Consider the following 43041-nt stretch of genomic DNA (forward strand, 5'->3'; position numbering starts at 1 on the left):
CCCTCGCCCTGCCCACCGACGCCCCGCGCACCGCCCGCCCCGCCGCGCACGGCGACCGCCGCTTCCACACCTTCGCCCCCGACGTCACCGAGCGCCTCACCGCCTTCGCCCGCAACGCGGGCGCGACCCCCTTCATGGTCCTGCTCGCGGGACTGGCCGCCCTGCTGCACCGCACCACCAGCGCCACCGACATCCCCATCGGCTCGGCCGTCATGAACCGTGACCTCCCCGGCCTCGAGAAGCTGATCGGCAACTTCGGTAACACGCTCGCCCTGCGCGCCGATCTCGAAGGTGATCCCGGCTTCGCCGAACTCGTCGAGCGGGTCAAGCAGTTGTGCACGGACGGATACGCCCACCAGGACATGCCCTTCGACAAGCTGGTGGAGCAACTGAAGCCGGAACGGCAGCCGGGGCGCTCCGTCTACTTCGACGTCATGCTCCTCTTCCTCACCCAGGGGCTCGAAGGGCCGCAACTCCCGGGTGTGACCGCCGAATGGGAGACCGTCCACAACGACACCACCCAGTTCGACCTCTCCCTGGAGGCGTTCCTCACCGGCGGCCGCCTGCGGATCGAGGCGACCTACCGCAGCAGCCTGTTCACCGCGGACACCGTCGACCGGCTGCTCCGGCACCTGGAGACGCTTCTCGAGGCATCCCTCTCCGACCCCGAACTCGCCGTCTCCCGGCTGCCGTTGATGACCGAGTCCGAGCAGCACCGGGTCGTGGAGGAGTGGAACACCACCGACCGTTCCCTCCCCGCCGCACTCCTCACCGACCTCCTGGCCCAGCAGGCCGCCCGCACTCCCGACGCCCCCGCCCTCATCGCCGACGACGGCCGGCCCGGGCTCGACTACGCCGGCCTGCACGCCCGCGCCAACCGTCTCGCCCGCCTGCTGATCTCCCACGGCGTCGGCCCCGAGCACCTGGTGGGTGTGGCCCTGGACCGTGGAACCGACCTGGTGGTGGCGCTGCTCGCGGTGCTCAAGGCCGGTGCCGCCTACGTCCCGCTGGACACCGGCTACCCGGCCGAGCGGCTGGCGTTCATGGTGGAGGACGCCGCGCCGGCGCTGGTGCTGACCGCCACGGACACCGCCCGGATACTGCCGCCCGGAGTACCGCTGCTCCTGCTCGACACCGAGACCACCGCCTTCGACTCCGCCGAAGTCACCGACGCCGACCGGGTGCGGCCGCTGCGCCCCGAGCACCCCGCGTACGTCATCTACACCTCCGGCTCCACGGGCCGCCCCAAGGGGGCCGTCGTCCCGCACGCCGGGATCGTCAACCGGTTGCTGTGGATGCAGGCGACGTACGAACTCGGTCCCGGAGAGCGTGTGTTGCAGAAGACACCGGCCGGCTTCGACGTCTCCGTCTGGGAGTTCTTCTGGCCCCTCATCACCGGGGCCGAGCTCGTGCTCGCGCGTCCCGGCGGCCACCGCGACCCCGGCTACCTCGCCGAGCTGATCCGTGACCGGCGGGTCACGACCGCGCACTTCGTCCCCTCGATGCTGCGCGTCTTCCTCGACGACCCCGCTGCCGGGCAGGCGCGCGGAGTCCTCCGCCGACTGGTGTGCAGCGGTGAAGCCCTGCTCACCGAACTCGCCGAACGCTGCGTCGAGTCGCTGCCCGGAACCGAGCTGCACAACCTCTACGGCCCCACCGAGGCCGCCGTGGACGTCACGGCCTGGCCGTGCGCCGAGGGGACGAGGTCCGCCGCCGGTTCCGTGCCGATCGGCCGCCCGGTGTGGAACACCCGCACCCTCGTCCTGGAAGACTACCTGCGCCCCGTACCGCCTGGCGTCCCCGGCGAGCTCTACCTGGGCGGTGCCCAGCTCGCCCGTGGCTACCTCCGCCGCCCCGGCCTGACCGCCGAGCGTTTCGTCGCCGACCCGTATGGTCCGCCCGGCGCCCGCCTCTACCGCACCGGCGACCTGGTGCGCTGGAGCGCGCAGGGGGCGTTGGAGTTCCTCGGCCGGTCCGACGATCAGGTGAAGATCCGTGGCTTCCGCGTCGAGCCGGGCGAGACCGAGGCCGCCGTGGCGGCACTGCCCGGAGTGTCCCAGGCGGTGGTGATGGTACGTCAGGAGGAGCCGGGCGAGCCGAGGTTGGTGGCCTACGCCGTCCCCCATCCCGGCACCTCGCTGGAACCGCTGCAGGTCAGGCAGGACCTCAAGGTGACCCTCCCGGAACACCTGCTGCCCGCAGCCGTCGTGATCCTCGACGGCCTGCCGCTGACCCCCAACGGCAAACTCGACCGCGGTGCCCTGCCCGCCCCCGACCTCTCCGGCCTCACCACCGCCACCGCCCCCCGCACCGAGGCGGAGGCGGCGCTCTGCGCCCTGTTCGCGGACCTGCTAGGGCTTCCGTCCGTCGGCATCCACGACGAGTTCTTCGCCCTGGGCGGCCACTCCGTCCTCGCCACGCGACTGGTCGCCCGCATCGGAGCCGAGCTCGGTGCCGTCGTCCCCCTGCGGGCGGTGTTCGACACACCTACCGTGGCCGCGCTCGCGCCGCTCCTGGAGGCCCCGGACGCCGAGCGACGCCCGCCGCTGCTGCCGGCCCGGCGCCCCGACCCGGTGCCGCTGTCCTCCGCGCAGGCGCGGCTGTGGTTCCTCTACCGACTGGAGGGGGCCAGCCCGACGTACAACATCCACACCGCCGTACGCCTCACCGGACCGCTCGACACCGACGCCCTGCGAGCCGCTCTCCATGACGTCGTGGCCCGGCACGAGTCGCTGCGCACGGTCTTCCCGGACGACGACGGCACGCCCTACCAGCGGATCCTGGCGAAAGCGGACGTGCCCTTCGAGGTGGTGCCGGCCCGGGCCCGGGAACTCGACGCGCTGCTGAGCGAGGCCGCCGCGTACTCCTTCGCGCTGGATGCCAAGATCCCCGTACGCGCCACGCTGTACGCCCTCGCCCCCGGCGAGCACGTCCTGCTCCTGCTTGTCCACCACATCGCCACCGACGGCTGGTCGGCCGAGCCACTGCTGCGGGACCTGGAGACGGCCTACGCGGCCAGGGTGCGGGGCGGCCGCCCCGAATGGCCGCCGCTCGCCGTGCAGTACGCCGACTACACGCTGTGGCAGCGGCAGTTACTGGAAGACGGTGGTCGGGCCGAGGTGGAACTGGATTACTGGGCACGGCAGTTGGAGGGTGTGCCCGAGGAGCTTCAGCTGCCCGTGGACCGGGCGCGGCCGGCCGTCGTCGGGTACCGGGCCGGTGCCGTGGACTTCGCCCTCGACGCGGAGGTCCACGGCGCGCTGCGGGACCTGGCAGCGGAGGCCGGCGGCACCGTCTTCATGGCGCTCCAGGCGGCCCTCGCGGTCCTGCTCGGCCGCCTGGGCGCCGGGGACGACATCCCGCTCGGCACCCCGGTCGCCGGACGGGGCGACGCGGCCCTCGACGACCTCGTGGGCCTCTTCGTCAACACCCTGGTCCTGCGCACCGACGTCTCCGGCGATCCGACGTTCCGTACGCTGCTCGCCCGGGTGCGCGAGACGGACGTGGACGCCTACGCCCATCAGGACCTGCCGTTCGAGCGGCTCGTGGACGCGCTCGCCCCGGCCCGCTCGATGGGCCGGCATCCGCTGTTCCAGGTGATGCTCGCCCACCAGCAAGCCCCGGACGGGACAAGGGACTTCGCAGGGCTGACGCTCAGCGAGCTGCGCGTCGACTTCTACACCGCGAAGACCGACCTCGCTTTCCACGTCTTCGAGCGGGCGGACGGCGGCGGGATCACCGGCTCGCTCCTCCACAGCCGCGACCTGTACGACGAGGAAACCGCCCAGGACCTGGTGGAGCGGTTCGTGCGGCTGGTCGGCGAGCTGGCGCGGCAGCCGGATCTGCCGGTCTCCCTGGCCGACCTCCTCACCCCGCGTGAGCGTGCCCTGATGCTGGGGGAGTGGAACGACACCGCACACCCCATGCCCGCCACCACCCTGACCGCACTGGTCGAGGAACAGGCGGCGAAGACTCCTGACCTTCCCGCCGTCGAGTACGGCATCGAGGGCGGCCTGACGCTGACCTACGCCGAGCTCAACGCCCGCGCCAACGTCCTTGCCGGGCAACTGACTTCGCTCGGCGTCGGCCCCGAGCGCTGCGTCGGTATCCATCTGGAACGCTCGGTGGAGATGGTCGTAGGACTGCTCGCCGTGCTGAAGGCCGGCGGGGCATTCGTCCCGCTGGAGCCCTCCTGGCCGGCCCGGCGGATCGCCGAGGTGTGCCGGAGCGCGGCGCTGACGGCGGTCCTGGGGAAGCCCGGCGGGGCAGTGGTCCTCGGGGACGACGCCCCGCCGTTCGTGGAGGTCCGCCTGGACGGACCGGAGCGGACGGACAACCCGAACGTCCCCGTCGACCCCGAAGGCCTCGCCTACGTCATCTACACCTCCGGCTCCACCGGCGTCCCCAAAGGCGCCATGATCCGCCACCGTGCCATCGCGCACCGGCTGCTGTGGCAGCGCGGTCTGCTGGGCTTCGGTACCGAGGACGCGGCCCTGTTCAAGGCGCCGCTCGGCTTCGACATCTCCATCAACGAGATCTTCCTGCCGCTGGTGAACGGCGGCCGCGTGGTGATCGCCGAACCGGGTGGCGAACGCGACGTGGACTATCTGCTCGACACCGTCGAACGTCACCGGGTCACCTTCACCTACCTCGTCTCCTCGATGCTCGACCTCCTCCTGGAGCTGGACGGCTTCGCCCGGCGGGCCCGCTCCCTCAAGCACGTCTGGTGCGGCGGAGAAGTGCTCACCCCCGAGCTGTTCGCCCGCTTCCGCGCCGCGAGCCCCGCGGTCATGTACCACGGGTACGGGCCGGCCGAGGCCACCATCGGCGTCAGCCACGTCGTCTACCGCACCGGCGCCATCCGCAGTGCCGTCTCCATCGGGCGGCCCAACGGCAACACACGGCTCTACGTCCTCGACGACCGGCTGCAGCCCGTGCCGGTCGGCGTGCCGGGGGAACTGTACGCGGGCGGTGTCTACCTCGGCCGCGGCTATGTGAACGACGCCTGCCGCACCGCCGACCACTGGGTGGCCGACCCGTTCGGCCCGCCCGGCGAACGGCTCTACCGCACCGGCGACCTGGTGAGGTGGCAGCGCGACGGCACCCTGGAGTTCCTCGGCCGGGCCGACAACCAGGTGAAGATCCGCGGCATGCGGGTCGAGCTGGAGGAGATCGAGGCCATCGTCGAACAGCACCCGGGCGTCCGGCGCGGGGTTGCGGTGATCCGAGAGGACGCCCCGGGCGTCAAGCAGCTCGCCGGCTACTACCTGGCTGCCGACGGGCTCGACGACCTGCACGGCTGGCTCCGGGAACGGCTGCCCGAACACATGGTGCCGCGCACCCTCACCGCCCTCGACGCCTTCCCGCTGCTGCCGTCCGGCAAGGTCGACCGCGGCTCCCTGCCCGCGCCCGCGACCACGACCTCCCGCGCAGCGACACGGGCGCCCGCCGACGAACGCGAGCGGCAGCTCTGCGAGTTGTTCGCCTCCGTCCTCGGGCTCGGCCGCGTCGACGTCGACGACAACTTCTTCGAGCTCGGCGGCGACAGCATCGTCTCCATCCGGCTGGTGACCCTGGCCCGCAAGGCCGGTATCGCCCTCAGCCCCCGGCACGTCTTCCAGACGCCGACCCCGGCCGGACTGGCCGCCTGCGCCGAGCCCACCGGCACCGGCCTACTCGACGAGCCCGTCGGCGAGGCGGAACCGACCCCGATCATGCGCTGGACGGCCGGCCCCGACGGTTCCTACGGCGGTCTCGCCCAGGCGGTCCTGCTGGTGACCCCGCCGGATCTCACGTACGACACCGCCGTCGACGTACTCCAAGCGCTACTGGACCGCCACGACATGCTCCGCGCCCGACTGACGAACCAGTTGGTGGTGCCCCCCGAAGGAGTGGTGCGGGCGAGTGAACTGCTCAGTCAGGTGCGGGACACGGCGCTCGACGACCAGCTGGCCGCCGCCGTGGCCCGGCTCGACCCGGCGGCCGGGCGCATGCTCCAGGCCGTCTGGTTCACCGACTCGGGCCGGCTGCTGCTCGTGGCCCACCACCTGGTCGTCGACGGCGTGTCCTGGCGGATCATCACCTCCGACCTGGCAGAGGCATGGCAGTCGGGCCGAGCCCTTCTGCGCTCCGGCACCTCCTTCCGAACCTGGAGCAAGCTGCTGGCCGAGGAGGCGCGCAAGCCCGAGCGAGTGCGGGAACTCGCCCGATGGACCGGTGAGTTGGAAGGCGCACGCCCCTTCCTGGAGCGTGACCTCGGCACCGCGGGAAGCGTGCGCGAAGACACCCTCGTCCTCCCGGACGACGTCACGGCTCCCCTCCTGACATCCGTGCCCGCCGCCTATCACGCCGCCGCCCCCGACGTCCTGCTCACCGCCCTCGCCCTCGCCGCGGCCGCCTGGCGGGACCGGCGCGGCGATCTGGACGGCCGTTCGCTGCTCGTCGGACTGGAGGGGCACGGACGCGAGGAGGACATCGCCGAGGGCGTCGATCTGTCGGCCACGGTGGGCTGGTTCACCACCTTCCACCCGGTCGGCATCGACCCCGGGCCGCTGGACCTCGACGAGGCGCTGTCCGGCGGGCCCGCCGCGGGCACGGCGCTCAAGCGGATCAAGGAGCAGCTGCGTGCCGTACCGGACCACGGCCTCGGATACGGCCTCCTGCGCCACCTCAACCCCGACACCGCCCCGGCCCTGGAAAAACTGCCGCAGCCGCAGATCCTCTTCAACTACCTCGGCCGCTTCACCGCCTCCGGCGCGGCAGGCGAGCCCTGGGAACTGGCTCCTGAGGCCCCCATGCTGCGCGTGCCGCCCGACAGGGGGCGGCCCGCGGCCTTCGGCCTGGAGATCAACGCCGTCGCCGTCGAGGAGGCGTCCGGCGTCCGGCTGCACGTCTCCGCGTCCTGGCCGGACGGGTTCCTGACCGAGTCCGAGGCCGCAGACCTGCTCGGCCTCTGGGAGCGCGCCCTGCGCGGCCTGGCCCGGCACACCGAGGACGCCCCGGCGGGCGGCCTCACCCCGTCGGATCTGCCCCTGGTCGAACTGACCCAGGAGGACATCGACGACTTCGAGAACGACTTCGACGACTTCTGAGCCACCACGGACGACTTCGGAGGAACCGGTGACGCAGCACCACCCGACCGCGGACGAGCTGCTCCGTTCGGTCACCGACACATTCGGCTCGGAGGCAGCACCGAGCGAGGACGACAGCCTCATCGCCTGGGGTCTGGACTCGATCACCTTGATGAAGATCGCGGGCGGCTGGCGCAAGCGGGGCATCCGGATCAGCTTCGCCGAGCTGGCCAAGGAACCGACCTTGCGTGCCTGGCGGACACTGCTGGCAGCCCACGTGCCGGCAGCCCAGCCCACGGGGAACGCCCCGACTGCGGCACCTGCCCGGCCCGAACCCCGTGAACCCTTCCCGCTGGCCGTGATGCAGCACGCCTACTGGATCGGCCGAGGCGACGAGACCACCCTCGGTTCCGTCGCCGCCCACCTCTACGTCGAGTTCGACGGCTCCGGCGTCGACCCCGACCGGCTCGACGCGGCCGTACGAGCCCTCGCGGCCCGCCACGGCATGCTGCGCGCCCGCTTCACCGACGACGGCCGCCAGGAGATCCTGCCCGACCTCCCCGGCCCCGCGACGGTCGTCAACGACCTGCGGACGCTGGACGCCCGGACCACCGCGGCCAAGCTGGAGGACATCCGGCACGCCTCCTCGCACGCACGCCTGGACGTCGCGGCCGGTGAGGTGTTCTCCGTGCAGCTCTCGCTGCTGCCGGACGGCGGCAGCCGACTGCACGTCGACGTCGACATGCTCGCCGCCGACGCACTCAGCTACCGGGTACTGCTCTCCGACCTCGCCGAGCTGTACGAGAACCCCGGCACCCCGCTCCCCGCGATCCGCACCAGCTACCCGGAGTACCTCGCCGAGCGCGCGGACGTACGGCGGCTGAGCCGGGAGCAGGCACAGGCGTGGTGGCAGCGGCGGATCCCCGAGCTGCCCAGCGCCCCCGAACTCCCCCTCGTGCCCGAGGCGGAGCGCACGGACCCGACCCGGGTGACCCGCCGCCACCACTGGCTGCCGCCCGAGGAGAAGCGGCGGCTGACGGCCCGCGCCCATCAGCACGGGCTGACCCCGGCGATGGCGGTGGCGACCGCCTTCTCGGAGGTCCTGGCCGCCTGGAGCGGACAGCCGCGCTTCCTGCTGAACGTGCCGATGTTCGACCGCAGGGGCTCCCACCCCGACGTCGACCTGCTCGTCGGCGACTTCACCAGCTCGGTGCTGCTCGACGTCGACCTGGCCGAGCCGGGCTCGTTCACCGAGCACGCGCGGTGCCTGCAGGACCGTATGCACACCGACGCGGCGCACGCCGACTACTCCGGCGTGGAGGTGCTGCGGGACCTGTCCCGGCTGGGCGGCGACCAGGTCCTGGCGCCCGTCGTGTTCACCAGCGCCCTCAACCTCGGCGAGCTCTTCGACACCGGCGTACGCCAGTCCTTCGGCAAGCCCGTCTGGATCATCTCCCAGGGACCGCAGGTCCTCCTCGACGCCCAGGTGACCGAGGTCGACGGCGGACTGCTGGTCAACTGGGACGTCCGCGAGGACGCCTTCCCGGCCGGCCTGGTCGACGCGATGTTCGCCGCCTTCCACGGCCTCGTCACCCGGCTCGGCACCGACGACACGGTCTGGGAGCGGCCGGTGCCGGCGCTGCTGCCCGCCGAGCAGTCGGCGGTCCGCGCCACAGTCAATGCCACCGAGGCCCCGCGCAGCCACCGGCTACTGCACCAGGGCTTCTTCGAACGCGCCGCCGGGCAGCCGGACGCCCCCGCCCTGCTGTGGGCCACCGAAGGCGCCCTTTCCTACGGCGAGTTGGCGGACCGCGCACTGCGTACCGCCGCCGCCCTGGTGGAGCGCGGCGTACGCCCCGGCGACACGGTCGCGGTCAGCCTGCCCAAGGGGCCCGACCAGATCACCGCCGTACTGGGCACGCTGGCCGCGGGCGCCGCCTATGTGCCGATCGGCGTCGAGCAGCCGCCCGCCCGCCGCGACCGGATCCGCGCCACTGCCGGCTTCCGTATCGCGCTGACCGACGGACGCCCGGTCGAGGGCCTCGACGCCCTGCCGGTCGCCGAGACGGTGGCCGGTGCGCCTCTGTCCCAGCCGGTGGCGGTGGGTGAGGAGCAGCCCGCCTATGTGCTGTTCACCTCCGGCTCCACCGGCGAACCCAAGGGCGTCGAGGTGCCGCACCGGGCGGCCATGAACACCATCGACGACCTCAACGACCGTTTCGCCGTGGGCCCTTCGGACCGCTGCCTGGCCCTCTCCGCCCTGGACTTCGACCTCTCCGTCTACGACATCTTCGCGCTGCTGAGCGCGGGTGGCGCCCTCGTGCTCGTGGACGAGGACGACCGACGTGAGGCGAGCCACTGGGCCGACCTGGTGCGTACGCACGCAGTGACGGTCCTCAACTGCGTACCCCCGCTTCTCGACATGCTCCTCCTCGCCACCACACCCGGTGAACTGACTGGCCTGCGTGCGGTGTTGCTCGGCGGCGACTGGGTCGGAACCGACCTGCCGGGACGCCTCGCCGCGAGGGCACCCGGCTGCCGGTTCACCGGGCTGGGCGGCACCACGGAGACCGCCATCCACTCCACCGTCTGCGAAGTGACGGGCTCTCAAGTCCCCGCGCACTGGCGGGCCGTGCCGTACGGCACCCCCTTGCGCAACGTCCGCTGCCGGGTCGTCGACGCCCACGGACGGGACTGCCCGGACTGGGTGCCGGGTGAGCTGTGGATCGGCGGGGACGGGGTGGCGCTCGGCTATCGGGCCGACCCTTCGCGTACGGCACAGAAGTTCACCGAGGCGGACGGGGTGCGCTGGTACCGCACCGGTGACCTCGCGCGGTACTGGCCCGACGGCATCCTGGAGTTCCTCGGACGCCGGGACCACCAGGTCAAGCTGCGCGGCTTCCGGATCGAGCTGGGCGAGGTGGAGGCGGCACTCGCCGGCCACCCCGCCGTACGGCGCGCCGTCGCCGGGCTGACCCGGGGCCAGGGAGTCCAGCTGGCGGCCGCGGTGGCCGCCGACGCGGGGACGGCCGAGGACGAGCTGCGGAAGTGGGCGCGATCCGTGCTGCCGCCGCACATGGTCCCGGCCCGGATCGCCGTGGCCGAAAAACTCCCGCTCACCTCCAACGGAAAACTCGACCGCCGTGCCGTACAGGAGCTGTGGCAGGTGGAGGAGGCGGGCCGGCACCGGGCCCCGGGCAGCGCCCTCGAGACGGTCGTGGCCCGCGTCTGGCAGGACGTTCTCGGCGTCGAACGCGTCGGTCTCGACGACGGCTTCTTCGCCCTCGGCGGCGACTCGGTGCTCGCCACCGTGATCGTCGGCCGGCTGCGTGAGGCCCTGGACACCTCGGAGGTCTCCGTGCGTTCCCTCTTCGCGACTCTGACGGCCGGTGGCATGGCCAAGGGACTGTCCGCCGACGAGGAGACGCCGGGGCGGCTCGAACAGGTCGCCGCGATCCACCTGGAGATCGAGGACATGTCGGCGGAGGAGGTCGACTCCGCACTGAACGACACATGACGAGACGTGACGACACATGACGAGACGTGACGGCACATGAGAGGAGGGGCGGGGCGCCCGCAGGCACCCCGCCCCTCCTCCGTGTCCCCCTCGGGCCGGTCAGTCGAGCTTCTTGAACCCGGGCTCCAGGTTGTTCAGCGCCCACGGGATGCCCAGCGCGGACGGGCTGCGCAGCTGGCTGATGGTCGCGACGTCGGTCACCACGTACTTGTCGTCCTTCACCGCGGACATGTTCTTCACCAGGTCACTGGCCTCGAACGCCTTCTTCAGGTCCGGCGTGGTGAACGCGATGACGACCAGGTCGGCGTCGAGCTTGTCGAGCTGCTCGAAGGACAGCTCACCGGTCGGGCTGCCGTTGACGGTCTTGATGTTCTTCACCGACGGGGTCAGGCCCATCCCGACCTGGCTCATCAGCTTGGCCGCGAAGTCGTCCTCGGAGGCGATCGTGAAGATCTTGGCCGGGGTGTTGCCGATGGACAGGCTGTAGGTCTTGCCCTGAAGCTTCGGATGCTTCGCCTTCACCGCGGCGATGCTGTCCTCGGTCTCCTTGATGACCTGCTCGCCCTGCTCCTCCTTGCCGACGGCCTTGGCGACCACCTGCACATGCTCCTGCCAGGTCTGCTGCCCCCAGGCCGTCTCGTACCCGATGGTCGGCGCGACCGCGGCGAGCTTCTTGTAGTCCTTGTCCAGGGTGAAGTCCGAGGTGGCGAGGATCAGATCGGGCTGGAGAGACGCCACCTTCTCGTAGTCGACGGCGGTCAGCGTGTCGAGGAGCTCGGTCTTCTCGGTGTCGATCCTGTCCTTCAGCCAGGGGTAGACGCCGTCCTTGGTGAGCGCGTCCTTCGAGATGGCGACGGGGGTGACACCCAGGGCGTACAGCGCGTCGATGTCGTCGGTACCGCCATTGCCGATCACCACGATCCGCTCGGGCGCCTTGGTGATCTGCGTGGTGGCGAACTTGTGCTTGATGGACACCGGGAAGGCGGACGAGGTGTCCGTCTTCGCGTCGCCGGAGGCGTCGGAGGAGCTGTTCGAGTCGTCCTTGACGGAGCCGCAGGCCGCCAAGGCGGCGGCCAGGGTGACGGTGAGAAGGGTGGTGAGGAGCTTTCTCGACATGTGCGTCCCTTGTCGCCGGTGACAGGCAGGAGGTGTAGGGCCGTCAGTAAAGCAAGGTAAGGCTTGCCTCAGCAACGGTTTTCGGTCAAGTGCCCTGACTCTTCGATTGATTGACGGAGAATCAGCTCACGGATGCGCCGTCAGGTAGCCGCCCATCGTGCGGAAGTAGTCGGTCGCCGCGTACTCCGTGCCGTCGTCGGTGCGCAGCCGCTTGACGAGCAGCCCCGGGTGGCGACCCGTGTGGGCGTCCGCCCCGGCCACGATGACGACGCCGTCGCCCTCGCGGATGAAGATGCGGCCCGGAGTGCCGCCGTAACGGCCCTCGGAGACGGCGGCCGAGACGATCCTGATGCGCTGCCCGCGATGGAATGTGTACGCGTTGGGATACGGGTCCGACTGCGCCCGCACCAGGCGCTCCAGGCGCTCCGCGGGCCAGGTCCAGTCGATACGGCTGTCCTCGAGCGAGCGCTTGTGGAAGAAGCTCGCCCGGCTGCGGTCCTGCGGCTGCCAGTGAGCGGTGGCCTTGCCGGAGGCGATGAGGTCGAGCGACTCGCGCACGATGGGCGCGATGAGGTCAACTGTCCGGTGGAACAGGTCCGTTGCGGTGTCGGTCGGACCGACCACCACCGAGCGCTGCACCAGGATGTCCCCGGCGTCCAGCTCGCCGTTCATGCGGTGCGCGGTCACGCCGACCCGCTCCTCGCCGTTGATGAGCGCCCAGATGATGGGGGAGAAGCCGGCGTACGAGGGCAGCAGTGAGTCGTGGACGTTGAGCGTGCCGTGCGGGGGCAGGTCGAAGAGCTCGGGCGGCAGCCAGGTGCGCCAGTTGTTGGCGACGAGGATGTCGGGCTCGGCGTCGCGCACCGCGGCGAGGAGTTCGGGGTCGTCGGGGCGGTTGCGCAGGAGTACGGGAACGTCGTTCTTCTCGGCCAGTTCGGCGACGGAGTCGTCCCAGATCTTCTCGTAGGCGTGGTCGCTCTTGGGGTGGGTGACCACGAGAACGACCTCGTGATCGGAGTCCAGCAGGGCCTGGAGTGTGCGGTGGCCCCAGGTCTGGTAGCCGAACATGGCGACGCGCATGCGGTTCTCCCCTTCGGCGGGCTCCATTGCAAGGTAAGGCTAACCTTATCTAACATGTGGCTGCCTGAGGGAGGCGATGCCACGGTGAAGTCACCGCTCACGGGATCGGACACCACCTACGACGTCCTCGGAATCGGCTTCGGGCCGTCAAATCTCGCCCTGGCCATAGCGATTGACGAACACAACGCGGACCTTCCGGCCGACCGTCGGATCAACGCCCTTTTCCTGGAGCGCCAGCCACGTTTCGGCTGGCACCGGGGCATGCTCATCGACGACGCCACCATGCAGGTGTCGTTCCTCAAGGACCTGGTGACGCTGCGCAATCCGGCCAGCGACTTCAGCTTCCTGTGCTTTCTGCGCGAGCGCGGCCGGCTGATCGACTTCCTGAACCAGAAGACGCTCTTCCCGCTGCGCGTCGAGTTCCACGAGTACTTCGAGTGGGCCGCCGAGCGGGTGCGGCACCTCGTGGCGTACGACCATGTGGTGACCGCCATCGACCCCGTGCGCGACGACACGGGCACGGTGACGCACTTCGACGTGGTCTGCCGGGACCCGGAGCGCCCCGGGCGGACGGTCGCCCGCCGGGCCCGCGACATCAGCGTGGCGGTCGGCCTGGAACCGCATGTGCCACCCGGCGTCGAACTGTCCGAACGGGTCTGGCACAACAGCCAGTTACTGCCCCGCGTCACCGAACTCGCCGCCGCGGGTGAGCCGGTGCGCCGCGCGGTCGTCCTCGGTGCGGGGCAGAGCGCCGCCGAGACCGTCGACTTCCTGCACCGTTCGTTCCCCGAGGCCGAGGTCTGCGCGGTGTTCGCCAAGTACGGATACACGCCGGCCGACGACAGCCCGTTCGCCAACCGCATCTTCGACCCGGAGGCGGTGGACGTGTACTTCGGCGCACCCTCCGAGGTCAAACAGTCCCTCTTCGACTATCACCGCTCCACCAACTACTCCGTCGTCGACATGGAGTTGATCGAGTCCCTCTACGCCACCGCCTACCAGGAGAAGGTCACGGGCCGGGAGCGGCTGCGCTTCCTCAACGTCTCCCGCATCCGCGACGTCCGACAGCGCGGCGACGGCCCGCTGGACGTCGCGGTGGAGTTCCTGCCGACCGGGGAACAACAGGTGCTGGAGACCGACGTACTGGTCCACGCCACCGGCTACCGTCCCCGTGACCTCACCGCCCTGCTCGGCGAGGCGGCGAAGGTCTGCCTGCGGGACGACGGGGACGCGGTCCGCGTCTCCCGCGACCACCGCGTGGAGACCGCGCCCGACGTCACCGCGGGAATCTATCTCCAGGGCAGCACCGAGCACACGCACGGGCTCACCTCGAGCCTGCTGTCGACCACCGCGATCCGCGCGGGGGAGATCCACCGCTCCCTGCTGGACCGGCACACGGCGCCCGTCTGAGCCGGTCGGGCCTGTCGGCCGGCGGCCGGGCGGTCGTACGGCGGGCGCGGGACGAGGGTCAACCCAGGGCGCGATCCAGGTTGAAGGCCGCACTGATCAGGGCGAGATGGGTGAACGCCTGGGGGAAGTTGCCCTGTTGCTCGCCCGTGTGGCTGATCTCCTCGGCGTACAGGCCCAGATGGTTGGCGTACGTCAGCATCTTCTCGAACGCCAGCCGTGCCTCGTCGACGCGGCCGGCGCGGACCATGGCCTCGACGTACCAGAACGAGCAGATCGAGAACGTGCCCTCGTCGCCGTGCAGCCCGTCGGGGCTCGCCGCCGGGTCGTAGCGGTAGACCAGCGAGTCGGACACCAGGTCCTGGGTGAGGGCGTCGAGGGTGGACAGCCACTTGGGGTCGGTCGGCGAGATGAACTTCGTCAGCGGCATCATCAGCACGGCCGCGTCCAGCACGTCGCCGTCCTCGTGCTGGACGAAGGCCTGGCGGGTCTCGGACCAGCCCCGGCGCATGATCCGCCGGTAGATCGTGTCCCGGCACTGCTGCCAGCGCGGCAGATCGGCGGGCAGCCCGCGCCGGTTGGCCATGCGGATGCCCCGCTCGATCGCCACCCAGCACATCAGCCGCGAGTACAGGAAGTTCTTGCGTCCGCCGCGGGTCTCCCAGATGCCCTCGTCGGGCTGGTCCCAGTGCTCGCACACCCAGTCGACCAGCGCGCACACGTCGTCCCACTGGTCGCTGGAGATCGGTTGCGCCCACTTGTCGTACAGGTAGATGGAGTCGATCAGCGCGCCGTAGATGTCCAGCTGGAGCTGGTCGGCGGCGGCGTTGCCGATCCGCACCGGGGCGGAACCGAGATGCCCCTGAAGGTGGTCGAGTTCGCGCTCGGGCAGATCGGTGCGGCCGTCGATGCCGTACAGGATCTGCAGCGGGCCGGTGTGACAGCCGTCGCCCTGGCTGACATGCCGGGTCAGGAACTCCATGAACGCCCCGGCCTCACCCGTGAAGCCCAGCCGCAGCAGCGCGTACACACAGAAGGCGGCGTCGCGCACCCACACGTACCGGTAGTCCCAGTTGCGTTCGCCGCCCAGCTGCTCGGGCAGGCTCGTCGTCGGCGCGGCCACGATCGCGCCGGTGGGTGCGTAGGTGAGCAGCTTCAGGGTGAGGGCGGAGCGGTGCACCATCTCCCGCCAGCGACCCCGGTACTTGGAGGCGGACAGCCAGTGCCGCCAGTACGCCACCGTGCTGTTGAACTGTTCCTCGGCCTCGGTCCGCGCACACCGCCGCGGGTTCACCTCGCCGCCGACCTGGTCCAGCGCGAACACCGCGGTCTCGCCCTCGGAGAGCTTGAAGTCGGCGTGCACGTCCGGCCCGTCGACCTCCAGCGGCATGGTCGCGGTCAGCCCGAGCGACAGCTTCTCGGACTCGAAGACCGCGACGTCGCCGACCATGCGGACGGTGTGCGGCGCGGCGCCGTAGTCGAAGCGCGGCGCGACCCGGGTACGGAAGGGGATCGACCCGCGGACGCACACCACACGCCGGATCAGCCGGTGCCGCTCGGTCTCCACCAGGCTGCCGTCCACCGGCATGAAGTCCTGTACCTCACCGACGCCGTCCTGGGTGAAGAACCTGGTGATCAGGACGTTCGTGTCCGGGAAGTAGAACTGCTTGGTCCGTGCCGGCACCGCCGCCGCCAGCTCGAAACAGCCGCCCCGCTCCGCGTCCAAGATCGCCGCGAAGACACTCGGGGCGTCGAAGGCCGGGCAGCAGTACCAGTCGATCGTGCCGTCCGTCCCCACCAGGGCCACACTGCGCAGATCGCCGATCAGCCCGTGCTCGGCGATCGGCACATAGCGCGAAGCCGCCCGTGCGTCCCGGTCGATCGGTGTCGTGCTCATCGCAGCCTCCCTGGCCCGCCATGCGCCTCGAACCCAGCGTAGGCGGAATCGGCCGGGAGAGGACCGGGGCCGGGGATCGGAGCGCGACGACGCTCAGGCCGCGATGACCTCAGGCCGTGACTACCTCAGACCGCCACGTCCCTCAGACCGCCATGTCCCTCAGACCGCTATGTCCCTCAGACCCCCGCGCCCCTCAGACCGCCACGACCCTCAGACCCGCGTCCTCGAAGCGCCGTACGGTCTCGGGGGCGGCCGCCGTGTCCGTGACCAGGGTGTCCACGGCCTCGGCCGCGCAGATCCGGGCGAACGCCCGCCGGCCCAGCTTGCTGGAGTCCGCGGCCACGATCACCCGCTCGGCCCGCCGGCACAGCAGCCGGTTGATCGCCGCCTCCGCCTCGTCGTGCGCGGCGGCACCGTGCGTGACGTCGAAGGCGACGACGCCCAGCACCGCCACGTCGATGGTGATCTGGGCCAGCACCCCGTCCGCGAGCGGTCCGATGAGCTCGTACGACTGCGGGCGTGCGACCCCGCCGGTGACCACGATCTTGAACTGGGGCCGCACGGCCAGCTCATTGGCGATATTGAGCGCGTTGGTGACGATCGTCAGCGCGGGCGAGCCGGATGCCAGGTCGCTGCGCACGGCCAAGGCCCGCGCCACCTCCGTGGTCGTCGTGCCCCCGGTCAGCCCCACCGCCTCGCCGGGTGCGACGAGGCCGGCCACCGCCTTGGCGATGCGCTGCTTCTCGGAGGCGTGCCGGGCCGTCTTGTAGCGCAGCGGCAGTTCGTACGACACCCCGTGCACGACCGCGCCGCCCCGCGTGCGCACGAGCATCTGCTGCTCGGCGAGCTGGTCGAAGTCGCGGCGGATCGTGGCGGCCGACACCTCCAGCTCGGCAGCCGCCTCCTCGACGTCCAGCCGGCCCCGCTCGACGAGCAGCTCCAGCAGCGCCTTCCAGCGGGCGTCGCGCGACATCCACCCTCCATTCCTCGATCTCCCGGCGACCTTAGCGCACGCCTCTTGGATCGAATGCTTGATTCTGCTCGAAAGATGGCGCTATCTTGCAAGAATAATCATTTACTGAGTGGAAGTGCGGAGGGCGGCGGCATGACGCATGTCGAGGACGAGCTCAACAGCCAGCCCGAGGTCTGGACACGCGCCGCGGCGGAGGCGACCGGCCTCGGCGGGGTGCTGCCGACGCCGGGCGAGCGGGTCGCGGTCGTCGGCTGCGGCACGTCGTACTTCATGGCGCAGGCGTTCGCCGCACTGCGCGAGGGATCGGGCCAGGGGGAGACGGACGCCTTCGCCGCCTCGGAGTTCCCGCACGGGCGGACGTACGACCGAGTCATCGCCCTCACCCGCTCCGGTACGACGACCGAAGTGCTGGACCTGCTGGGACAGCTCAAGGGGCGAACGCGTACCACGGCGATCACCGCCGACCCGCACACGCCCGTCATGGCGACCGCCGACGAGGTCGTCGTCCTCGACTACGCGGACGAACGGTCCGTCGTGCAGACCCGGTTCGCGACCACCGCCCTCACCCTGCTCCGCGCCCACCTCGGCCTGCACACCGACGAAGCCGTGGCCGACGCCCGCACCGCACTCACCGGCGAACTGCCCGAAGGGCTCGTGCAGTGCACCCAGTTCACCTTCCTCGGCCGTGGCTGGACCGTGGGGCTCGCCAACGAGGCCGGGCTGAAGATGCGGGAGGCGTCACTGTCCTGGACCGAGGCCTACCCGGCCATGGAGTACCGGCACGGCCCCATCAGCATCACCACGAGCGGCACCGCGACCTGGATGTTCGGTGAGGCGCCCGAAGGACTGGCCGAACAGGTGCGCTCCACCGGCGGACTGTGGGTCGAGGGCAGCCTCGACCCCCTCGCCGAACTGGTCCGAGCCCAGCGGCTCGCGGTCGCCGTCGCAGCGGCCCGCGACCTCGATCCGGACCAGCCGCGCCACCTCACCCGCTCGGTGATCCTCGCCCCCTGACACGCCGAGAAAGGACAGGCCGTGCCCCTCGTGACTACCGGCGAGCTCATCACCCGTGCCGCCGCAGCCCGCTGTGCCGTCGCCGCCTTCAACGTCATCACCCTGGAGCATGTCGAGGCCGTCATCGCCGGTGCGGAGTCGGTGAGTTCGCCCGTCGTCCTCCAAGTCAGCGAGAACGCCGTCAAGTTCCGCTACGGACGGCTCCTGCCGCTCGCCCGCGCGGCCGTCGCCGCCGCCGAACGGGCCGCCGTCCCCGTCGCGCTGCACCTCGACCACGTCCAGAGCGACCACCTGCTGCGCCAGGCGCCGGGCGCCGGGTTCAGCTCCGTGATGTACGACGCGGCCCGGCTGTCGTACGCGGACAACCTCGCCGCCACGAAGGCCGCCGTCGACTGGGCACACGCCCAAGGCCTCTGGATCGAGGCCGAGTTGGGCCGACTGGGCGGCAAGAACGGCGAGCCTCCGCTCGATGCCCATGCCCCCGGTGCCCGCACCGACCCCGCCGAGGCCCATGCCTTCGTCACCGACTCCGGCGTCGACGCCCTCGCCGTCGCCATCGGCAGCTCCCACGCCATGACCACCCGCACCGCCACCCTCGACCACGAACTCCTCAAGCGCCTGTCCGCGACCCTGGACGTCCCCCTCGTCCTGCACGGATCCTCCGGCGTCCCCGACGGCGAACTGACCGCGGCGGTCGCGGGCGGCATCGCCAAGGTCAATGTCGGCACGGCCCTCAACATCGCCATGACGGGAGCGATCCGCGACTTCCTCGCCGCTCACCCCGAGGCGGTCGACTCACGCAAGTACCTGAGCGTGGGGCGCGAGGCGATGGTACGGGCGGTGGCCGACATCATCAGGGTGCTGAGGGCTTCCTGACCCGGCGCCGCACGCCTACCGCTTGACAGCCCTCAGCACCACGAACTTCGGGTCACCGGCGACGAGTTGACTGTTGCCGAACATCCGCCGCAGCTTCACGTGGTAGCCGAGGTGCCGGTTGCCGATCACCCACAGCTCACCGCCCGGCCTGAGCGCGCGCCGCGCCCCCGTGAACATCCGCCAGGCCGTCGCGTCGGTCGTCGCCTGGTGGGAGTGGAACGGCGGATTGTTGAGCACGAGGTCGACACTCCCGGCCGGCACGCCCGCCAGCCCGTCCCCGACCCGGAACTCGGCGTGCCCCTGCACCCCGTTCGCCCGGTACGTCGCCTCCGCCGAGGCCACGGCCTGGAACGACTCGTCCACGAACAACACCTCGGCCTCCGGGTTCGCCAGCGCCACCGCCGTACCGACCACGCCGTTGCCGCACCCGAGATCCACCACCCGCTGGGCGCCCTTCCCCTGGGGAAGGTGACCCAGAAAGAACCGCGTACCGATGTCGAGCCGGTCGGCACAGAAGACGCCGGCGTGATTGACGACCGTGCGCCCCGAGACCGCGCCGATGCCGTCGGGGAGCGTGTAGGTGTACGGCCACGGGTTGGCGGGTCGTGCCTGCGACGGCTGAGGCGTGCAGAAGATCAGCCGGGCCTTCTTCTCGGCGAGCGAGGTGCGGGTCGGGCCGAGGATCCGCTCGAACAGCCGGAGCGTCGAGGTGTGGATCTCCGTCACCATCCCGGCGCCGATCACCACCGTGCCCTCGTGCACCGCGGGCGCCAGCCGCAGCAGCTGGTCCTCCAGCAGCGCCAGGCTCTTCGGCACCCGCACGAGAAGGACGTCGATACGGCCCGGCGGCGGGTCCTGCGTGGTGAGCAGCCGGACGGAGCCGGGCTCGACGTCGTGCCGGGCGAGGTTGGCCCGCGTCGCCTCCTGGGTGAGGCAGGAGTCCGTGATCTGCACGGGCTGGTGCGCCGCGAGCGCCGTGACCAGGGCGCCCCAGCGATCACCGACCACCACGACCGTGCCGGACAGCGGGGTCTGCTGCTCCGCCAGATGCCTGAGGAGGTACTCGTCGGAGGCGTCCCAGGCGCGCAGCCTGTCACGCGGGTCCTCGGGGAAACGGGTCAGCGCGAGCTCGCCCCAGGGCGTCGTCATACGGTCGTTCATCGGGTCGCTCATTGTGCGTCAAGGCTAGCCGAGCCGCAGCTCACGGCCGGTGGGGGAGGATGGAAGGCATGGACACCGAGCTGTTCCCCCGGGAACGTACGGAGGTCGCGCCGGGCGCGGTGCACGTGCCCGACTGGCTGGATCCGGACCGCCAGCGCGAGCTGCTGGAGGCCTGTCGCGAGTGGGCCCGCCCACCGGCCGGCCTGCGCACGGTCCGCACGCCCGGCGGCGGCACGATGACCGCCCGGCAGGTGTGCCTCGGCTGGCACTGGTACCCGTACGCCTACGCCCGCACGGTCGTCGACGGCGACGGCGCCCCGGTCAAACCGTTCCCCGAGTGGCTGGGCGAGCTGGGCCGCTGCGCGGTGCGGGACGCGCTGGGCGAGTCGGAGGAGGCGTATGCGGAGACGTCGTACGACATCGCGCTGATCAACTTCTACGACGCCGGCGCCCGCATGGGCATGCACCGCGACAGCGACGAGAAGTCGGACGCCCCGGTGGTGTCCCTGAGCCTCGGCGACACCTGCGCCTTCCGCTTCGGCAACACCGAGACCCGGACCCGGCCGTACACGGACGTCGAGCTGCGCAGCGGCGACCTGTTCGTGTTCGGCGGCCCGTCGCGGCTCGCCCACCACGGGGTGCCGAGGGTGCAGCCGGGCACCGCGCCGCCGGAGTTGGGGCTGACCGGGCGGCTGAACATCACGCTCAGGGTGAGCGGGCTGTAGGCCGCCACATCTGCGGATCATGGGAGACTCGCCCTCATGAGCGGCAAGGCGGACCCCCGGACGGCGGGGGAAGGGACCACCCCGAGGACGCGGTTGGACCGAGGGCGCGGTGCGCTCGGACCCGCATTGGAGCTCGTGCACACCGGGCGCGCCCCCACGCGTGCCGTCCTCACCGCCGAGCTCGGCGTGACCCGGGCCACGGCCGGCGCGGTCGCCGCCGAACTGGAGGCGCTCGGCCTGATCCGGGTCGACGCCCGGCCCGGCGCCGCGGCCGGTTCGCAGGGGCGGCCCTCGCACCGGCTGGCGGTCGCCGAGGACGGACCGGTCGTCCTCGCCGCCCAGGTGCACGCCGACGGCTTCCGGGCGGCGCTGGTCGGCCTCGGCGGCCGTATCGTCGCCACGGCACCCGGCTGCGAGACGGTGGACGCCGATCCGGCGAAGGTCCTCGGCTCGGTCGTCGAGGCGGGCGCCGACCTGCTGCGCACGACGGGCCGACGTTGCGTCGGCGCGGGCCTTGCCGTCCCCTCCGCGGTCGCGGAACCCGACGGTCTGGCGCTCAACCCCGTGCACCTGGCGTGGCCCGTGGGTGCGCCCGTGCGCCGTATCTTCACGGAGTGCGTGCGCGCGGCCGGGATCACCGGACCGGCCTTCGCCGCCAACGACGTCAACCTCGCCGCGCTGGCCGAGCACCGGCACGGCGCGGGCCGCGGTGCCCGTGACCTGCTGTGCGTGGCCACGGGGCACCGGGGCGTAGGCGGTGCGCTCGTGCTGGACGGCCGCCTGCACACCGGCAGTTCGGGCCTGGCCCTGGAGGTCGGCCACCTCACCGTGAACCCCGAGGGCAGACCCTGCCACTGCGGCAGCCGCGGCTGCCTCGACGTCGAGGCCGACCCGCTGGCCCTCCTCACGGCGGCCGGCCGCGAGCCGGGTCCCGAGGTCTCCCTGCTCCAGCAGGCCAAGGACCTGATCCGCACCCAGTACGCCGACCCCACGGTCCGCACGGCCACCGAGGCCCTCATCGACCGCCTGGGCCTGGGCCTCGCCGGCCTGGTCAACATCCTCAACCCGGACCGCATCATCCTCGGCGGCCTGCACCGCACCCTCCTCGACGCCGACCCCGACCGCCTGCGCGCGGTCGTCGCCGACCGCAGCCTGTGGGGCCAGAGCGGCGGCGTCCCGATCCTCGCCTGCAGCCTCGACCACAACAGCCTGGTCGGCGCGGCCGAGTTGGCCTGGCAGCCGGTGCTGGACGATCCGCTGGGGGCGCTGACGTAGGGCTGCTTACCCCACACCCTCGCTCTGAGGAACCCAGGAACCGCTCGGCGCCGGCGCCGATCCCGCTGGTCACCTCCATGGACGAACCCGTGGCCCGCCTCCTCGTCACCGAGCTGCGCGGCCGCGGCCACGATGTCGTCACCCACGGCGCGCTGAGCCCCGGCGACGCCCCCCAGTGGGCCGCCTGCTCCGAGGCGGCCGCCCGTGAGGTCGCCGCCGGGACGGCCGACCAGGCGGTCGTGTGCTGCTGGACCGGCACGGGCGCGTCGATCGCCGCGAACAAGGTGCCGGGCGTACGGGCCGCCCTGTGCACGGACGCGTACACGGCGGACAGCGCTCGCCGCTGGAACGACGCCAATGTGCTCGCGCTCAGCCTGCGTCTGACGTCCTAGCCGTTGCTCAAGGAGATCCTCGACGCCTGGTTCGCGGCCGAGGCCAGCGCGGACGCAGAGGACCGGGAGAACGTGGCCCGCGTCGGCCGCCTGGACCTCAGGGAGCCATGAGGCTCCACAGGGCAGCCACCAGCGGCCGCCGCAGATCGGCCCGCCGGACGCACAGCCCGATCGGGAACGGCTCCGGCGGCGGATCGGCGGGGATGACCGAGAGCCGGTCGCGCACCGCACTGTGCTCCAGTACGAGACGCGGCACCACACCCGTGCCGCACCCCAGGGCGACCAGCGTCAACAGCCCTTCGTGGCCGTCGGGTTCGCAGGCCACCTCGGGTGTCGTGCCGCGGGTGCGGAACCAGCGGTCGGCGGCCTCGCGGACCAGCCCACGGTGAGGGAGGACGAACGGTCCGTCGAGGCCGGGGTCGGGACGGTCCCGCGCGGTGACCAGGACCAGTTCGGTGACGGCGACCGTCCGGCCGACCAGCGGCTCGGGCAGCCGCGCCGGGATCCCCGCGACGGCCACGTCCACCTCGCCCTCGTCCAGCCGGGCCAGCGCCGCCGCCGCGTCACCGGTGCGCAGATCGAGCCGCACCTGGGGGTGGGCGGTACGGAAGGGCGCCAGCAGGTCGGGCAGCAGCGCCTGACAGGCGGTGACCGTGGCGAACACGGCCAGGCGGCCGGTGAGTTCGGCCGGGTCGGGATGCTCCTCGCGGTAGGCGCGCCACAACTCCAGTGCCTGGAGGGCGTATTCACGGAAGCGGTGGCCCTCGGCCGTGAGCGACACCCCGCGCGGGCCACGGTCGAACAGCCGGTGCCCGAGATCGGCCTCCAGCCGCTGCACGGTCCGCGTCAGCGTCGCCGGGCTGACATGGCAGTCGAGGCTGGTCCGCCCGAAGTTCAGCGTCTGCGCCAGATGCAGGAAGAGACGCAGGTCCCGGTGATCGTCGCGCATGCCCTCTGACCTAGCTGTTTCAGTTTCCGCAACAGGGCGCTGCACAAATTGCGCTTGCTGCAACACTCGCCCGGAGCCTACAACTCGACCATGACCTCCACCACCTACACCTCCCGCGTCTTCTCCCTCGAAACGATGGACGTCCCCGGCGGCACGGAGACGATCCTGCGCGGCGGCCGGCACCTCTTCCCGCTACTGCCGCAGGCCTTCGCCGGCGTCCAGCACATCGGCGTGATCGGCTGGGGCCCGCAGGGCCGCGCCCAGGCCCGCAACCTGCGCGACTCCCTCGCCGGCACCGGCATCCGGGTGACCGTCGGACTGCGCCCCGGCTCCCACTCGGCCGCCGACGCGCGCGCCCACGGTTTCACCGAGGACAACGGCACGCTCGGCGACTGGCTCGCCGTCACCGCCGACAGCGACCTGGTGATCCTGCTGATCGCCGACGCCGCGCTCGCCGCCCACCACCGGGAGATCTTCGCGGCCCTCAAGCCCGGCGCCGTCATCGGCCTCTCGCACGGCTTCCTGCTCGGCCATCTGCGGGAAACGGGCGGTCAGTTCCCGCCGGGGCACGGGGTGATCGCCGTGTGCCCCAAGGGCATGGGCGACTCCGTGCGCAGGCTCTACGAGCAGGGCGCCGAGATCAACGGCGCCGGAATCAACAGCAGCTTCGCCGTGCACGCCGACCCGGACGGACGGGCCGTCGACCTCGCGCTCGGCTGGTCGGTGGCGCTGGGCTCGCCGTACACCTTTCGCACCACGCTCGACAGTGAGTACCTCTCCGACATCGTCGGCGAGCGCGCCATCCTGCTCGGAGCCGTCCACGGCATTGTCGAGAGCCTGTTCGCCCGCTACCGGCTCGCCGGGGAGGACGAGGTGACGGCGTACGAGCGTTCCTGCGAGAACGTCACCGGCCCGATCGCCCGGACGATCTCCCGCGCGGGACTGCGGGCCGTGCGGGAGGGCCTGGACTGCGACGGCCGGGCTGTCTTCGACCGGGCGTACACGGCGACGTACGGGCCCGCCCGGGAGATCGTCGCCGAGATCTACGACGAGGTCGCCGACGGCACCGAGCTGCGCAGTGTGATCCTGGCCGAACGGCGGCTCGGCGCACGCCCGATGAGCAGGATCGGCGGCTCACCGATGTGGGCCGTCGGCGACCGGGTGCACGCTCGGCGTGCCGAGCGCGAGCCGGCTGTCGACCCGTTCACCGCCGGGGTGTTCGTGGCCACGATGACGGCCCAGATCGACGAGTTCGCCGAGCGGGGCCACCCCTGGTCGGAGATCGTCAACGAGTCCGTCATCGAGGCCGTCGACTCCCTGCTGCCCTACATGCACGCCCGGGACGTCGCCCACATGGTCGACAACTGCTCCCGCACGGCCCGCCTCGGCGCCCGCCGCTGGGGCCCGCGCTTCCAGGCCGCGTACGAGCAGATCGCCTACCCGGCCGCCGAACACCCGGCGGACGCGGCCCTGTTGACGGCCTTCGACACCCACCCGGTGCACGAGGCCCTGGCCGCTGCGGCGAAGCTCCGGCCGACCGTGGACATCGCCGTGGCCTAGGACGACGGCCCGGTGGGGGTGGGGGAGTCGACGGCGGTGGGGGAATCGGCGTACTGCGCCACGCCCTCGCCGAACGACCAGTTGATCGGCTCGTTCTCGATCAGGTTGACGAACACGTTCCGCGGCTCGGTCCCCGCGTAGGCGTGGGCGAGTTCGGCGATCCGCCGGTACAGCGCCTGCTTCTGTGCGGGGGTCCGACCGGAGCGCAGGGTGATCGTGACGTACACGAGGCCGTCGTCCCGGTGGATGCCGAGATAGTCGCTGTCATAGCGCAGGGTGTTTCGGGTGTCGTCGTGCCCGACCAGTACCTGGAACCGGTCGTCGGGCGGGATCCCTATGGCCTCCACCAGGGCGTCGTGGACGGCACGGCCGAGGGCGTCCAGCCGCTCGGGGTCGGCTCCCAGGGCGTCGATGCGGACGAAGGGCATGTGTGGGTCTCCTTGCTTCGAACGTGAACACGGCCTCGCTGCAGGGCCCGCGGAAGGTGCTGTCAGCCCGGCAACCGGTCCCGCCCAGGCGCGGACATGTGCAGCACCTCGTACACGTCGCCGTCGGCCTTGGGCGTGTCGTTCTCCCAGAGGGAAAAGTGGATCAGCTGCCAACGGCTCGTGTCCACGGCGGACGCCGCGAGCACCGCGCCGTCCTCGCCGGCCAGCCGCCCGGTCTCCCGCGCTGCGTCCACCATGAAGTCGGTCGACAGCACCCCGTCCGGCACCTGTTGGCGCCACAGCACCGCAACCTGCGCGGGGGAGCCGGCGGCCCCGCCCTCCTCGTACGCCAGCCCGGACCACTGCCGGACCGACGGGCGACCGAAGTCGTCGACGATGCCCTGGAAAGGGCCTCCCCAGAGAAAGGCGTTCATGCCCGCGACGGTGTTCCACAGATAGAACGGCGCGTACTGGTTGACCGGCGATCCGTGCATGCCGCGCTCGCGCACCAAATACGCCTTGAAGCCCAGCCCCTGCCAGTCGTCGAGCAGGTGCCCCTTGCCGGCCACGCGACGGCGGATGATCCCCATGTCGTAGTCGGCGGGCAGGGTGAGCTCGTACTGCATCGCGTGCATCGGGCCGCCTTCCTAGTGGTCCTGGTGCGGTGAGAGAAGGGAGAGCAGGCCCCGCACGCCCACGTCGAAGGCGGCGGGCGAACCGGACGCGCGCGCGAGGACATAGCCGCCCTGGACGGTCGCCACGATCGTCGCCGCGATCGACTCGCCGTCGAGCCCGGGCGCGAACTGGCCCTGCTCCTTGCCCTCCTCGACAATCCCGGCGAGCCGTTCACGCAGCCAGTCGAGCGTCTCGTCGACCGGCGCCCGCAATTCGTCGCTGGCGATCACGTCCGGATCCATCGTCAGCCGCCCGACCGGACAGCCGCGCAGCACATCGCGCTCGCGCCGCAGATACGCCTCGATGCGCTCGTACGGCGTTCCCGGACCGTCGAGTACTCCCGCGGCGGTAGCCCGCATCTCCTCGGCGGTACGCCGGATCGCGGCCAGGGCCAAATCCGGCTTCCCCTTGAAGTGGTGGTACATGCTGCCCTGCCCGGCGCCCGCGCGCTCCAGGATGGCTTTGGGGCTGGTGCCCACATAGCCGCGCTCCCACAGCAGTTCCCGGGTGGACTCGATCAGCCGGTCCGAGGTGTCCGAGGTGCTCATGCCCTCACTGTACATACTAGTAGTTACAGAAGTCGAGACCCTCCGGAGCAGCGGAACCAGCGCCGCGTACTCCCCGCGAGGTACGCGCACTGCCGCTGGCCGTACGACGACCCGGACCCCTCTGGGGCGCGAGTCTCGAGGCATCACCGAACGAACCGTCCGAACCGACTCGGGAGATGACTCGAGATGCAGACCCTGGCTCACTTCGCAGACGGCGGGCCCGGCCCGTGGATCCTCTTCTTCCCGCTCATCTGGGCGGCCGTCGTGATCGGCGGCATCACGCTGCTGCGCCGCACGGTGTGGCGCGGACGCCGTGGCCCCTGGCGGCCGGCCCCCGACGACAACTCACCCATCACCGTGCTCGGCCACCGCTTCGCCTCCGGCGAGATCGACGAGGACGAGTACTGGCGCCGGCTGTCCGTCCTGGACGAGCAGTTCGGCCGTACGGGCAAGGGCGGTGCCGCATGACGACCACGACCGTCACCCGGACCGCCGCCCGCGTCGTCGACGCCGTGAAGGTGTACGGCACCGGCGACACCAGCGTGAGGGCCCTGGACGGGGTGAGCGTCGACTTTTCGGTCGGCCGCTTCACCGCGATCATGGGGCCCTCGGGCTCCGGCAAGTCCACCCTGATGCACTGCGCGGCCGGCCTCGACACGCTCACCTCGGGCACCGCCCACATCGGCGACACCGAGCTGAGCAGCCTCGACGACCGCCGCCTGACCCTGCTGCGGCGCGACCGCGTCGGCTTCGTCTTCCAGGCCTTCAACCTGGTGCCGACGCTGACCGTCGCGGAGAACATCAGGCTGCCGCTGGACCTGGCGGGCGGCAAGGGCGACCCGGAGTGGATCGACGCGCTGATCGACGTCGTCGGCCTGCGCGACCGGCTCCACCACCGCCCCTCCGAGCTCTCCGGCGGCCAGCAGCAACGCGTCGCCGTGGCCCGGGCCTTCGCCGGCCGACCGGACGTCGTCTTCGCCGACGAGCCGACCGGCAACCTCGACTCCCGTTCCGGCGAGGAGGTCCTCGGCCTCCTGGGCCGAACGGTGCGCCAGACGGCCCGCACGGTCGTCATGGTCACCCACGACCCCGTGGCCGCCGCCCACGCCGACGAGGTCGTGTTCCTCGCCGACGGACGCCTGGTCGACCGTATGGACTCCCCGACGGCCGACAAGGTCCTGGACCGCATGAAAGCCTTCGAGGTGCACTCATGACCGTCATGAACGCATCCGTCCGCCTGAGCGTGTCCTCCCTGCGCGCCCACAAGCGCCGCTTCGCCGGTACGTTCCTCGCGGTGTTCCTCGGCGTGGCGTTCCTCGCCGGAACCCTCGTCATGGGGGACACGCTGCGCGCCAGCTTCGACACGATGTTCGGTAACGCGACCAGCGGCACGGACGCCGTCGTCCGCAGCGCCGACGCCATCACCACACCCGGTGAGAGCGAGGGCGTGCGCGAACCGGTCGACACGGACCTGGTGAACACCATCGAGAAGGTCCCCGGCGTCGCGGCCGCCGCGCCCAGCATCCAGGGCGCCGGCCAGCTTGTCGGCAGGAACGGCGACCCGATCGGCGGCCAGGGCCCGCCCACCCTCGCCGGCAACTGGATCACCGACCCCGAGCTCAACGCGTACCGGCTCGCCGAGGGCCACGCCCCGCAGAAGTCCGGCGAGGTCGTCATCGACCGTGGCACCGCCGAGCGCGGCGACCTGAACATCGGCGACACGACGACCCTGCGCACGCCCGACCCGGTCGAGGTGACCATCGTCGGCCTCGCGACCTTCGGCGGCGAGGACGGCATGGCCCAGGTGACCTTCACCGGCATGACCCAGGCCGACGCCGAGAAGTACCTCACGGCCGGGCCCGGCGAGGCGGCGAGCATCCAGGTGCGCGCCGGTCCCGGCGTCAGCCAGCAGGAACTGGTCGACGCGCTGACTCCCGTACTGCCCAGGGGTGTCGAGGCCATCACCGGTCAGGAGTCGGCCCAGGAGAACACCGACATGATCTCCAGCCAGTTCCTGACCGTCTTCACCACTCTCCTGCTGGTCTTCTCCGGCGTCGCCCTGCTGGTCGCGACCTTCTCCATCCACAACACCTTCGCGATCGTCGTGGCCCAACGCACCCGCGAGAACGCCCTGTTGCGCGCCCTCGGCGCCTCGCGCCGCCAGGTCACCGCGTCGACCCTCGTCGAGGCGACCGCCGTGGCCGTCACCGCGTCGGTGGCCGGCCTCGCAGGCGGCATCGGCGTAGCAGCCGGCCTCCAGGCCCTGTTCCCGGCGATCGGATTCCCCTTCCCCGAGGGCGACTTGGCCATCAGCGCACTCTCCATGGCCCTGCCGCTCGCGGTCGGCATCGTGGTCTGCCTCGGCTCCGCACTGCTGCCCGCCGCACGCGCAGGGCGCACCGCACCGCTGGCCGCCCTGCGCGAAACGGCCGTCGACACTTCCGGTGCCTCCCGCCTCCGCGCCGTCACCGGCCTGGGCCTGCTGGCCCTCGCGATCGGTGTGACACTCAGCGGCGTCCTGTTTTCCCCGTCCCTCTGGCTGGCGGGCACCGGCGCCGTCCTGGCCCTGGCCGCCTTCGTGGTCCTCGGCCCGGTCGCCTCCACGACGGCCGTACGGATCCTCGGCGGCCCCCTCGACCGGCTGCGCGGCGTCACCGGCGGACTCGCCCGCCGCAACGCCCTGCGCAGCCCCAAGCGGACGGCCGCCACCGCGAGCGCCCTGATGATCGGTGTGGCCGTCGTCTCCCTCTTCACGGTGTTCGGTGCCTCCCTGAAGGCGACGATGGACCAGACCGTGTCCAGGTCCTTCGCGGGCGACGTGGCCGTCAGCACCCCGTCGTTCGGCGCGGGCGGCAGCGGCCTGAGCCCGCGCCTCGCCGACGAGGTCCAGCGGTTGCCCGAGGTGGACACGGCCGTCGGCCTCGGCCGCGGAGTCGCCGAAGTGGACGGCAAGGGCCGCGCGCTGACGGTCACCGACCCGGTTGCCCTGGAACGCACTTTCGACCTCGGCAACGTCCAGGGCTCCCTGCGCGACCTCGGTACCGACGGCATAGCCATCACCGAGAAGGAGGCCGACAAGCAGAACGTGACGACGGGCGACAGGACACAGCTCACCTTCACCGACGGCCAGAAGCAGACCTTCACGGTCCGCGCGGTCTACGGCCAGTCCGAACTCGCCGGCGACTATGTCATCACCCGCGACGCCTGGGCCCCGCACCGCACCCAGGACGCCGACACCGTCCTCGCCGTCTCTTTCAAGGACGGCGTCAGCACGGACGCGGGCAAGGCGGCGGTGGAAAAGGCCGCAGCCCAGTACGGCAACCTGGAAGTCCAGACCCGCGACGAGTACGCGCAGTCCTCGGCGGGCGGCATCGACATGATGCTCACACTCGTCTACGCGCTGCTCGCCCTCGCGGTGCTCATCGCACTCCTCGGCATCGCCAACACCCTCACCCTGGCGATCCACGAGCGCACCCGCGAACTCGGCCTGCTGAGGGCCGTGGGCCAGACCCGCTCCCAACTGCGCGCGATGGTCCGCTGGGAGTCGGTCCTGGTGGCCGCCTTCGGCACGGTCGGCGGCCTCGCCCTCGGCGCCTTCCTCGGCTGGGTCCTGGTCAAGGCCTCCGACGGCGCGAGCGACAGCGCCTTCGCCTTCGCGATGCCGCCCCTGCAACTCGCGGTGGTGGCGCTGGTCGGCCTCACGGCCGGAGCCCTGGCGGGCCTACGCCCGGCGCGCCGCGCGGCACGCCTGGACGTACTGCGGGCGATCGCAACTGAGTGACCCTCAAGGGACAGAGGTAGCCGCAGGGGCGCCTCAGCCGGTGTCGAGAGCACGATCGCCCTCTCGACACCGGCTGAGGCGCCCCGAAGGCGACCGAACCATTGAGCCGCTCAGCCGCTCAGCCGCTCAGCCGCTCAGCCGCTCAGCCGCTCAGCCGACAACGGCTGACCGGGCCGGAGCACGATCGGGCCTGCGCAGATCAACACGCGCCCCGACCTCCGCAAACCGCCGCGCAGGCTTCTCCACGGCCGCCCGCTGCGGCGGTCGCGCGACCCCGGCCCGTGCCGCAGCAACGGGCGTCGGAAGCGTGAACCACACGACCTTCCCGGCGTCCCCGTCCGGCCGCACGCCCCAGCTCTCGCTGACCGCGGCCACCATCGCCAGGCCGCGCCCGCAAGTGGCGAGAGTGTCGGCGTCCTCGACGACCGGCAGACGCGGGTCGTGGTCGCGCACCGAGACCGTCAGCCGGTCGAGCAGCAGCTCGATCTCGACGGTGCACGTCTTGTCCGGCTGGGCGTGCTGGTGGACGTTGGTCAGCAGCTCGGTCACACCGAGCGCGGCGCGGTCGATCAAGGGATCCAGATGCCAGTAGCGCAACTGCGCCGATACGATTCTGCGGACCTGGCCGATCCGCGACGGCAGGGCTTGGAGCTCCACCGTGCAGTGCCTGCTTGGGTACTTGATCACGGCTGCGACTCCCCGACTGAAGAGGTCCGGAAGAACACGGAGTACGGATCCAGCAGGGTGCTTGAAGGAAACGGTCGCCTGCTGTCATGGCCGGCGCGGGCTGGTTCGCAGCGTTATCGCCGGTAAACCCAGAGTGACGTGAGACCAGCGTGACGCAGGGGGTCCGGAACCGCAACTCGCGGTGACTCAGCCCTTACGCCCGGCAGCCTTCCGTACGGCCTCTATGAACCGGCGCGCCGCGGGGGGACCCGGCTCTCCCGGAGCGGGGTCGTGATCGCCCAAGGTCAGCGAGTAGCGCTTGCCGTTGATATCGGCCAGGGCACGGTCGTCCGGGGCGAACCAGGGCTTGGACGCCCGCACCGCCTGCACCGGCGCGCTGTCGATCTCGCTGCCGTAGCTGGTGAGCAACTGCAGCCTGCCGTCGCTGATCCGCACCTGCCCGGCCCGGGTCAGCGAGCGCAGCCGCTTCCCGATCCGCACGCCCGTGGCCCTGAACTCCGGCTCCGCCATGCCCCGCCCTCTCAGTGCGCTTCGGTGTGCCGGCTCGTCCTGTGTGGGTGTGGCCGGCCGTGGTCGTGATCCAGTGTGCCCCCCGCTCGGGATCGCCGTCCTGTCCGGTGCAGTCTGCCCGCGCATCGCGTCGAGCACCAGTACGCACGTCGCGCCTGACCGGGGCGCTCGGAGCACTCGCGTGAATGCGCCCCCACGGCCCCCGTGAGGCCAATGGCTCAGGGGTGCCTTTGAGGCTCTCAAAGATGTGTTTATGCAGGTGAGAAGCGTGCGGAAGGTGCTTATGATCGAGGCGACGGCCGCGCGAGTCGCCGTTGCCGCCCAGCACGAGGAGCACCGCCGTGAGCACCGTCCAGCAGACCCCGTCCGGCGTGACCCTCGACGTCGACCACAGCGACGCCGCCTACCGCGGCTGGCTGAAAGAAGCCGTACGCAAGGTCCAGGCCGACGCCAACCGCTCGGCCGACACGCACCTGCTGCGCTTCCCACTGCCGGAGCGGTGGGGTATCGACCTGTACCTCAAGGACGAGTCGACCCACCCGACCGGCAGCCTGAAGCACCGCCTCGCCCGCTCGCTCTTCCTCTACGGCCTCTGCAATGGCTGGATCCGGCCGGGCCGCCCCGTGATCGAGGCGTCCAGCGGCTCCACGGCCGTCTCCGAGGCGTACTTCGCGAAGCTGATCGGCGTGCCCTTCATCGCGGTCATGCCACGCACGACGAGCGCCGAGAAGTGCCGCCTGATCGAGTTCCACGGCGGCCAGTGCCACTTCGTGGACGACTCACGGAAGATGTACGAGGAGTCCGCCCGCCTCGCGGTGGAGACCGGCGGCCACTACATGGACCAGTTCACCTACGCCGAACGGGCCACGGACTGGCGCGGCAACAACAACATCGCCGAATCCATCTTCCGCCAGCTGGAGTTGGAGCGGTTCCCCGAACCCGCGTGGATCGTCGCCACGGCCGGCACCGGCGGCACCTCCGCGACCCTCGCCCGGTACGTCCACTACATGCAGCACGACACCCGCATCTGTGTCGCCGATCCGGAGAACTCGTGTTTCTTCGAGGGCTGGACCACCGGCGATCCGGACGTCACCTGCGGCCGCGGCTCCCGCATCGAGGGCATCGGCCGACCGCGCATGGAGCCGAGCTTCGTGCCCGGCGCCATCGACCGCATGATGAAGGTCCCGGACGCGGCGAGCGTCGCCGCCGTACGGGCCCTGGAGCAGGGCATCGGACGCAAGGCGGGCGGCTCGACGGGCACCGGCCTGTGGAGCGCGCTGAAGATCGTCGCGGAGATGGTGGCCGAGGGACGGAAGGGGAGCGTGGTGACACTGCTGTGCGACCCGGGGGACCGGTACCTCGACAAGTACTACTCGGACGCGTGGCTGGCCGAGCAGGGCCTGGACATCGCGCCGTACTCGGCGGCCATCGACCAGCTGCTGGCCACGGGCGTCTGGCCCGAGTGACCCGCGCGGACCAGGTGACCGGCGAAGCCTAGGGCCTGTCTGACAATTCCCGCCTGGCACGCACGCTCGCCGCGTTGCCGAACCGCCCACGTGGCTCCTCCCCCACGCGCGAACCGGCTTCGCTCGGCTCGCGCGGGGGCACCCCCATCGAGGGCGGCTCCGGCGCCTTGCGATCGCACGCTCCCCCACGCTCGAACAACCTCGCCGCGCGGGGGGACCCCCATGACGCCGCAGGGCCCGCCCTCCGGGCGGACGACGGGAATTGTCAGACAGGCCCTAGGACGCCGCGGACGCCAGCCGTCGGTCCAGGGTGGTCACCGCGTCCCGGAAGGCCCGGCCCAGACCGGCCCGCGCGAGGCCGAGGGCGAACCGGAAGGGCGCCGTGCCGTCCACCGCGAACGTCCACTGCACCCGCGTGCCCGTCCCCGCCGGGGCGAGCCGCCACTCCTCGACCATGGTCCGTGCCCCCGGCGCATTGGTGACGTCGACGCGGTAGGCGTACACCTCGGGGCTCTTCGCCACGAGGATCGTCTCCTCGAAACGCGTACCGCCCCTGAGCCGGACCTCGCGCCGGGCTCCGCCGTCGAGCGGCCGGGCCAGCGTCACCGCCGAGAACCAATGCGTCCAGCCCGGCACGTCCTCGGCCAGCGCGCGGTAGACCGTCTCCGGGGGAGCGGTGATCTCCCGCGCGAAGACGTGCCGTACGGGCGCGGTCCCGACGAAGTCGAGCCCCACCTCACGCAGCAGGTGAGCCATGGACGAAACCCCCTATGCCGACGCTGCACCGGGCAGCGCCACCATAGCTGGCGCCCCGTCAGATGTCTGCACCGCGGGATGTCGCCGACCTCAGAGGTCCGCGCCCTCGTCGGGCTCGCCCGCCACGACCAGCCGCCGCAGATGCTCCGCGATCTCCGAGCGCGCCCCGGTCTCGAGACCGGCGTCCGTGACCAGCGTGTCGACCTGCTCCAGCGCCGCGAACGAACTCAGCCCCACCACACCCCACTTGGTGTGGTCGGCGACCACCACGACCCGGCGCGCCGACTGCACCAGACGCCGGTTGGTCTCGGCCTCGGCGAGGTTCGGCGTGGACAGGCCGGCCTCGACCGATATCCCGTGCACACCGAGGAACAGCACATCGAAGTGGAGCGCCGCGATCGCCTGGTCGGCCACCGGGCCCACCAGCGAGTCGGACGGCGTGCGCACTCCGCCGGTCAGCACGACCGTGGCCGCGCCCTGCCGGGGGCCCGACGTGCGCTGCGCCGCGTGGAAGACGTCGGCCACCCGCACCGAGTTCGTGACCACCGTGAGGTCGGGTACGTCGACCAGCTGGTGCGCCAGCGCGTATGTCGTCGTACCACCCGACAGCGCGATCGCGGAGCCCGGCGCGACCAGCTCGGCCGCCGCCCGCGCGATGTCCTCCTTGGCCGTCAGCTCCAGACCCGACTTGGCCTCGAAGCCCGGCTCGTGCGTACTCGCCTCGACCACCGGGACCGCGCCGCCGTGCACCTTCTCCAGCACGCCCTGCCGGGCCAGCGCGTCGAGATCGCGCCGCACCGTCATGTCCGACACGCCGAGCTTTCGCGTCAGCTCGTTGACGCGCACCCCGCCTCGGCGCCGCACCTCGTCAAGGATCAGGGCGCGCCGCTGCTCCGCGAGGAGGTTCTGATTCTCGCTCACGTACGCTCCGGTCCTTTCGCCTCAAGCCGTCCGACACACCCCGCGCACCCACTCTGATGAGGACATTCTCACCCCTCCCGGCGCGCGGGACGTCCCATCCTCGCACGGGTGGGTACCGGTCGCGCCACTGGCTGCCTGGACGCGCGCATGCCACTTCCGCATCTCCCGTTCCCCTGTCCTTCACACGGATCGGGGAGATTCCGTGACGAGAGGTGTAAGGGACCCCCTCCGGGGAGATCCTTGTGCCCGCACAGACAGAAGCCGACGGCTCGTCACGGGGGAAGTGCGAACAGTGGAACATGCGCAAGAACGTGCCGCGAGAAGCGGAGCGGAGACGCCGACGAACGGTCCCGTTGCGGGGCCCGAGAGCGCCGGAACCGCCCTGGAACTCCTGGTCCACGGTGTCGGCGGCACCACACCGCAGGACATGCTCGACGATCCGCGGACCGTGCGGATCACCGGCGACGACACGGCCGCCGTCTTCCGGCGGGCCGAGGACGTCGACGCCGAGGACAGGCCGGACGACTACCGGGGCAAACCGGTCCCCGAGGCGTACGTCTGGTGCAACCTCACCTCGGGAAACAGCGCACGCGCCCTGTGGCTGCTGTTACTGCCGTTCATGGTGGTCAACCTCGCCCACTGGATGCGCCCCACCGCACACGACCGCGACCGTACGGTGCGCCTCTACGGCCTCCTCGTGCGGCTCGCGGGACTGACGCTGACGGTGCTGCTGGTCGCGGCCGCGTGCGAGGTCGCCCTGGACCTCGCGGCCTGGCAGTGCGCGGGCAAGCGCGCGTGCGCCAAGCAGCACAGCTGGCTGGGCTTCCTGTCGCCTGTCGTCTCGGACGACGGCTGGTGGAGCCGCCCCGGCCGCAGGCTCGCCCTCGCCGCCCTGGTGCCCGCCGCGCTGACCGGCCTGCTGTGGTACCTCTCCCGCCGCACCTGGAGCGCGTACGAGTCCCAGCAGCCGATGTCCCGCCAGGCCGAGCCCGACGAGGAGTCCGGCCCTACCTCCCTCGGCCGCCCCGGCTTCTGGTACGGCCGTCGCCTGGTCGCCCGGCTGCGCGCCGCGCACACCGCCGCGGGCCTGCTGACGGTCGCCGCGGCGGTCGGCTCGGCGGCGGCGCGCTTCGACCGCAGGCCCGGTGGACCCGCGCTCCTCGACACACTGGGGTGGCTGCTGGAAGCGGCGATCGTCGCCGGGGCGGTCGTCGTGGTGTGGGTGGTCTGCCGCCGAGGACGCAGCGAGAACCGCCTCGACCAGGAACTCGACGAGCATCTCGTACGACGCCTGCCGCTCGCCGCTCTCGTCCTGCTGGTGCTCGCCCTGGTGTACGCCGCGTGGGATCGCCCGGGCTGGCACTCGGAGGGCCGCCTCCCGGGCGACCCCACCTTCGGCGCCATCGCCTTCCTCCAGGGCCTGCTCGTGATCGTCCTCGCCGTCGTGGCGCACGTCCTCCACCGCACCGATCCCGACCCGCGCGCCGCGATGCGGGGCCTGGGCGGACCGGCCGTGGCGATGCTGGCCTGCGCGCTCGGCGGCGTGATGTCCGGTGGAGTGTCCCAGCGGGTCGCCGACTGGCTGGACGGCACGGGCACGTCCATCGCCGGCCCACCGGTCCTGCTGACCTGGCAGGCCTCCGTCATCCCGCCGCTGCTGGTCCTCCTGCTGCTGCTCTGCGGCTGGCTGGCATGGCGGGCCTGGCAGCTGCGCCGCACCGAGCTGGGCAGGGTGGAGCTCGACTACGCCGGGGAGCCCCAGGACACGGCACGCACCCGCCGTATCGCGAGCACGCGCGCGATGGCCACGCTCACCGACCGCGCGCCCCTCGTAGCCGCCGTCACCTCCACCGCGACCCTGCTCCTGGGTGCCGGAGCCCTGGTCGGAGCCCTCACGACCGAAAAGACACCGAGTGCAGCCGCCGACAGGGCGTACGCCTTCGTCCACGGCGCCGCCGAGACGGCGCAGGCGCTGGGCTCCTGGCTGATCGGCGTCGGCTTCATACTCTTCGTCACCTGGGGCAGGCGCGCCTACAAGGACGCCTCCGCACGGCGCACCATCGGCATCCTCTGGGACGTCGGCACCTTCTGGCCGCGCGCCGCGCACCCCTTCGCGCCGCCCTGCTACGCCGAGCGTGCGGTGCCCGACCTGACCTGGCGGATGGCCACCTGGACACGCGCCGAGGACGGCCGCCGCCTCGTCATCTCCGGGCACTCCCAGGGCAGCGTGCTCGCGGCCGCGGCGGCCTGGCAGCTGACACCCGCCGACCGCAAGCGGGTCGCGCTCCTGACCTACGGCTCCCCGCTGGAACGCCTCTACGGCCGCTGGTTCCCGGCCCACTTCGGCCCGGCCGCGCTCGCGTCCCTGCACGCCGAGGTCGACTGCTGGCGCAACCTGTACCGGGTCACCGACCCCATCGGCGGCCCGGTCCGCCTGCCCGGCGACTGCGGCCCCGCGGTGGACCACGAGGCCCTCAAGGACCCCCTGGCGTACGGCCGTACACTCGAACACCCCCTGCCCGCCCCCATCCTCGGCCACGGCGACTACCAGGCGGACCCGGCGTTCGCGGAGGAACGGGAGCGACTGCTGGCACGGCTGCGCCCGGGGGTGCCGGGGCAGCGGGCGGAGGGGGTGGTGGAGGGCTGAGCCGGTCGGGCCCGGAGAGTGGGGGAAGCGCGGCTGTGCGGGGGCGCGGCCGGATGTGGGCCGGCGCGGCGTGACCGCCGGCCTCAGGGCAGCTCCGGCAGGTCCTCCTCGTACAGCAGGGTCAGGTCGTCCGTGCTCGGCTCGTCGAGCTGGGCGACCCGGCCCGCGTGTCGTTCCACCATCGCCTCGAAGGTCTGGCGTGCCGTACGGCCGTTGCCGAACGCGGCGCCCTTGGGGATCGCCGTGAAGTACTTCAGCAGGGCCTCGGCGAGGCCGGGGCCGAGCCGGTACTCGTGCTCCTCGGCCTGCTGCTCCACGATCCGCAGCAACTCCTCGGGGCCGTAGTCGCTGAAGGTGATGGTCCGTGAGAAGCGGGACGCCACACCGGGGTTGACCGACAGGAAGCGCTCCATCTCAGCCGTGTAGCCCGCCACGATCACCACGACCGCGTCCCGGTGGTCCTCCATCAGCTTCACCAGCGTGTCGATGGCCTCCTTGCCGAAGTCCCGGCCCGAGTCCTCCGGCGACAGCGCATAGGCCTCGTCGATGAACAGCACACCGCCGCGCGCCTTGTCGAAGGCCTCCTGCGTGCGGATCGCCGTCGAGCCGATGTGCTCGCCGACCAGATCGACGCGGGACACCTCGACGAGGTGGCCCTTCTCCAGGACGCCGAGGGAGGCGAGGATCTCGCCGTAAAGGCGGGCGACCGTCGTCTTGCCGGTGCCGGGGGAGCCGGTGAAGACCAGGTGCCGCTTGACCGACGCGGCCTTGAGGCCCGCCTGCTGGCGGCGCCGGCCCACCTCGATCATGTCGGTGAGGGCGCGCACCTCGCGCTTGACGCTCTCCAGGCCCACCAGCGCGTCGAGTTCACCGAGGACGTCCTTGGAGGTCCGCGTCGGTGTCTCGGGCTGCGTGGCGGCGACGAGGGGCTCCTGCTCGGTGTTGCGCTGGCCGGGGATCGCGCCGAGGAGGCCGGGGGTCTGGCTCACTGTCTGTACGGCGGGTTCCGGTGCCGGGGTCGGCTGCCTGAGGCCCGCGCTCTCGTCGCTGGTGCAGTCCTCCACGTCGGGGCCCACCCCGGAGGCGGCGTCCGGGCCGCCGTCGGCGAACTCGTACCCGCCGCGCGCGCACCGCTCCGTACGGCACTTCTTCAGCGTCGTACGGCAGCCGTCGATCACATGGAAGCCGTAGCCGGCGCTGCCCCGCACCCGGCAGTTCAGGAAGGTGCCGCGACCGCCCGCCGAGACGTAGAACCCGGCCTCGGCCGGGGAGTCGACGGTGCAGCGCTCGATGGTGGGGTCGGCGCCCTTGGTGACGATCACGCCTGTCTGAGTGCCGTCCACGGTGCAGTTGTTGAGAGTGCCGCCGCTGCCGTGGTCCCGGAACCAGGCGCCCGTCGCCGCGTCCCGGATACGGCAGTCGTCGAGCTGGGCGGTGGCGCCGTCGCTCACCGACACGGCCGTGTTGCGCACCTGGGACAGGTCGCTGTCGACGACGTCCGCGCGCGAGCCGCGGTCGAGGACGAACAGGGCGTCCGGCACGTCGTGCACCCGGCAGGAGTCCAGCACCGCGGTGGCGCCGTCGCTGACCCACACCGCCGGGTAGTCGCCCGTGCTGTCGAAGATCTCGCACTGGTTGGCGTCCACGCGCGTGCCCGGATCCCACACCGACAGACCGTTGCGCCCGAACTGACGCACCGTCGTGCGGGTCAGGGTCAGCACGGAGCGGGAGCGCAGGTCGACCGCGTTCTCCGGGATGTCGTGGATACGGCAGTCGGCCAGGGTCAGCACAGCGTCCGTGTCGAGCGTGACGCCGTCGGCGGTGGTGCGGTGCACATCGCAGTCGGTGAGGTGGGCGGTGGCCCGGCCGGTGACCTGGACGCCGGAGCCCCGCACCTCGTAGATCTCGCAACCCACCGCTTCCAGCGCGGAGTTCTCACCCGTGGCCGTCAGCCCCGAGCCCGAGGCGTGGTGGATCCGGCAGCGCTCCAGACGGGGGTGCGCCCCGCCGCGCACGGCGATGCCTGCCTGGCCTGCCGCGACGACCTCGCACTCCTCGAACACCCCGCCCCCGCCGTCGAGTACGGCGATGCCGATGCCCGCGGGATTGTCCACGGTGCAGCGCCGCACGGTCGGCCGCGCACCACCGCGCACCTCGATCCCGGCCGCGGACCGCGTGACGACCCGGACGTCCGACAGCTCCGGTGCGCCCTCCTCGACGAGCAGCGCGGGCGCCGCCGCGTCCTGGCCCTCCACATGCAGGTCCTGGACCACCGCCGAGGCGCGCACCGTCAACGGCACGCCGTCCACGGGCGCGATACGCACCGAGCCCGGGGAACCCTCGGGGCCGCGCAGGGTCACCGCCCGCTGGACGACGAGGTTCTCCCGGTAGGTGCCGGGCGCGACGGTGAGGACGTCACCGTCGGCCGCGGCCTCCAGGGCAGCCGCGAGCGATGCGTACTCACCCGTGCGGCGCCGCCACCGCGATGTACCGGTGTGCGTCACCTGGACCGTGCCCTGTGCCATGGCGTTGATGTGCCCCCACCTCGAAGTACGCGGGTTTCGCTGCCGAAGAGTTCGGCCGGTCCACCGTAGCGTGCGCGCGGGCGGTGGGTTGACCAGAGCCGGAAGGCCGTCAACTGCCGGTGCCGGTCCGGCCCCAGTCCGGACCCGCCTTGTCCCACGCCTGGTCCCAACGCGCGTACCGGCGACGGACCATTCGCCAGACGACCAGCCGTCTGCTGCCCTCGACCAGGCCGGCGGCCAGCAGAGCCGCGCCGAACCCGGCGAGCACGGCGTGCGTCGCGGCCGTCGCGGAGTCCAGCGGGCGGGCGACGGTGCGGCCCTGCCGGTCCGTCCACATCGTGAAGCGGTCGCCGGGCCGGGGGGTGTCGAGGCTCGCCATGACCGAACCCTGGTGCACGCTGCCGTCCGGGGCGGTCCAGTCGGCCACGACCCTGGTCCGCATGTCCCGCCCGGTGGCGGCCTCGGGGTCCGCGTCCAGCGAAGAGCCTTCCACCTTGCGGACCACCGTCGCCGTCACCAGGTGCCGGGACGCGCGCTGTTCGCGGACGGACTTCTGCAGAGCGCCCTGGGCAGCGGCGCCGACCAGGCAGCCGACCAACGGCGTGACGACCAGGATCAGCAGCAGGGCCCCGAGGGCGACCCAGGCCTCGGCCAGATCGGTCGCACGGCGCAGCGGATTGTGCCGCCAGCGCCAGAGTCCGATGATCGCCCGCATCGTCCCGACACCCCCTTCCCGCTCCGTGATAACCCCTCACCGAGCCGTTCACGCGCGGGCCCCGCCGAAGAGAGAGTGAAATCACCTGCGTCCGGGGCCCCTCATGAACTTCTCACGAAAAGCCCAACGCGCGGGCACCCGGCCCCGGTTCCCGCCCATTGCCGCTCCGCGAGATCTTTCTCAGTCGAGGATCGTGACCGGATCGCCGACCCGGATCGTGCCGCGGGAAAGGGGCACCAGACTCTGGCCGAACACCAGATTGCCGTCCAGGCGGCGGTGTCGGCCGAGGGTGTGCAGGGGCTCCCTGCCGCGCTCGGCGGTGGCCTGGTCGGTGGTGGTCACCACGCACCGCCCGCACTTCTTGGGGACACGGAAGGTCACCTCGCCGATGGCGATGCGCGACCAGTCGTCCTCGGCCCAGGCAGCGGTGCCCGACACAACCACGTTCGGCCGGAAACGGTTCATGGGCAGGGGGCCCTCCTGCGCGTGATCACCCTGCGCGATGAGGGAGTTGAGAGCCTCGAGGGATGCTGTCGTGGTGAGCAGCAGTGGGTAGCCGTCGGCGAAGCTGACCGTCTCGCCCGGCAGGGCGTACTCCGGATCGACGGGCCGGCGCGTGCCGGGGTCGTCCATGAACGCGAGGCGCACATCGGCGCCGAGATAGGCGCTGCACCAGGCATGCGCGGCGTCGTCCTCGGCGAGGACCGCCTCGACCTTGTCGCGGAAGATCTCCACCGGCACCGTGCCGACCGTCCGCGGTGCGGGCACGGTCAGCGGGTCCGTACCGGGCGCGGACAACCGGACGCCGCCGCCGGGCAACAGCTCGGCGGCGGCCTGCGCGAGGCGCGGTTGCTGGCGCTGCGTAACGACCTTTCCCCCGTCGTCGATCAGCACCCAGCGTCGGTCACCGGCCAGCCCCCAGGGCTCCACGACGGCCTCCCGGGGCGCTGTGCCCCGGAACGCCTTGACCGGATGAACGTGAATCGACTGCAGCCGTGTGCGCCCCATGCGGCCATCGTGCCAGATGGCGGCGACAGCCGGGGGAACGGGTCAGTAGCCGCGGTACTGCTGGTTGTTGTACGGATCCTGGTAAGGAGCCGCCGCGGCGGGGCGGGGAGCCGCGGGGCGCATCGCCTCGTAGCCCATGCCGCCGGGCGCCACCGGTCGAGGCTGCTGGGCCTGCGGACCTGGATAGCCACGCGGCGCGGCCGCCTGCTGCGGAATGTACGCCGCGGGCGCCTGCTGTAGCGGAGCGGGCTGCTGCGCCTGCGGATAACCGTAGGAGGGCTGGGACGGGGCCGCCGGGAGGGCGGGCAGCGCGGACGGCAGCGCGGGCAGATGGCTGCCCGGCGTGTCGTACGCGGCGGGGACCCGGATCGGGGCGATCTGCGGGGTACCCCGCTCGGCCACGAGTGAGTCGTAGATCGGAGTGTCCGGGAAGGAGGCGGAGTAGTAGCCGCCGCCATAGGTGGAGCGGGGGGAGGTCATGGCGCATACGTTAAGCCCACGATGTGCTGGTTGGGGAGACCGATAAGAGGGTTGTTTTATGTGTCCGGGGTGACGCCGGATCCCCAATGCGAGCGAACTTGCCAAAAAGGGACGCAGATCGGCGCTCGGATCGTGTAAATGCCGAGTTCCGGGCGGGTTACCGGGGGTTGGCCTCCGGTGTTCTCGAGGCTCTCATGGGAGTGCGTTGTCACGGGGAATAGGTTGGCCCTGTAAAGAACTCAGTGAGCTGCCGGGACATGCCTGGCGCGGTGACCCGTGATGGGAGCGGACATGTCAATGTCGAAAGGATCGAATGCTCCGGTGCCGACGGCGGCACTGCGGGTCGAATTGGGCTGGCGCTCCGGACCGGGCGTGCCCGACGCGGACGCCTCGGCGCTGTTGCTGGTCGGCGGAAAAGTCCGCTCCGACGCCGACTTCGTCTTCTACAACCAGCCGGTGCACTCCTCCGGCGCCGTCCGGCACGAGGGCAAGCGGGACGCCGGCGGCCGGGTGACCGACAGTCTGCTCGTCGACCTCGCGCGCGTGGAGCCCGCGATCGAGACCGTCATCCTCGCCGCTTCCGCGGACGGCGGTGCGTTCGGCCAGGTTCCGGACCTCTACATCGAGGTCAAGGACGCAGCCCAGGGCACCGTCGTCGCGCGTTTCGACAGCACCGGTGCCACCGTCGAAACCGCTTTCGTACTCGGTGAGTTCTACCGCCGCCAAGGCACCTGGAAATTCCGTGCCGTCGGCCAGGGCTACAGCAGCGGCCTCGAGGGCCTCGCCACCGACTACGGCATCACGGTCGACGAACCCCAGCACGCGGCACCCGCTCCGGCCCCCGTGGCCCCGCCCCCGTCGACCACGCCGCCCCCCGTGGCC

General features: G+C 71.7%; 31 protein-coding genes and 1 pseudogene. 15 read left to right on the forward strand and 17 right to left on the reverse strand.

Annotation, left to right across the window (positions count from 1 at the left end):
- Together ADL12_RS02510 and ADL12_RS02515 are read left to right on the forward strand one after the other, a co-directional pair.
- The coding region (locus tag ADL12_RS02510; RefSeq protein WP_062697966.1) for a non-ribosomal peptide synthetase at positions 1-7091 on the forward strand (7091 nt) is incomplete at its 5' end.
- Between the two features lie 28 nt (positions 7092-7119).
- On the forward strand, positions 7120-10587 hold the full coding sequence (locus ADL12_RS02515) for a non-ribosomal peptide synthetase (RefSeq protein WP_062697968.1): 3468 nt from the start codon (positions 7120-7122) through the stop codon (positions 10585-10587).
- Between the two features lie 99 nt (positions 10588-10686).
- On the opposite strand, the gene ADL12_RS02520 is transcribed toward ADL12_RS02515, so the two are convergent.
- Together ADL12_RS02520 and ADL12_RS02525 are read right to left on the reverse strand one after the other, a co-directional pair.
- Positions 10687-11703, reverse strand: coding sequence for an iron-siderophore ABC transporter substrate-binding protein (locus ADL12_RS02520; RefSeq protein WP_062697970.1), 1017 nt, complete (start codon positions 11701-11703; stop codon positions 10687-10689).
- A gap of 126 nt (positions 11704-11829) precedes the next feature.
- Positions 11830-12783, reverse strand: a complete 954-nt coding sequence (locus tag ADL12_RS02525) for a methionyl-tRNA formyltransferase (protein WP_062698017.1) — start codon at positions 12781-12783, stop codon at positions 11830-11832.
- Positions 12784-12867: 84 nt separating this feature from the next.
- Between ADL12_RS02525 and ADL12_RS02530 the strand changes: the two genes are divergently transcribed.
- Positions 12868-14193, forward strand: a complete 1326-nt coding sequence (locus tag ADL12_RS02530; protein WP_062698019.1) for a lysine N(6)-hydroxylase/L-ornithine N(5)-oxygenase family protein — start codon at positions 12868-12870, stop codon at positions 14191-14193.
- Between the two features lie 58 nt (positions 14194-14251).
- Here ADL12_RS02530 and ADL12_RS02535 read toward each other — a convergent pair whose 3' ends face one another.
- Positions 14252-16087, reverse strand: a complete 1836-nt coding sequence (locus ADL12_RS02535) for a glycoside hydrolase family 15 protein (protein ID WP_062697972.1) — start codon at positions 16085-16087, stop codon at positions 14252-14254.
- Positions 16088-16280: 193 nt separating this feature from the next.
- Entirely contained in the window at positions 16281-17060 is a 780-nt protein-coding gene (locus ADL12_RS02540) for a DeoR/GlpR family DNA-binding transcription regulator (RefSeq protein WP_062697974.1), read from the reverse strand.
- Positions 17061-17192: 132 nt separating this feature from the next.
- Between ADL12_RS02540 and ADL12_RS02545 the strand changes: the two genes are divergently transcribed.
- Together ADL12_RS02545 and ADL12_RS02550 are read left to right on the forward strand one after the other, a co-directional pair.
- Positions 17193-18074, forward strand: coding sequence for an SIS domain-containing protein (locus ADL12_RS02545; protein ID WP_062697976.1), 882 nt, complete (start codon positions 17193-17195; stop codon positions 18072-18074).
- 21 nt (positions 18075-18095) lie between these two features.
- Entirely contained in the window at positions 18096-18950 is an 855-nt protein-coding gene (locus ADL12_RS02550) for a class II fructose-bisphosphate aldolase (RefSeq protein ID WP_062697978.1), read from the forward strand.
- A 15-nt stretch (positions 18951-18965) separates the two neighbouring features.
- On the opposite strand, the gene ADL12_RS02555 is transcribed toward ADL12_RS02550, so the two are convergent.
- Positions 18966-20099: a methyltransferase gene (locus ADL12_RS02555; protein ID WP_062698021.1), complete on the reverse strand. Its 1134-nt coding sequence runs from the start codon at positions 20097-20099 to the stop codon at positions 18966-18968.
- An 80-nt stretch (positions 20100-20179) separates the two neighbouring features.
- Between ADL12_RS02555 and ADL12_RS02560 the strand changes: the two genes are divergently transcribed.
- The 3 genes and pseudogenes from ADL12_RS02560 (at position 20180) to ADL12_RS02570 (ending at position 22614) form a co-directional block, all read left to right on the forward strand.
- Complete coding sequence (locus ADL12_RS02560) at positions 20180-20836, forward strand: alpha-ketoglutarate-dependent dioxygenase AlkB family protein (protein ID WP_062697980.1); 657 nt, start codon at positions 20180-20182, stop codon at positions 20834-20836.
- A gap of 36 nt (positions 20837-20872) precedes the next feature.
- Positions 20873-22111: an ROK family protein gene (locus ADL12_RS02565; protein WP_079051801.1), complete on the forward strand. Its 1239-nt coding sequence runs from the start codon at positions 20873-20875 to the stop codon at positions 22109-22111.
- Between the two features lie 77 nt (positions 22112-22188).
- Positions 22189-22614, forward strand: a pseudogene (locus ADL12_RS02570) (RpiB/LacA/LacB family sugar-phosphate isomerase).
- Here the strand turns inward: ADL12_RS02570 and ilvY are convergent.
- On the reverse strand, positions 22601-23452 hold the full coding sequence (ilvY, locus tag ADL12_RS02575; protein WP_062697982.1) for an HTH-type transcriptional activator IlvY: 852 nt from the start codon (positions 23450-23452) through the stop codon (positions 22601-22603). The pseudogene ADL12_RS02570 and the gene ilvY overlap by 14 nt on opposite strands.
- A 90-nt stretch (positions 23453-23542) precedes the next feature.
- Between ilvY and ADL12_RS02580 the strand changes: the two genes are divergently transcribed.
- Positions 23543-25012: a ketol-acid reductoisomerase gene (locus ADL12_RS02580; RefSeq protein WP_062697984.1), complete on the forward strand. Its 1470-nt coding sequence runs from the start codon at positions 23543-23545 to the stop codon at positions 25010-25012.
- Here ADL12_RS02580 and ADL12_RS02585 read toward each other — a convergent pair.
- The 3 genes from ADL12_RS02585 to ADL12_RS02595 all read right to left on the reverse strand — a co-directional run bounded on the left by ADL12_RS02585 (position 25009) and on the right by ADL12_RS02595 (position 26678).
- Positions 25009-25440 carry a tautomerase family protein gene (locus ADL12_RS02585; protein ID WP_062697986.1) on the reverse strand — a complete coding sequence of 144 codons (432 nt, stop codon included), beginning with the start codon at positions 25438-25440 and terminating at the stop codon, positions 25009-25011. The genes ADL12_RS02580 and ADL12_RS02585 overlap by 4 nt on opposite strands.
- 62 nt (positions 25441-25502) lie before the next feature.
- A complete protein-coding gene (locus ADL12_RS02590; RefSeq protein WP_062697989.1) occupies positions 25503-26075 on the reverse strand; it encodes a DUF4865 family protein in 573 nt (190 codons plus the stop codon).
- 12 nt (positions 26076-26087) lie between these two features.
- Positions 26088-26678, reverse strand: a complete 591-nt coding sequence (locus tag ADL12_RS02595) for a TetR/AcrR family transcriptional regulator (protein WP_062697991.1) — start codon at positions 26676-26678, stop codon at positions 26088-26090.
- A 171-nt stretch (positions 26679-26849) separates the two neighbouring features.
- Here ADL12_RS02595 and ADL12_RS02600 point away from each other — a divergent pair, with 171 nt between their 5' ends.
- Genes ADL12_RS02600 through ADL12_RS02610 form a run of 3 tightly spaced genes read left to right on the forward strand, consistent with a single transcriptional unit; the run spans position 26850 to position 30444 of the window.
- Entirely contained in the window at positions 26850-27131 is a 282-nt protein-coding gene (locus ADL12_RS02600; protein ID WP_062697993.1) for an SHOCT domain-containing protein, read from the forward strand.
- Positions 27128-27877, forward strand: a complete 750-nt coding sequence (locus ADL12_RS02605) for an ABC transporter ATP-binding protein (RefSeq protein ID WP_062697995.1) — start codon at positions 27128-27130, stop codon at positions 27875-27877. The genes ADL12_RS02600 and ADL12_RS02605 overlap by 4 nt, the downstream gene beginning before the upstream one ends.
- A gap of 5 nt (positions 27878-27882) precedes the next feature.
- On the forward strand, positions 27883-30444 hold the full coding sequence (locus ADL12_RS02610; protein WP_062698025.1) for an ABC transporter permease: 2562 nt from the start codon (positions 27883-27885) through the stop codon (positions 30442-30444).
- 150 nt (positions 30445-30594) lie between these two features.
- On the opposite strand, the gene ADL12_RS02615 is transcribed toward ADL12_RS02610, so the two are convergent.
- Together ADL12_RS02615 and ADL12_RS02620 are read right to left on the reverse strand one after the other, a co-directional pair.
- The gene (locus ADL12_RS02615; RefSeq protein ID WP_062697997.1) at positions 30595-31131 is read right to left on the reverse strand and encodes an ATP-binding protein; all 537 of its coding nucleotides are present in this window, start codon (positions 31129-31131) and stop codon (positions 30595-30597) included.
- A gap of 186 nt (positions 31132-31317) precedes the next feature.
- A complete protein-coding gene (locus ADL12_RS02620; RefSeq protein WP_062697999.1) occupies positions 31318-31641 on the reverse strand; it encodes a hypothetical protein in 324 nt (107 codons plus the stop codon).
- 341 nt (positions 31642-31982) lie between these two features.
- Between ADL12_RS02620 and cds1 the strand changes: the two genes are divergently transcribed.
- A complete protein-coding gene (gene cds1 / locus ADL12_RS02625; protein WP_062698001.1) occupies positions 31983-33107 on the forward strand; it encodes an L-cysteine desulfhydrase Cds1 in 1125 nt (374 codons plus the stop codon).
- A 276-nt stretch (positions 33108-33383) separates the two neighbouring features.
- Here cds1 and ADL12_RS02630 read toward each other — a convergent pair whose 3' ends face one another.
- Both ADL12_RS02630 and ADL12_RS02635 read right to left on the reverse strand, forming a co-directional pair.
- Positions 33384-33863, reverse strand: coding sequence for an SRPBCC family protein (locus ADL12_RS02630; RefSeq protein ID WP_062698003.1), 480 nt, complete (start codon positions 33861-33863; stop codon positions 33384-33386).
- A gap of 90 nt (positions 33864-33953) precedes the next feature.
- Positions 33954-34784 (reverse strand): DeoR/GlpR family DNA-binding transcription regulator, encoded by an 831-nt coding sequence (locus ADL12_RS02635; RefSeq protein WP_062698005.1) that lies wholly within the window; start codon positions 34782-34784, stop codon positions 33954-33956.
- Between the two features lie 292 nt (positions 34785-35076).
- On the opposite strand from ADL12_RS02635, the gene ADL12_RS02640 reads away from it, so the two are divergent.
- On the forward strand, positions 35077-37431 hold the full coding sequence (locus ADL12_RS02640; protein WP_062698007.1) for an alpha/beta hydrolase family protein: 2355 nt from the start codon (positions 35077-35079) through the stop codon (positions 37429-37431).
- A gap of 83 nt (positions 37432-37514) precedes the next feature.
- Here ADL12_RS02640 and ADL12_RS02645 read toward each other — a convergent pair whose 3' ends face one another.
- The 4 genes from ADL12_RS02645 to ADL12_RS02660 all read right to left on the reverse strand — a co-directional run bounded on the left by ADL12_RS02645 (position 37515) and on the right by ADL12_RS02660 (position 42159).
- Positions 37515-39956 (reverse strand): right-handed parallel beta-helix repeat-containing protein, encoded by a 2442-nt coding sequence (locus tag ADL12_RS02645; RefSeq protein WP_062698009.1) that lies wholly within the window; start codon positions 39954-39956, stop codon positions 37515-37517.
- A gap of 109 nt (positions 39957-40065) precedes the next feature.
- Positions 40066-40671 (reverse strand): Rv1733c family protein, encoded by a 606-nt coding sequence (locus ADL12_RS02650; RefSeq protein WP_062698011.1) that lies wholly within the window; start codon positions 40669-40671, stop codon positions 40066-40068.
- A 180-nt stretch (positions 40672-40851) separates the two neighbouring features.
- Positions 40852-41679 (reverse strand): MOSC domain-containing protein, encoded by an 828-nt coding sequence (locus tag ADL12_RS02655; protein ID WP_062698013.1) that lies wholly within the window; start codon positions 41677-41679, stop codon positions 40852-40854.
- 42 nt (positions 41680-41721) lie between these two features.
- Positions 41722-42159: a DUF6643 family protein gene (locus ADL12_RS02660; RefSeq protein WP_062698015.1), complete on the reverse strand. Its 438-nt coding sequence runs from the start codon at positions 42157-42159 to the stop codon at positions 41722-41724.
- A gap of 297 nt (positions 42160-42456) precedes the next feature.
- Here ADL12_RS02660 and ADL12_RS02665 point away from each other — a divergent pair.
- A partial coding sequence (locus ADL12_RS02665; protein ID WP_208614455.1) for a TerD family protein occupies positions 42457-43041 on the forward strand: 585 nt, incomplete at its 3' end.

The organism is Streptomyces regalis (assembly GCF_001509475.1).
GTDB classification, from domain to species: domain Bacteria; phylum Actinomycetota; class Actinomycetes; order Streptomycetales; family Streptomycetaceae; genus Streptomyces; species Streptomyces regalis.

Excerpts from the sequence above, each read along its gene's own strand:
- ADL12_RS02520 (WP_062697970.1), bottom strand. The coding sequence starts at position 11,703 with ATGTCGAGAAAGCTCCTCACCACCCTTCTCACCGTCACCCTGGCCGCC.
- ADL12_RS02525 (WP_062698017.1), bottom strand. The coding sequence starts at position 12,783 with ATGCGCGTCGCCATGTTCGGCTACCAGACCTGGGGCCACCGCACACTC.
- ADL12_RS02535 (WP_062697972.1), bottom strand. The coding sequence starts at position 16,087 with ATGAGCACGACACCGATCGACCGGGACGCACGGGCGGCTTCGCGCTAT.
- ADL12_RS02540 (WP_062697974.1), bottom strand. The coding sequence starts at position 17,060 with ATGTCGCGCGACGCCCGCTGGAAGGCGCTGCTGGAGCTGCTCGTCGAG.
- ADL12_RS02545 (WP_062697976.1), top strand. The coding sequence starts at position 17,193 with ATGACGCATGTCGAGGACGAGCTCAACAGCCAGCCCGAGGTCTGGACA.
- ADL12_RS02555 (WP_062698021.1), bottom strand. The coding sequence starts at position 20,099 with ATGACGACGCCCTGGGGCGAGCTCGCGCTGACCCGTTTCCCCGAGGAC.
- ADL12_RS02560 (WP_062697980.1), top strand. The coding sequence starts at position 20,180 with ATGGACACCGAGCTGTTCCCCCGGGAACGTACGGAGGTCGCGCCGGGC.
- ADL12_RS02565 (WP_079051801.1), top strand. The coding sequence starts at position 20,873 with ATGAGCGGCAAGGCGGACCCCCGGACGGCGGGGGAAGGGACCACCCCG.
- ilvY (WP_062697982.1), bottom strand. The coding sequence starts at position 23,452 with ATGCGCGACGATCACCGGGACCTGCGTCTCTTCCTGCATCTGGCGCAG.
- ADL12_RS02580 (WP_062697984.1), top strand. The coding sequence starts at position 23,543 with ATGACCTCCACCACCTACACCTCCCGCGTCTTCTCCCTCGAAACGATG.
- ADL12_RS02585 (WP_062697986.1), bottom strand. The coding sequence starts at position 25,440 with ATGCCCTTCGTCCGCATCGACGCCCTGGGAGCCGACCCCGAGCGGCTG.
- ADL12_RS02590 (WP_062697989.1), bottom strand. The coding sequence starts at position 26,075 with ATGCACGCGATGCAGTACGAGCTCACCCTGCCCGCCGACTACGACATG.
- ADL12_RS02595 (WP_062697991.1), bottom strand. The coding sequence starts at position 26,678 with ATGTACAGTGAGGGCATGAGCACCTCGGACACCTCGGACCGGCTGATC.
- ADL12_RS02600 (WP_062697993.1), top strand. The coding sequence starts at position 26,850 with ATGCAGACCCTGGCTCACTTCGCAGACGGCGGGCCCGGCCCGTGGATC.
- ADL12_RS02605 (WP_062697995.1), top strand. The coding sequence starts at position 27,128 with ATGACGACCACGACCGTCACCCGGACCGCCGCCCGCGTCGTCGACGCC.
- ADL12_RS02610 (WP_062698025.1), top strand. The coding sequence starts at position 27,883 with ATGAACGCATCCGTCCGCCTGAGCGTGTCCTCCCTGCGCGCCCACAAG.
- ADL12_RS02620 (WP_062697999.1), bottom strand. The coding sequence starts at position 31,641 with ATGGCGGAGCCGGAGTTCAGGGCCACGGGCGTGCGGATCGGGAAGCGG.
- ADL12_RS02630 (WP_062698003.1), bottom strand. The coding sequence starts at position 33,863 with ATGGCTCACCTGCTGCGTGAGGTGGGGCTCGACTTCGTCGGGACCGCG.
- ADL12_RS02645 (WP_062698009.1), bottom strand. The coding sequence starts at position 39,956 with ATGGCACAGGGCACGGTCCAGGTGACGCACACCGGTACATCGCGGTGG.
- ADL12_RS02650 (WP_062698011.1), bottom strand. The coding sequence starts at position 40,671 with ATGCGGGCGATCATCGGACTCTGGCGCTGGCGGCACAATCCGCTGCGC.
- ADL12_RS02655 (WP_062698013.1), bottom strand. The coding sequence starts at position 41,679 with ATGGGGCGCACACGGCTGCAGTCGATTCACGTTCATCCGGTCAAGGCG.
- ADL12_RS02660 (WP_062698015.1), bottom strand. The coding sequence starts at position 42,159 with ATGACCTCCCCCCGCTCCACCTATGGCGGCGGCTACTACTCCGCCTCC.